This window comes from Acinetobacter sp. YH01006 (assembly GCF_013420445.1).
GTDB lineage: Bacteria > Pseudomonadota > Gammaproteobacteria > Pseudomonadales > Moraxellaceae > Acinetobacter > Acinetobacter pseudolwoffii.
Genome location: NZ_VOYB01000017.1, coordinates 1 through 55,391, shown reverse-complemented (window position 1 = coordinate 55,391; position 55,391 = coordinate 1). Strand labels below are relative to the sequence as shown.

Annotated in this window: 52 protein-coding genes, 2 tRNA genes and 3 pseudogenes; 24 read left to right on the top strand and 33 right to left on the bottom strand. The window is 40.3% G+C overall.

The annotated features are described in order from the left end of the window. Positions 1–358: transposase (locus FTT73_RS12880; RefSeq protein ID WP_180191538.1), on the top strand; the 358-nt coding region annotated here is incomplete at its 5' end. A 9-nt stretch (positions 359–367) separates the two neighbouring features. Continuing rightward, a pseudogene (locus FTT73_RS12875) lies at positions 368–772 on the top strand (ATP-binding protein); the annotation flags it as partial. 44 nt (positions 773–816) lie between these two features. Here the strand turns inward: FTT73_RS12875 and FTT73_RS12870 are convergent. The 10 genes from FTT73_RS12870 to FTT73_RS12825 form a co-directional block, all read right to left on the bottom strand. Next, entirely contained in the window at positions 817–1,236 is a 420-nt protein-coding gene (locus FTT73_RS12870) for a F0F1 ATP synthase subunit epsilon (RefSeq protein WP_180191537.1), read from the bottom strand. Positions 1,237–1,263: 27 nt separating this feature from the next. Beyond that, complete coding sequence (atpD, locus tag FTT73_RS12865; protein ID WP_148334829.1) at positions 1,264–2,658, bottom strand: F0F1 ATP synthase subunit beta; 1,395 nt, start codon at positions 2,656–2,658, stop codon at positions 1,264–1,266. Positions 2,659–2,684: 26 nt separating this feature from the next. Further along, positions 2,685–3,554, bottom strand: coding sequence for a F0F1 ATP synthase subunit gamma (atpG, locus tag FTT73_RS12860; RefSeq protein WP_005105137.1), 870 nt, complete (start codon positions 3,552–3,554; stop codon positions 2,685–2,687). Between the two features lie 89 nt (positions 3,555–3,643). Beyond that, the gene (atpA, locus tag FTT73_RS12855; RefSeq protein ID WP_180191536.1) at positions 3,644–5,188 is read right to left on the bottom strand and encodes a F0F1 ATP synthase subunit alpha; all 1,545 of its coding nucleotides are present in this window, start codon (positions 5,186–5,188) and stop codon (positions 3,644–3,646) included. 43 nt (positions 5,189–5,231) lie between these two features. Continuing rightward, positions 5,232–5,768 carry a F0F1 ATP synthase subunit delta gene (locus FTT73_RS12850; RefSeq protein ID WP_005173826.1) on the bottom strand — a complete coding sequence of 179 codons (537 nt, stop codon included), beginning with the start codon at positions 5,766–5,768 and terminating at the stop codon, positions 5,232–5,234. A 12-nt stretch (positions 5,769–5,780) separates the two neighbouring features. Further along, entirely contained in the window at positions 5,781–6,251 is a 471-nt protein-coding gene (locus tag FTT73_RS12845) for a F0F1 ATP synthase subunit B (RefSeq protein ID WP_005173825.1), read from the bottom strand. A 39-nt stretch (positions 6,252–6,290) separates the two neighbouring features. Further along, positions 6,291–6,536, bottom strand: a complete 246-nt coding sequence (gene atpE / locus FTT73_RS12840) for a F0F1 ATP synthase subunit C (protein ID WP_000424060.1) — start codon at positions 6,534–6,536, stop codon at positions 6,291–6,293. Positions 6,537–6,621: 85 nt separating this feature from the next. Beyond that, entirely contained in the window at positions 6,622–7,497 is an 876-nt protein-coding gene (gene atpB, locus FTT73_RS12835; RefSeq protein WP_005094552.1) for a F0F1 ATP synthase subunit A, read from the bottom strand. A gap of 110 nt (positions 7,498–7,607) precedes the next feature. Next, a complete protein-coding gene (locus tag FTT73_RS12830; protein WP_180191535.1) occupies positions 7,608–8,000 on the bottom strand; it encodes an ATP synthase subunit I in 393 nt (130 codons plus the stop codon). A gap of 174 nt (positions 8,001–8,174) precedes the next feature. Then, positions 8,175–9,011 carry a metal ABC transporter solute-binding protein, Zn/Mn family gene (locus tag FTT73_RS12825; protein ID WP_100329707.1) on the bottom strand — a complete coding sequence of 279 codons (837 nt, stop codon included), beginning with the start codon at positions 9,009–9,011 and terminating at the stop codon, positions 8,175–8,177. A 146-nt stretch (positions 9,012–9,157) separates the two neighbouring features. On the opposite strand from FTT73_RS12825, the gene FTT73_RS12820 reads away from it, so the two are divergent. The 4 genes from FTT73_RS12820 to FTT73_RS12805 are packed head-to-tail and all read left to right on the top strand — an operon-like array spanning position 9,158 to position 11,709. Beyond that, complete coding sequence (locus FTT73_RS12820; RefSeq protein ID WP_005173814.1) at positions 9,158–9,655, top strand: transcriptional repressor; 498 nt, start codon at positions 9,158–9,160, stop codon at positions 9,653–9,655. Then, positions 9,637–10,419 (top strand): zinc ABC transporter ATP-binding protein ZnuC, encoded by a 783-nt coding sequence (znuC, locus tag FTT73_RS12815; RefSeq protein ID WP_005173813.1) that lies wholly within the window; start codon positions 9,637–9,639, stop codon positions 10,417–10,419. The genes FTT73_RS12820 and znuC overlap by 19 nt, the downstream gene beginning before the upstream one ends. 3 nt (positions 10,420–10,422) lie before the next feature. Further along, positions 10,423–11,223 carry a zinc ABC transporter permease subunit ZnuB gene (gene znuB, locus FTT73_RS12810; protein ID WP_180191534.1) on the top strand — a complete coding sequence of 267 codons (801 nt, stop codon included), beginning with the start codon at positions 10,423–10,425 and terminating at the stop codon, positions 11,221–11,223. Positions 11,224–11,226: 3 nt separating this feature from the next. After that, complete coding sequence (locus FTT73_RS12805; RefSeq protein ID WP_180078435.1) at positions 11,227–11,709, top strand: DUF523 domain-containing protein; 483 nt, start codon at positions 11,227–11,229, stop codon at positions 11,707–11,709. Here FTT73_RS12805 and FTT73_RS16190 read toward each other — a convergent pair. Together FTT73_RS16190 and FTT73_RS12800 are read right to left on the bottom strand one after the other, a co-directional pair. Continuing rightward, positions 11,692–11,946, bottom strand: a complete 255-nt coding sequence (locus FTT73_RS16190; RefSeq protein ID WP_100535451.1) for a hypothetical protein — start codon at positions 11,944–11,946, stop codon at positions 11,692–11,694. The genes FTT73_RS12805 and FTT73_RS16190 overlap by 18 nt on opposite strands. A gap of 91 nt (positions 11,947–12,037) precedes the next feature. Then, a complete protein-coding gene (locus FTT73_RS12800) occupies positions 12,038–12,658 on the bottom strand; it encodes a LysE family transporter (protein ID WP_180078433.1) in 621 nt (206 codons plus the stop codon). Between the two features lie 161 nt (positions 12,659–12,819). Here FTT73_RS12800 and FTT73_RS12795 point away from each other — a divergent pair, with 161 nt between their 5' ends. After that, complete coding sequence (locus tag FTT73_RS12795) at positions 12,820–13,740, top strand: Dyp-type peroxidase (protein ID WP_100329703.1); 921 nt, start codon at positions 12,820–12,822, stop codon at positions 13,738–13,740. A gap of 152 nt (positions 13,741–13,892) precedes the next feature. On the opposite strand, the gene FTT73_RS12790 is transcribed toward FTT73_RS12795, so the two are convergent. The 4 genes and pseudogenes from FTT73_RS12790 to FTT73_RS12775 form a co-directional block, all read right to left on the bottom strand. After that, positions 13,893–14,360 carry a hypothetical protein gene (locus FTT73_RS12790; protein ID WP_180078431.1) on the bottom strand — a complete coding sequence of 156 codons (468 nt, stop codon included), beginning with the start codon at positions 14,358–14,360 and terminating at the stop codon, positions 13,893–13,895. Positions 14,361–14,370: 10 nt separating this feature from the next. Next, positions 14,371–16,746: a M23 family metallopeptidase gene (locus tag FTT73_RS12785; protein ID WP_180191533.1), complete on the bottom strand. Its 2,376-nt coding sequence runs from the start codon at positions 16,744–16,746 to the stop codon at positions 14,371–14,373. Then, positions 16,743–17,279 carry a hypothetical protein gene (locus tag FTT73_RS12780; RefSeq protein WP_180191532.1) on the bottom strand — a complete coding sequence of 179 codons (537 nt, stop codon included), beginning with the start codon at positions 17,277–17,279 and terminating at the stop codon, positions 16,743–16,745. The genes FTT73_RS12785 and FTT73_RS12780 overlap by 4 nt, the downstream gene beginning before the upstream one ends. 5 nt (positions 17,280–17,284) lie before the next feature. Beyond that, positions 17,285–20,188, bottom strand: a pseudogene (locus FTT73_RS12775) (type VI secretion system Vgr family protein). Positions 20,189–20,433: 245 nt separating this feature from the next. Here FTT73_RS12775 and FTT73_RS12770 point away from each other — a divergent pair. Both FTT73_RS12770 and FTT73_RS12765 read left to right on the top strand, forming a co-directional pair. Next, positions 20,434–21,588, top strand: a complete 1,155-nt coding sequence (locus tag FTT73_RS12770) for a methionine aminotransferase (protein ID WP_180191531.1) — start codon at positions 20,434–20,436, stop codon at positions 21,586–21,588. A gap of 128 nt (positions 21,589–21,716) precedes the next feature. Continuing rightward, positions 21,717–23,081 (top strand): MATE family efflux transporter, encoded by a 1,365-nt coding sequence (locus tag FTT73_RS12765; RefSeq protein WP_005094582.1) that lies wholly within the window; start codon positions 21,717–21,719, stop codon positions 23,079–23,081. A 97-nt stretch (positions 23,082–23,178) separates the two neighbouring features. On the opposite strand, the gene FTT73_RS12760 is transcribed toward FTT73_RS12765, so the two are convergent. Beyond that, positions 23,179–24,027, bottom strand: coding sequence for an SDR family oxidoreductase (locus FTT73_RS12760; protein WP_074383703.1), 849 nt, complete (start codon positions 24,025–24,027; stop codon positions 23,179–23,181). A gap of 223 nt (positions 24,028–24,250) precedes the next feature. Here FTT73_RS12760 and FTT73_RS12755 point away from each other — a divergent pair, with 223 nt between their 5' ends. The 3 genes from FTT73_RS12755 to phoR all read left to right on the top strand — a co-directional run bounded on the left by FTT73_RS12755 (position 24,251) and on the right by phoR (position 27,271). Next, on the top strand, positions 24,251–24,934 hold the full coding sequence (locus FTT73_RS12755; protein WP_180078421.1) for a TetR/AcrR family transcriptional regulator: 684 nt from the start codon (positions 24,251–24,253) through the stop codon (positions 24,932–24,934). Between the two features lie 242 nt (positions 24,935–25,176). Next, positions 25,177–25,887, top strand: a complete 711-nt coding sequence (gene phoB, locus FTT73_RS12750; RefSeq protein ID WP_005094589.1) for a phosphate regulon transcriptional regulator PhoB — start codon at positions 25,177–25,179, stop codon at positions 25,885–25,887. A gap of 25 nt (positions 25,888–25,912) precedes the next feature. Next, positions 25,913–27,271, top strand: coding sequence for a phosphate regulon sensor histidine kinase PhoR (gene phoR, locus FTT73_RS12745; RefSeq protein WP_005094591.1), 1,359 nt, complete (start codon positions 25,913–25,915; stop codon positions 27,269–27,271). A gap of 39 nt (positions 27,272–27,310) precedes the next feature. Here the strand turns inward: phoR and FTT73_RS12740 are convergent, their stop codons facing one another. Both FTT73_RS12740 and FTT73_RS12735 read right to left on the bottom strand, forming a co-directional pair. Next, positions 27,311–27,961, bottom strand: a complete 651-nt coding sequence (locus FTT73_RS12740) for a glutathione S-transferase family protein (protein WP_005094592.1) — start codon at positions 27,959–27,961, stop codon at positions 27,311–27,313. A 163-nt stretch (positions 27,962–28,124) separates the two neighbouring features. Next, positions 28,125–29,072: a pirin family protein gene (locus FTT73_RS12735; RefSeq protein ID WP_180078419.1), complete on the bottom strand. Its 948-nt coding sequence runs from the start codon at positions 29,070–29,072 to the stop codon at positions 28,125–28,127. A gap of 510 nt (positions 29,073–29,582) precedes the next feature. On the opposite strand from FTT73_RS12735, the gene FTT73_RS12730 reads away from it, so the two are divergent. After that, entirely contained in the window at positions 29,583–30,932 is a 1,350-nt protein-coding gene (locus FTT73_RS12730) for a GGDEF domain-containing protein (protein WP_180078416.1), read from the top strand. Between the two features lie 407 nt (positions 30,933–31,339). Here the strand turns inward: FTT73_RS12730 and guaA are convergent, their stop codons facing one another. Continuing rightward, entirely contained in the window at positions 31,340–32,908 is a 1,569-nt protein-coding gene (gene guaA, locus FTT73_RS12725; protein ID WP_005094597.1) for a glutamine-hydrolyzing GMP synthase, read from the bottom strand. A 191-nt stretch (positions 32,909–33,099) separates the two neighbouring features. Then, the gene (locus tag FTT73_RS12720) at positions 33,100–33,462 is read right to left on the bottom strand and encodes a NirD/YgiW/YdeI family stress tolerance protein (RefSeq protein WP_005173783.1); all 363 of its coding nucleotides are present in this window, start codon (positions 33,460–33,462) and stop codon (positions 33,100–33,102) included. 271 nt (positions 33,463–33,733) lie between these two features. Between FTT73_RS12720 and FTT73_RS12715 the strand changes: the two genes are divergently transcribed. Next, entirely contained in the window at positions 33,734–34,372 is a 639-nt protein-coding gene (locus FTT73_RS12715; RefSeq protein ID WP_005094600.1) for a DedA family protein, read from the top strand. 21 nt (positions 34,373–34,393) lie between these two features. On the opposite strand, the gene FTT73_RS12710 is transcribed toward FTT73_RS12715, so the two are convergent. The 5 genes from FTT73_RS12710 to FTT73_RS12690 all read right to left on the bottom strand — a co-directional run bounded on the left by FTT73_RS12710 (position 34,394) and on the right by FTT73_RS12690 (position 37,230). Continuing rightward, on the bottom strand, positions 34,394–34,987 hold the full coding sequence (locus FTT73_RS12710) for a hypothetical protein (protein WP_005094603.1): 594 nt from the start codon (positions 34,985–34,987) through the stop codon (positions 34,394–34,396). A gap of 194 nt (positions 34,988–35,181) precedes the next feature. Next, positions 35,182–35,574, bottom strand: a complete 393-nt coding sequence (locus FTT73_RS12705) for a hypothetical protein (protein ID WP_180191530.1) — start codon at positions 35,572–35,574, stop codon at positions 35,182–35,184. A 13-nt stretch (positions 35,575–35,587) separates the two neighbouring features. Beyond that, on the bottom strand, positions 35,588–36,424 hold the full coding sequence (locus tag FTT73_RS12700) for a ParA family protein (RefSeq protein ID WP_005094607.1): 837 nt from the start codon (positions 36,422–36,424) through the stop codon (positions 35,588–35,590). A gap of 95 nt (positions 36,425–36,519) precedes the next feature. Next, a complete protein-coding gene (locus tag FTT73_RS12695) occupies positions 36,520–36,912 on the bottom strand; it encodes a SirB2 family protein (RefSeq protein WP_005094609.1) in 393 nt (130 codons plus the stop codon). A 9-nt stretch (positions 36,913–36,921) separates the two neighbouring features. Further along, positions 36,922–37,230, bottom strand: coding sequence for a BolA family transcriptional regulator (locus tag FTT73_RS12690; RefSeq protein WP_005094610.1), 309 nt, complete (start codon positions 37,228–37,230; stop codon positions 36,922–36,924). A 233-nt stretch (positions 37,231–37,463) separates the two neighbouring features. Here FTT73_RS12690 and FTT73_RS12685 point away from each other — a divergent pair. Both FTT73_RS12685 and FTT73_RS12680 read left to right on the top strand, forming a co-directional pair. Next, positions 37,464–37,536 (top strand) — tRNA-Gly (locus tag FTT73_RS12685). Between the two features lie 48 nt (positions 37,537–37,584). Further along, positions 37,585–37,660, top strand: a tRNA-Gly gene (locus tag FTT73_RS12680). Between the two features lie 388 nt (positions 37,661–38,048). Here FTT73_RS12680 and FTT73_RS12675 read toward each other — a convergent pair. Further along, entirely contained in the window at positions 38,049–38,267 is a 219-nt protein-coding gene (locus tag FTT73_RS12675; RefSeq protein ID WP_010588955.1) for a helix-turn-helix transcriptional regulator, read from the bottom strand. A 110-nt stretch (positions 38,268–38,377) separates the two neighbouring features. Here FTT73_RS12675 and FTT73_RS12670 point away from each other — a divergent pair, with 110 nt between their 5' ends. The 7 genes and pseudogenes from FTT73_RS12670 to FTT73_RS12640 all read left to right on the top strand — a co-directional run. Further along, the gene (locus FTT73_RS12670) at positions 38,378–38,593 is read left to right on the top strand and encodes a hypothetical protein (RefSeq protein WP_001054887.1); all 216 of its coding nucleotides are present in this window, start codon (positions 38,378–38,380) and stop codon (positions 38,591–38,593) included. Positions 38,594–38,606: 13 nt separating this feature from the next. Further along, the gene (locus tag FTT73_RS12665; protein WP_034682258.1) at positions 38,607–39,791 is read left to right on the top strand and encodes an Arm DNA-binding domain-containing protein; all 1,185 of its coding nucleotides are present in this window, start codon (positions 38,607–38,609) and stop codon (positions 39,789–39,791) included. Then, the gene (locus FTT73_RS12660) at positions 39,781–40,029 is read left to right on the top strand and encodes a hypothetical protein (protein ID WP_005108379.1); all 249 of its coding nucleotides are present in this window, start codon (positions 39,781–39,783) and stop codon (positions 40,027–40,029) included. The genes FTT73_RS12665 and FTT73_RS12660 overlap by 11 nt, the downstream gene beginning before the upstream one ends. A 68-nt stretch (positions 40,030–40,097) precedes the next feature. Further along, complete coding sequence (locus FTT73_RS12655; protein WP_180191529.1) at positions 40,098–40,664, top strand: DUF1376 domain-containing protein; 567 nt, start codon at positions 40,098–40,100, stop codon at positions 40,662–40,664. A 10-nt stretch (positions 40,665–40,674) separates the two neighbouring features. Continuing rightward, entirely contained in the window at positions 40,675–41,421 is a 747-nt protein-coding gene (locus tag FTT73_RS12650; protein WP_034682254.1) for an ATP-binding protein, read from the top strand. A gap of 237 nt (positions 41,422–41,658) precedes the next feature. Continuing rightward, positions 41,659–41,814 carry a hypothetical protein gene (locus FTT73_RS12645; protein WP_180191525.1) on the top strand — a complete coding sequence of 52 codons (156 nt, stop codon included), beginning with the start codon at positions 41,659–41,661 and terminating at the stop codon, positions 41,812–41,814. 102 nt (positions 41,815–41,916) lie between these two features. Then, a pseudogene (locus FTT73_RS12640) lies at positions 41,917–42,888 on the top strand (hypothetical protein); the annotation flags it as partial. 356 nt (positions 42,889–43,244) lie between these two features. Here the strand turns inward: FTT73_RS12640 and mzaE are convergent. Genes mzaE through FTT73_RS12615 form a run of 5 tightly spaced genes read right to left on the bottom strand, consistent with a single transcriptional unit; the run spans position 43,245 to position 52,624 of the window. Further along, positions 43,245–45,029, bottom strand: coding sequence for an MZA anti-phage system associated AIPR family protein MzaE (gene mzaE / locus FTT73_RS12635; RefSeq protein ID WP_005108375.1), 1,785 nt, complete (start codon positions 45,027–45,029; stop codon positions 43,245–43,247). Beyond that, positions 45,016–46,038, bottom strand: coding sequence for a PD-(D/E)XK motif protein (locus FTT73_RS12630; protein ID WP_168406791.1), 1,023 nt, complete (start codon positions 46,036–46,038; stop codon positions 45,016–45,018). The genes mzaE and FTT73_RS12630 overlap by 14 nt, the downstream gene beginning before the upstream one ends. Then, positions 46,022–48,847, bottom strand: a complete 2,826-nt coding sequence (locus FTT73_RS12625; protein WP_180191528.1) for a Z1 domain-containing protein — start codon at positions 48,845–48,847, stop codon at positions 46,022–46,024. The genes FTT73_RS12630 and FTT73_RS12625 overlap by 17 nt, the downstream gene beginning before the upstream one ends. A gap of 26 nt (positions 48,848–48,873) precedes the next feature. Further along, positions 48,874–50,367 (bottom strand): ATP-binding protein, encoded by a 1,494-nt coding sequence (locus tag FTT73_RS12620; protein WP_005108372.1) that lies wholly within the window; start codon positions 50,365–50,367, stop codon positions 48,874–48,876. Further along, positions 50,360–52,624, bottom strand: coding sequence for a sigma-70 family RNA polymerase sigma factor (locus tag FTT73_RS12615; protein ID WP_180191527.1), 2,265 nt, complete (start codon positions 52,622–52,624; stop codon positions 50,360–50,362). Before FTT73_RS12615 ends, FTT73_RS12620 begins: the two co-directional genes overlap by 8 nt. Before the next feature lie 296 nt (positions 52,625–52,920). Between FTT73_RS12615 and FTT73_RS12610 the strand changes: the two genes are divergently transcribed. Further along, positions 52,921–54,459 carry a DNA cytosine methyltransferase gene (locus FTT73_RS12610; RefSeq protein ID WP_180191526.1) on the top strand — a complete coding sequence of 513 codons (1,539 nt, stop codon included), beginning with the start codon at positions 52,921–52,923 and terminating at the stop codon, positions 54,457–54,459. A 76-nt stretch (positions 54,460–54,535) separates the two neighbouring features. Here FTT73_RS12610 and FTT73_RS12605 read toward each other — a convergent pair whose 3' ends face one another. Continuing rightward, positions 54,536–54,982, bottom strand: a complete 447-nt coding sequence (locus FTT73_RS12605) for a very short patch repair endonuclease (protein ID WP_005108368.1) — start codon at positions 54,980–54,982, stop codon at positions 54,536–54,538. Positions 54,983–55,391: the final 409 nt, after the last annotated feature.

The following is a 55,391-nucleotide window of genomic DNA, read 5'->3' as shown; positions in this document are numbered from 1 at the left end:
TTTAGGCAACCCAACAGGATTTTATCTCACTGATGGGCAGGTCCATGACTTAAACGGTTCAGATGTGTTGCTGGACTTATCGTTGAGCCAGACCTGGCTTATGGATAAAGCCTACAACTCCAGGGATCGAGTCATTGATCCAATTTTAGAGGCGAAGGGTCAAGTTGTGATGCCAGCGAAAAGTAATTCTATTGATCAGCGTGATTATGATCGAAATCTCTACAAGGCAAGACATCTGATCGAGAACTTTTTTGCCAAGCTCAAGCAGTATCGTGCTATTGCCACACGCTATGATAAATTGGCTCAAAACTTCTTATCAGCGATCTACCTGGCTTCAACAATCATTTGGCTTAATTGATGACACGCCCTAGTTATTTTCCTAGATGAAGCACATAACTTCATAGGAAAAACAATTGGTAATGAAGATACCTTAGCAAAACTTGATGCTTTTGAGCTTATTGCAAAAGAAGGTCGAAAATTTGGTTTAAATATCTGCTTAGCAACTCAAAGACCTCGAGATATTACGGAAGGTGTTCTTAGCCAACTTGGAACTTTAATTGTTCATCGTCTCACAAACGATCGAGATCGTGAGATTGTAGAAAGAGCATGTGGTGAAATTGATAAAGCAGCTTCTGACTTCCTTCCAAGCTTACAACCTGGCGAAGCTGTCATCATTGGAAATGATTTTCCTATTCCCCTAACAATTAATATTAAAAAACCAACGATAAAGCCAAACTCTGAAGGTGCAAATTTCCAAAAAAATTGGTCATAAAAAAACCACCCTTTCGGGTGGTTTCTTCAATCTCAAACCGTCTCTTATTGAGCGCGGTTTTTGATTTTGCGGATCGTTTCCAGCTGTGCAGCAGTTTCTGCAAGAGCAGCCAATGCAGCAGCAGAATCCAAATCGCTCTTTTGATTGGCAAGCAATTGTTCAGCGTGTTTACGCGCTTCAACAATAGCTGCTTCATCTAAGTTTTCTGCACGGACTGCAGTATCTGCAAGAACCGTAACAACATGCGGTTGAACTTCTAGAACACCACCAGATACATAGATCAACTCTTCTGTACCGTTTTCCAAAATAACGCGGATCGCGCCAGGTTGGAGCAAAGTTACCAACGGAGCATGGCCAGGCATAATACCCAACTCACCGCCAGCACCTTTTGCAATTAGCATAGTTATAGTGCCTGAGTACAAAGACTCCTGAACACTTACAACATCACATTGCATAGTCGCCATGAGAATCTCCTAAATTAGAGTAGCTAATTAAAGTTTCTCGGCTTTAGCAATAACTTCGTCAATACCACCAACCATATAGAACGCTTGTTCTGGGATGTGATCGTATTCACCAGCTAGAAGACCTTTAAAGCCACGAATCGTTTCTTTAAGAGATACTAATTTACCAGGAGCACCAGTAAATACTTCAGCTACGTGGAACGGTTGAGAGAAGAAACGCTGGATTTTACGCGCACGGTAAACAACCAGTTTATCTTCTTCAGCAAGCTCGTCCATACCAAGAATCGCGATGATGTCTTTAAGCTCTTTATAACGTTGCAATACGTTCTGTACAGAACGTGCAATTTCATAATGCTCTTGACCAACAACTAACGGATCTAACTGGCGTGAAGTTGAGTCTAGTGGATCGATCGCTGGGTAAATACCAGAAGATGCGATGTCACGGCTCAATACAACAGTTGCGTCCAAGTGAGCAAACGTTGTAGCAGGCGATGGATCTGTCAAGTCATCGGCAGGTACGTATACCGCCTGGATTGACGTAATAGAACCAGACTTAGTCGATGTAATACGTTCTTGAAGAACACCCATCTCTTCTGCAAGTGTAGGCTGGTAACCTACTGCAGATGGCATACGACCTAGAAGTGCTGATACTTCAGTACCCGCTAGTGTATAACGATAGATGTTATCTACGAACAATAGTACGTCACGGCCTTTACCGTTTTCGTCTTTCTCGTCACGGAAATATTCAGCCATAGTCAAACCAGTCAACGCTACGCGTAAACGGTTACCTGGTGGCTCGTTCATCTGACCGTAGACCATTGCTACTTTGTCTAGAACGTTAGAATCTTTCATTTCGTGATAGAAGTCATTACCTTCACGAGTACGCTCACCAACACCAGCAAACACAGATAAACCTGAGTGAGCTTTCGCGATGTTGTTGATCAATTCCATCATGTTTACAGTTTTACCAACACCGGCACCACCGAACAGACCAACTTTACCACCTTTCGCGAACGGGCAAAGTAAGTCGATGACTTTAATACCAGTTTCTAGAAGGTCAGTAGAAGCCGCTTGTTCTGCATAAGAAGGCGCTTGACGGTGAATTGGTAAACGCGCTTCAGTCGCAACAGGACCAGCTTCGTCGATCGGGCGACCAAGAACGTCCATGATACGGCCTAGAGTCGCTGTACCTACTGGTACAGAGATCGGCGCTTCAGTGTTAGTTACGTTCAAACCACGCTTAAGGCCTTCAGTAGAACCCATTGCAATAGTACGAACTACGCCATCACCAAGCTGTTGCTGAACTTCTAAAGTAGTTTCAGTACCATCTACTTGGAGAGCGTCATAGATCTTAGGAACGCTGTTGCGTTCAAACTCGACGTCGATAACCGCGCCGATGATCTGAATGATACGACCGCTATTCATTGCTGTCTCCTCAATTCAAAATAATGTTAAACGGCAGCGGCACCACCAACGATCTCAGAAATTTCCTGAGTAATCGCGGCTTGACGCAGCTTGTTATAAATAAGTTGCAGGCTCTTAATGATCTCGCCTGCGTTGTCTGTCGCTGCTTTCATAGCGACCATACGTGCAGACTGCTCACATGCGATGTTTTCAATCACACCTTGATATACCACAGACTCGATATAGCGAACCAACAAGCCATTTAAAAGCTCTTCAGCTTCAGGCTCGTAGATATAATCCCAACCGTATTGACGGTTAAGATTCTTGTCTTCTTCAGCAGCTGCCAAAGGAACAAGTTGTTCGATCTTTTGATTTTGAGTCATGGCATTGACAAAGCCGTTTGACACCAGATAAATACGATCTAACTCGCCTTTATCATAAGCGTCCAACATCACCTGTACAGAACCAGATAACTGCTCAAGACTTGGAGTGTCGCCCACTTGAGTGGTCGCACCAAGCACTTTACCGCCGTAGTTTTTAAAAAACGAAACCGCTTTTTGACCAATTAAAGCAAATTGAACTTCAATTGACTGCTCTTGTTGCTGCTGTACGTGTTTAACCACTTTTTTGAACAGGTTAATGTTCAAACCACCAGCAAGGCCACGATCTGAAGACACAATGATATAGCCAACGCGCTTAACCGGGCGTTCAACCATATAACGGTGTTTGTATTCAGGATTCGCTTGGACCAAATGAGCAATTACACGGTGCATATTTTCGGCATACGGACGGCCTTGAGCCATGCGCTCTTGCGCACGACGCATCTTAGAAGCTGCTACCATTTGCATCGCTCGAGTAATCTTCTGCGTGCTCTTGATACTAGCTACTTTGGCGCGAATTTCTTTTAAATTTGCCATACGCTTAACCTAGTATTCGAAAGCCCTTGCGAGCTTCCGAAGGTTGATTCCGTGAACCAAACCAACACTAAATTCAACTAAGGTTGAACTTAGTAAGTTTGAGTCGCTTTAAAGCTTTCAATACCTGCTTTGATTGCAGCTTCGATGTCTTTGTTGTAATCACCAGAGGCATCGATTTGTTGCATTAACGCAGCATGCTCTGAACGGAAGTAAGAAATCAACGCAGCATCAAAGTCTACGATTTTCTTCACTTCAACGTCAGTCATATAACCTTCGTTAGATGCATAAATTGAAACAGCCTGGTCAGCAATTGAATATGGAGCATATTGTTTTTGCTTCATTAATTCAGTTACACGTTGACCATGTTCAAGTTGCTTACGAGTTGCTTCGTCAAGATCAGAAGCGAACTGAGCAAATGCTGCCAATTCACGGTATTGCGCCAAAGCAGTACGGATACCACCAGACAATTTCTTGATGATCTTGGTTTGCGCTGAACCACCAACACGAGATACAGAGATACCCGCGTTCACAGCAGGACGAATACCTGCGTTGAATAATGATGTTTCAAGGAAGATCTGACCATCAGTAATCGAAATTACGTTGGTTGGTACGAATGCAGATACGTCACCCGCTTGAGTTTCAATAATCGGCAATGCAGTTAGAGAACCAGTTTGGCCTTTAACTTCACCGTTAGTGAATTTCTCAACGTAGTCAGCAGATACACGAGAAGCACGTTCAAGTAGACGCGAGTGTAGATAGAACACGTCACCTGGATACGCTTCACGACCTGGTGGACGGCGTAAAAGCAATGAAATTTGACGGTAAGCAACAGCTTGCTTAGACAAGTCATCATAAATGATTAACGCATCTTCACCGCGGTCACGGAAGTATTCGCCCATTGTACAGCCAGAGTACGGAGCTAGATACAGCATTGCTGCTGGATCAGCTGCAGCTGCTGCTACAACAGTTGTATACGCCATAGCGCCAGTTTCTTCTAGCTTGCGTACCACGTTAGCGATGGTCGATTGTTTTTGACCGATTGCTACGTATACACATTTAATGCCAGAGTTTTTCTGCGCGATGATCGCGTCGATCGCCATTGCTGTTTTACCAGTTTGACGGTCACCAATGATCAACTCACGTTGACCACGGCCTACAGGGATCATTGTATCTACTGATTTATAACCAGTTTGTACAGGTTGATCCACTGATTGACGCCAAATTACGCCTGGTGCTACTTTTTCAACAGCATCAGATAATTTTGCATCAATTGGGCCTTTACCATCAATCGGGTTACCCAAAGCATCGACTACACGGCCTAAAAGTTCTGGACCAACCGGAACTTCTAATACACGACCTGTGCAACGCGCTTTTTGACCTTCTTGAAGGCTTAAGTAGTTACCTAAAACAACGACGCCCACTGAATCCTGTTCTAGGTTCAGTGCCATACCATAAAGGCCGCCGTCGAATTCGATCATTTCACCGTACATTGCATCAGCAAGGCCGTGAATACGCACAATACCGTCGGAAACCATAACAATGGTCCCTTCGTTCTTAGCGGTTGCGCTGGTGTCCAGATCGCCGATACGCTGTTTAATGAGCGCACTGATCTCGGATGGATTCAGTTGTTGCATTGCGCTATACCTCAATCTTTTTAAAGTTCAGTCTTCTTATTTCTTAAGCAAGAAGACGAGTACGCATTTTCTCAAGCTTGTTAAGCGCAGAATCATCTATCACTTGGTCGCCTGCACGAATAACTACACCAGCAATAAGCTCTGGTTTCACTTCTACAGAAACACTTACTGCAGCTTCGAATTTCTTCTCTAATGCATGCGTCAGTAATTGTTCCTGAACAGAAGTTAATGGGAATGCTGATTCAATCACAACATCCACAGTATTGTTATTCTGTGATTTGAGCTGTTCATATTCTGCAGCAATTTCAGGAAGAAGCGTCAAACGGTTGTTTTCAGCAAGCAATGTCAGGAAGTTAGACACTGCTGCAGTTTGGTCTTCACCTAAAACTTTGGCAAAAAGAGACACCTGCTCAGCAGGTGTAAGCTCCGGGCGATTTAGATAAGCTGAAAATGCTTCGTCTTGCACCGCAGCACTGAGCAATTCAAGTGCAGTTGACCAAGAGTCAGTTGCACCCTGCTCAGAAGCGTAAGCAAATGCTGCTTTTGCATAAGGGCGTGCTAACGTCAAGAGTTCAGCCATAATCTGCCTCTCTTAAAGTTTAGCAGCCAGCTGAGTCAGCATGGCATTGTGAGCTTCTGCATCAACTTGCTGGCTAAGAATTTTCTCAGCACCAGTCACTGCAAGAGCAGCCACTTGTTGACGCAATTCTTCGCGAGCAGAATTGATTTCGGTATCAACAGCTTCTTTCGCTTGTTGACGAATACGCTCACCTTCAGCAGATGCTTGAGTACGCGCTTCTTCTACCAACTGTGCTGCACGACGGTTCGCTTGTTCGATCAATTGAGCCGCTTGTGCTTTTGCCGTGTCCAGTTCAGCTTTCACTTGTGCTTGCGCATCTGCAAGGTCAGCTTTCGCTTTTTCAGCAGCATTTAAGCCATCAGCGATACGACGCTGACGTTCACTAATCGCATTGATTAGTGGTGGCCATACAAACTTCATGCAGAACGCGACAAAAATCGCAAACGCAATCGCTTGGCCAAACAATGTGAGGTTGATATTCATTGCAAATTCCTCAAATAGTGAATTTCGGAATTAAGCTGATTAACCTACAAATGGATTAGCGAAGATGAAGAACAAGCCAATACCAACACCGATCATAGGCACAGCATCAAGAAGACCTGCGATTAAGAACATACGAGTTTGAAGTTGCGGAGCCAATTCTGGTTGACGAGCAACAGCTTCAAGGAAACGGCCGCCTAGAAGACCAAAACCAATCGCAGTACCTAAAGCACCGAAAGCGATCAAGATAGCAGATGCAATTGCAACTAGACCTAAAGTGAGTTCCATGATAATTCCTCAGAGGTTAGGTTTTATACCAAATTAAGTTAAAAAATTGTGTGCCCAACCATCCGTTGACAGTTAGGCAATACCATTAATGCTTTTCGCTTGCCATACTCATGTACACGATAGTCAACATCATGAAAATGAATGCTTGTAGCGTAATAATCAAAATGTGGAAAATCGCCCAAGGCACAGACAACGCCCACTGGATCCAGAACGGTAATAACGCGATAAGAATGAAGATTAACTCACCCGCATACATGTTACCGAACAGTCGTAGAGCCAATGAAACTGGTCGCGCCAAGAAAGTGGTCAATTCCAACAATAAGTTGAATGGAATCAAAAGCACTTTAGCAACTGGGTTACTTGGGTTAAATGGGTTAAGTGCTAACTCACCAACGAAGCCGCCAACACCTTTCTCACGAATACTATAGAAAATGATCAAGAAGAATACAGAAATAGACATACCGAGGGTAACGTTTGGATCTGTAGTCGGAACAATTTTAAAGTAAACCTGATGAGGGTCTACACCCAGCATAGAAGCAATCGCGTGTTGAGCTACATAAGGAATAAAGTCAACAGGGATCAAATCCATCAAGTTCATGAGGAAAATCCACACGAAAATGGTTAAAGCTAAGGGTGCAATTAATCGAGACTTCCCGTGGAAGGTATCACGTACACTTGAATCTACAAACTCGATAATCATTTCAATTGCAGACTGGAACTTGGTAGGAACACCAGCATTAGCCGCTTTCGCAACCAACCAGAATAACAAACAGAAAATCAGACCCAGTCCGATAGACCAACCCATTGAATCCAAGTGAATAGCAGTGAACCCCATCTGTTGAGCTTCAGCACCGCTCTCGGCCAATTTCCATGTACCATCTGGCATTTTGCCATAGGTCATGTTGGTCAAGTGATGCTTGATATACTCGGTCGAAGTAAGGGCATGTTCTTCAGCAGCCATAAATCACACCTGGTCAATGTCAAAAAACTAATAGAACAAACGAATATCGCGTGCTGCTTGATATCTCGCCTGCTCCTGAAAAACTTTTCAATTTCTTGTTGTGTCTATACTCATTTTTGTAGACGTGACGCCCAAAACGGAGCGGCCCACGACATGGCTTGAACAAGTATAAAACCACAAAACAACGCCACCGCTGACAACGGTTCGACATTGCTTAAAATTAAAATGAAACCAACAATCACAATTGCAAACTTTCCCATTAAGCCTTTATACATGTTCGAAAGAACTTGTTTAGACGCGCGGGCTCCTGCTGCTCGAAACGATTGCCACGAAAAATAACAAGTCGCGAGCCAACAAACGAGCGCACCTAATGCTGCACTCAAGGCTGCGGTTGAGTCTTTCACGACCCAGCCGATCAAGGCTGAAACAGGGATCATACAGGCTTGCAGGAGGACCAAAGCTTTCGCTAATCGTCGGTCAATCAAGCGACTAGTTCGGCTCATTATTTATTCACTCACAGCAATCATGCTTGACAAGTTTAACAGGTGATTATTTTTAATCGCAGGCATTATAGAGTTACACCCCTGAACATGCAATCTTTTCCCGACCTTAGTCGTGTTTTTTTAAATCGGGGCAATGCTGTTAAACTAATCAAAATCTGTCTATTTTTTAAATCATTAGCGTGCATTTAATACGCACTTCTGGGTTTCTGCTGCTAATTGCTGCCAGGCTTGCACAAAGTCCCCTGCCCCGCTCATGCTTTCATCGACATGCTGAAACACCACCGGTTTCAGTTTTCGGTACTGATTTTCACTGGCATGCCCTTCGGCCAGAAGGCACATTTTAGGCTGTGGACGATGATCCTGTAAGAACTTGATTTGTGCCACAGTTGGCGAGACATGTGGATCATCGGTCAGTGCGCCCATGAATTTCAGATTCAAGGGACGTTCCAGATATTGATAGGCATCATGATACGACCAGTAAGCTTTGGCTTTAGTGCTGGAACTATAACGCTGGGCCGTCGCAAACATGCTTTGCGCAAAGTCGCGTGCATTTTTCCAGTACAGTTCACGGTTCTCCGGCAATTGTTGCGAACGCAGCGCCGCAATAAAGAAACCAATCCTTACGGCATTATTCGGATCGAGCCAGACATGCGTATCTACCGTATTTTTTAAGGCCTCACCACGCGGGTTACGCATCGGCAATGTGGTCAAAATACCGGACTCTAAAATAGCGATACCTTTATGACTGTCATTCAGCACTTTGGCCAGCGGTGCCTCATGCGCCTGACCCAACCAGATCACCAGACCGGCATCCTGAATGATTTTACGATGTGCCGGGGTCAGACTGACATCATGTCCGCTCTGATTGGCCAGTAATAAAGTCGGCTGTTCCACGCCCTGAGTAATTTTCTTGGCAATCAGATAGATCGGCTGAGTCGAGACCACCAGACTTTGTGACCAACTGAGTGTACTGAACAAAGCCAAAAGACCCATTGCAAGGAGACGGAACATGAGTAGAAATCACTTAAAAACGAGAAAATTAGTGAGTGTTATAATATAACAAAAATACAAAAATACCTATGCCCAATCGAAACTCTGAACGCTTCATGTTAAGATTTGAAATCTATTAATTTTCAGTTTCGCACTTGAGGTGAACTATGGGTTCTTGTTCGCACGAACACCACAACGCATTGCACGGCGTACACGACCATCCCAATGTCGCACAACGTCTTGCTGAAGCGGAAAGTCTTTGTGCAGCAACAGGCGCACGCCTTACCCCTTTGCGTAAAGAAGTGCTGGAACTCATTTTAAATGCGACTGGCCCGATGGGGGCTTATGATTTACTGGCACAAATGAAAAATGCCAGTGACCGTCCTGCGGCGCCACCTACGGTATACCGAACTCTGGATTTTTTATTGGGTAAAGGGCTGATTCACCGCCTGACCTCGATCAATGCCTATATTCCTTGTTGCCATCCACGTGAAGGGCATCAGGCGGCTTTTTTAATCTGTACCGAATGTAAAGCGGTGACAGAAGCATCAGCGCAAGGTCTGCTTGACCAACTTGATGCACTTGCAAGCTCGGATGACTTTAGCGCACATCACAGCATTATTGAAATTTCAGGAATCTGTCAGCAGTGTCGCAACAAAGCTTAAGTGCCTCCCCCCTGATTCAGCTCTCCCAGATCTGGGTCAAGATTGATGAGCGTGATATTTTAAAAGCCATTGATTTTTCATTGCAAGAAAAAGAGATTGTCACGCTGATTGGCCCGAATGGTGCAGGCAAGTCGACTTTAATTAAAGTCATGCTCGGCATCTTGAAACCGCAATCCGGTGAGATCAAAACTGCACGTAAACTGAAATTCTCTTATGTGCCGCAAAAATTCAATCCATCGCATAGCTTGCCGCTGCGGGTCAAAGATTTACTGGCGCTGGAAAAATGTCCATCCAAAATCAAAACTGAAATTATTCGCGATACTGGCATTAGTAAACTGCAAGATTCCAAAGTTCAGCAACTCTCAGGCGGTGAGCGTCAGCGGGTGCTCTTGGCACGGGCCTTATTACGCCAGCCGGATATTCTGGTGCTGGATGAACCGATGCAAGGTCTGGACATTCAATCCGAAGCTGAACTGTATGAATATGTGCGTAACTTGCCGGAAAAATATGGCTGTGCCGTATTAATGGTGTCACATGACCTGCAATGGGTGATGCAAGGTACGACTCGGGTGGTGTGCTTGAACAAGCATATCTGTTGCAGTGGCCTGCCAGAAAGCGTACAGCAGCATCCGGAATATCAGGCAATCTTTGGCACCAATCGGGTGTTTTATCAGCATCATCATGATCATTGTGCGCATGGCGATTCTGCTACGCCGTGTCAGCATGATACGCGCCCTCATATTCACCCCGAGCCGGAAGCTTAAACCATGATGGATTGGTTACAACTCCTTTTACCTGCATGGATTATGGGCACACTACTGGTGTTTCTGACGGCGCCGCTAGGCTGCTTGATGCTGTGGCGTCGTATGTCATTTTTTGCTGATACTATGGCACATGGTACTTTACTGGGTGTTGCGATTGCAGGCGCCTTAAGTCTACCGCTGTGGATGGGCGTGACCTTCTTGGCATTATTGCTGGTTGCCATTCTGTGGGTGCTACATGATCCCCGCCTCCCCAATGATGCCCTGCTTGCACTGTGTTCAGCAACCTTACTTTGCTCGGGTTTATTGTTTATTCAACATTCACCAAGTTTAAGACCTGAACTGCTCAGCTATTTATTCGGTGATCTACTGACCATTTCCTGGGCGGACTTGCCCACGTTCGCCATTGTGATCATTCTGGCCTTAGGTGTTTTATATAAAAGCTGGCAAGCCCAGATTCAGATCGCGATTGATCCGGATATGGCGGTCAGTGAAGGGGTAAATGCCAAATGGCAACGCCTGATCTTTATGTTATTGCTTGCGCTATTTACTGTACTGGCTTTACGTGCGGTCGGTTCCCTATTGATGGGTGCATTGTTGGTTATTCCTGCTCTGACTGCTCGCCTTTTGGCAAACTCTCCACGCCAAATGGTGATCTGGGCATTCGTGATTGCACAGATTGGCGTGACAGTAGGCCTCTGGTCGAGCGCAGGCCTTAATACTTCAACTGGGCTGACCATTGTGCTGACCATGGCAGTGTTATTTGCAATGATGTTTATCTTTCAGAAATTTAAAAAGCTGAGCTAGGACATGGGGACTAAACGCTACTTTGTGAGTGCCTGTTTGCTCGGTCAAAAAGTTCGTTACGATGGCAAGGATTGCCTTGTCAAAGAAGTGCTCGAATCTTTAGTTCCAAATCAATATATCAGTCTGTGTCCTGAAATCTCAGGTGGACTACCGATTCCACGTCCACCTGCCGAAATTCAAAATGGTTCAGGTTCAGATGTACTGCTACAAAAAGCATCGGTTATCGATGTACTTGGAAACGATCTTTCTAAAGCTTTTATACAAGGTGCATATCTCGCTTTAAAAGTTGCGCAAGACTTTCACGCCACACATGCAATTCTTAAAGCCCACAGTCCCTCTTGTGGTAGTGATTTGATTTATAACGGATCATTTTCAGGACATAAAATTCAGGGTGATGGTGTTACCGCTGCACTCTTTAAACAGCATAGCATTGTTGTGATGACTGAAGATGAATTCTTGGCGCAATTATCACAGACTATTCTTTAATTTATAAAAGCGAAATTCAGGATTAAACAGCCCAATCAAAAATAAAATCGTGAATGCAATCCAAAAGAACCACGCCATCATAATTACCTGATCTTTCGTCCATTCTTCAGATTGAGATATGTTAAACACAAACCATGTTTTCCAGCCTCTAATATATGCTGCCCCGCCCCACGAAATAATCCACTTGGTTAAAATGCAGTGTAAGACATAGATCAAAATCCATAATGGCGTTGACATGCTGCTTTGCCTATTGTTGTTTTCATGCGATCAAACTAGATGAAATACGCTTAAAAATCAATTAATAGACTTAAAAATGTATTCCATACTGTTATTGATGTACCAAACTCAACAAACTAGCAGCACAACCGAATAATACGGCAAATGTACGATTTAGAATTTTCTGTTGTTTTGGTGACTTGAGCAATCGTAAAACTTTTGCAGCAAGCCCCGTGTAGCCCGCCATCACAATCAGATCAATCGTGATCATGGTCAGCGCCATAATCACATACTGAATCCATTGTGGTTTGGATAAATCCAGAAATTGTGGCAATACAGCCAGTAAAAACACAATGGCTTTGGGGTTACTCATATTCACCAAGAAACCATATAAAACCAGTTTTCCCGAAGACTTACGTGCCAATTCATGTTTAATTTCGATGGATTGTACCGGCGCTTTCCACTGTAAAATAGCCAAATATAATAAATAGCCCACACCAAACCATTTCACCACCAAAAATGCCCATGGCGTGGTCGCAAACAGCACCCCCACTCCGGCTGCAACCACTGCAATCTGCACCAGTAATGCCAGTTGCAGACCCAATGCATTCCAGTAGCCATGCCGAAAACCATAATTCAGCCCACTCGACATCGAAGAAATTGCCCCTGCACCGGGTGAAACACTAATCACCCAACAGGCCAGCATATAGGCAAACCACATTTGGTAGGACATGAACATTCAACTCTGGAAAACTTGCACAATATTATAGGACTTATCCAATAGATTCAGGCTAAAAAATTGCTTAAATATAAGGCGCTGCACTGTTCACTCTGCAGAGCTTCAGGCACAATATGTGCATTAAAAAACAGGATTTATCATTACAGGAGCCATGAATGACAGCCCAATCGGTAATCTTGCCCCTCCCCTCAGATCATGCTCGCTTTATTGTATTGCGTCTTAAAGACTTAAATATTGAAGCACTCAAAGAAAAATTAGAACATCTTTTTACTTCTCGTGATCGTCTGATTACGCAACATCCTCAAGCACAAATTAAAACAGCGGTCGCTTTTGGTCCTGAGCTTTGGTCAAGACTTTATTCACAAAGCCCTGCAGGTTTCAAACAGCTTGAACCGATTCAGGGTTCATTTGCAATGCCGGTTGTACCGGCAGATATTCTGATTCATATTGCCAGTGCACGGGCGGATATCTGTTTTGCGCTGAGTCAGGCTTTTTTTGAAGGAATTCAGGATCAGGTTGAAGTTCTGGATGAACGTGTCTGCTTCCGCTATTTTGATGGCCGTGATGTGACAGGCTTTATTGATGGCACTGAAAATCCGCAATTCCCAGATGATCGTGCTGAGGTGGCATTACTTGGTGAAGATACGGGCATTTTCCAAGATGGTTCATTTATTTTTGCCCAGCGTTATGCGCATGATCTGGAAAAGTGGAAAAAGCTGAAAGTCGATACTCAAGAGCAAGTGATGGGTCGTACCAAACTGGAATCGATTGAACTGGAGGATGAGGTTAAACCGGCAAATGCTCACGTTGCACGTACTGTAGTGGAAGATGAAGAAGGCGAAGAAATGGAGATTCTCCGTCATTCCTTGCCTTATGGTGATGGCCGTGGTGACCAAGGTCTATTCTTCATTGCCTATACCAAAGATTTAACTATTATTGATGCAATGTTAGAGCGTATGTTTGGTACGTCTGGCGATGGGATCCATGATCGCTTGCTACACTTCGTCACTCCACTAGATGGAGCATATTACTTTGCACCGAGTGAAGAGTTGTTAGAAGAAGTTTTGGAAGGGTAATTTAAGAAGCCGACGGAAGTCGGCTTCTTTCAAATATTTTTCGAATTTAATTTAGAGGGATATCAAGTGAATACCGTTAAAAAATGATAGAGCGAGTACCAATTTTAGTTTTTAACTGTATAGAAATTTACACATTAAAAAAGTTTTCAATTTTAAGGTGCATTAGAATTTCGTATATCTAATATGTTATTACAATCCTTTAAGTCAAAATAAACAAATATTCTGTGATCTTCATTTTCTAACAAAATTGCATCTTTATTCTCACCAAAAGCATTTTTAGAGATATTACATTTATAGGATTGTAGCTTAAGATTACTTACAACGTCACAAGCTGGTTCAGCTGAAGCCTCATCAAAACCATACCATTTTGTAATATTTTTATTTGAACATGAAATATGATTTACATTATTTGTTTTTTCTACTATAGCTGCAGTATCTTCGCTTTCCTGTATTTCTTTCTCTATTAAACCATCATTTTTACTTTCAATAGTTTGTTTCCCATTTTCTTCTGAATTTATTATATGCAGTTCATTGGTTGAACTGTTTTGTACTTTATCTTGGCTTTTATCACTACAACCTGTCAAAGCAATTATAAAACTTAAAATATAAATATTTTTCATTAAAATTTTCTCATAATAATGCATTATCCAAAAATGGAGTAGGATCAACTAAATCTGAACGACGCTTATAAATACTATTACCATTCAGAGTGCCCGTATTATCAGTATTAGAAAACATCTCCAAATGTAACATCATACTTGGGATACCTTTAGTTGTTAAACTTCCAACATAACCAATAACTTGACCCCTCACAACTTTATCACCAGCTTTTACCAAAGATTTATCTTTCCTAACTTCGCCATAACGAATTATATGTTTTTGATGAGTAATCTCAATAGCATCAGTATTATCATAAAAATAATAAATATTTCTTACTATACCATCTGCCATAGCCCTAACCTCTGTACCTGCCGGCGCGTAGAGATCACATCCCGCATGCTTTCGTTTTCCTCCACTTCTATTAGAACCAAATCGAGCAAAACCATTTTTATAAGACCTTGTTTTTGTTTTAAGTGGAAATAAATATGATCCATCATCATTTGGCTTATCTATTATTATTTCAATAAGGGGCATAGGATTTTCAAGTATCGTAGTATGTAAAACTTGATCTTGCCCTTTAACATTTACACTAATTTCTATTTTTTTACCTTGTTGTCCTTTATGTTTTTTTAATCCAATTCCATCTTTCCCAGAATAGTGATTCTTTTTAGCTCCATCGTACTTGATTGAGTAAGGAAGATTTTCCTCTTTACGTGTTTTTTTATTAATTGTTTTTATCGTAAATGAAACATCACTACCGTATTGCTTTGTTAGCGGATTACCATTTTTCTCTGTATAGACATTATCGATCTTACCGAGTGACGGAAAAAAGTCCATTAAATAATCAACAAAGCTTTCTTCATTTTTAGCTGGAATTCCTTTTGTTGGTGCTTCTACTCTTGGACTATTTGATACTATATCAAGCATTTGTATTGTTGTAGCAGCAGGATTTAAAATCACCCTAATCAATGAAACACTTGGATCATTCCTTAAAGTTAAAACAGATTTTCTATTTGAAAGTAAAAGTTTATAAACAAAAGCATTTAGCATTTTTAGCTCAATATAACCATTATTGTCTGTTATTTTTTCTATTTCTCTTCCTCTATATGCTACAAAGAATTTATTTTTTTTTAAAATTTTATCATGACTATCACTTACCTTAAGCTTTACGTTTACTAGCCCTAACGGGACATATACACAACTATTTTCAATTGTTTTATTTACAGATATTGTCTTTATTTTTTGATAGCCTTTTATCCCACTCACTAATATATCTAAAATTTCACCCTCTTCAGCGATGATACTTTTTTTTATTCCTGCCCCATCCGAAGTATGTTCTTTGAGCTTGCCTTTATATTTTATAAAAAACCTCATATTTGTTATTTTTCTATTAGTGTCACCTTCTACTATTGAGATATCAAACGTTATATTTTTACAAACTTGGAGTTCTGTTGTATCATTTTTAGAATCATATACTTTTTGCTCAATAACAACCTTTTCTTTTTTTGGTTCTGGTTTTGAAGATTCTTGTAAGACAGCCTGAATTTTAATATCTTCACTTATACTTAACTCAATAGATTGTTTTTTATTGGCAGCTTGCATGATAACTTCTGATTGTTTACCATCTGCCTTAATTATAATTTTACTATTTGGATGCCTAATAATTACAGGTAATAATCCTTGATCATCCGATTCTGTATCTACAGTGAATTTAGATTGTTCGAACTTACCATTATATTCAGATTGAATAGTTAGTTTTTTATTTTTTACTATCTGTCCTATTTGATTTCTTAATAATATATATATTTTCCTATCACAACAACTTTCTAGATCGTAATAGTTAAACAGATCAATATATTTACTAATATGAACATTATTTCCATCTGACTCTTTATAATTCCCTTTAAAACCTGGCACACCTAAAAAAGAACCTAATCCACCATCCCCAACTAAATGAGCACCTGCAATAGCACCAGATTCAGTAATTTCAATACCGTTAATTATTTTTCCATAATATTCATTAAAATTTCTGTTCCTTAATCTTTCACAAAGAAAGTCTATCCATTGTCCAATAATTTGAATTTGTTTAGAGGGAGATTTCAAAAAATCTGATAGAGAATTTATACCATTCTTTCCAACCCAGTTCCCTGTCCAATCATTTGCTTTAGTTTTATCAGAATTAGCATTCCAATGCTTATAATATCCAAGATCAATAAGTGCGGCTTCACCAAACTGGAAAAGACCAATATAGCCTAGAGAGTTTTTTATTTTACTTGCATTAATATTTAAAGGTTCATTTAAAGATAAACTTAAATCTGACGAAGATTCTTTTCTTGAAACAGCACATATAAATCCATATCGTGTTAATGGATAACTTTTTCTATTTATTAACTTACCACTCCTCATTTATTTAAGTCCTCAAAACTAAATTTATTAATATCAATTTTTTTACTACTTATATATGAATTTAAAATAGATTTTAACTTTTCAAAATCACCTAAACCCGGGCAACTCAACTCTACACCATTTTTATTTTCTTTTTCTGTTGGGAAAAATTTATCTTCAAATACATCATAATGACCTAAATTTCTAAAATATGAAAAATAATTACCCTTAATATCATTGATGATTCTTATATCACTGTGATCATTTTTTAAATAAGCATAATAAACTTGATATTTATTTTTATCAACTTCTATAACCTGACATTCACCTGTTGACATCCATTGATTATCTTTAGGATTTAAACCAATCAATTTTAAAATTTTCAACTTATTCACATCTTCCCAAATTTGAGTACATGGGATATTATTTTTTTCTATTTTTATAACTTCTATATTATCCTGCCGATTATTCCATATTTTTTCACAAACATTTTCTTTAGCAAAGGCTTGCACTGAAACAAACACAAGTAAAAGTAAAGCAATATCTTTCTTCATACTTTCTAAGCTCCAAACTTATTAAAATCATCTTTTAAATTATCCTTATATTCATCATCCGACTTTTCTTCACTATGAATATTGATTCCATCATCCACTGAGTCACCCGTGTCATAATTGTAAATATCCTCGTTTAACTCCTTGATAGACATAATACTTTTATCATCAATATTACCAATAAATTGAATTTCTATATTATCTGATGAATCACTAAATATTCTTGGCGTTCTAGCCATTTCATCTAATACTCCAATATATTCAAAATTCTTTGTTTTATTTATTATTTTAAACTTAATCTGATCTTTTAAATTTTCTAGATTAAAGATATCACTAAAATCAAATCTTCTACTAAATGTACCATTCTTCGGCATTTTTGGAAGCTGAGAGTTTACCCTTGCTCCACCTTCAAACAAATGCTGCCCCGCCTTACATTCAAACTTCCCACCAGTTGTGATACATACTCCACTGCTATTAATCTTTATTTGAGACCCTCCCGCGGTTAGCAGGATCTCTTTCGGACTGGTGATCTCAATCTTGTCTTCAGTTGAAATCAGCTTAATCACCTTCCGTGCAATTGCTTCGATGGCATCATCTTGGGCCTGTATTTCAATTTTACCTTTGCCTGCGTATAAGCGTGCTCCGTTCTGGGCAGCAAATAGGCTGATCTTGTGCTGCGCATGTGCAATCAGAGACTGTTGAGTCGATAGATGGATATTTTCCCCTGCACTGTAATTTATCTGCTGGTCTGCAGATAAATGAATATTTTCATTTGTACTCAGCACAATCGAATGTGGTGCCGTTAATACCATAACAGCCTGTTTAAATGCAGTGGCTTTGTTCGCATCTTCAGTTTCAAGTTGATTCAGAAATTGTTTTAAGCTATTAAAAAGCTCAAGCGGATCAGTTTGCTGAGCTTCTGCCATGTCACTCAGAACTTTGGTGTTATTCAGATTTGATTCCATCTGGTTCTTGGCAGGCTTAGCATCCAGGTGATTACCTGCTGCTGTATCTTGCGAATAGGTCGAAATCAGTAAGCCTTGCCCTGCTCGTACCACCCCCCACTGATCTGTCCTTAGTTCAAACCCTTCCCCACGACCTTCACTCGATTCGGTTTCTTTAGGATGACTGAGATTTCCTAAATTCAATTGGCTAGCACCATGACTACTGTGTAACTGCGCACTAATCTGATCCGTCGTATCATCAAAACGCAGCTGGTTGAAACCCTCGCCATCCACTTCTTGGGAACGGATCCCACTGAGTTTTCTGGTGGCTGGTAATTGTCCCTTCGCATCAAACATCACTGGATGTCGTTCTGCTTCGTGAATCCGTCCCATAACAAAGGGCCGATCGATATCGCCTTCAAAAAAATCAATCACCACCATTTCACCAACTCGTGGATGCAATCTGACTCCATAACCTTCACCAGCCCAAGGGGTTAATACATCAATCCAGGCCGAATCGCTATCATTGTCATTGCTGCCTGCACCGGCATCATGTTGATGGTCATCACTTCGGGTAAATAGAAAACGAACTTTCACTCTTCCCCAAGCATCGACATGGATTGTTTCACCTTCAGGCCCGACCACTCGAGCTCGCTGCGGATATGCAACGGGGCGATGCACAAAAGGCTGATATTCAGGTACGACCGGAATGTCACGACGGACGATATACAGCTGATTGCCCTGCCGTTCTTCCTCCGAAATTTACCAATCACTTTGGCCGAGCAAGCTGTCTAGCTGCAATAAAATATCTTTAGGTAAATTATTCTGGTTATAGAAGCGTTTACCCAAAATCAAAAATTCACGCTCATGCACGGGATGCTGATCAATTTCAGCATGCTGTTTTAATTCAAACCAATACCCGACCTGAGCATCACGTACACTGCTGCTGGCTTTAAAATATTTGGATTGCAGCGCATGATAATGATTGAGCTGCTGATTCAGTCGTTCCAGTTGTGCCGTACCAGATGCCGTCACCTGATCCTCGGCATTCAAATCACCTGTCCAGGCCGGACTAATGTTCCAGGCATCCTCAAGATTCAGACTGGCCGTATCCTGCACGCTACTTTGCTGATGAGTATTTAATAAGGACTGGCTTTGATCCTGCGCAAGGTGCTGCGCTTGCCAGCGCTGGGTATGGGTACTGTTGGAATTAAGCTGACGTACGACAATCAGACTGGTCAGCGTATCAAACTGCTCGGTGGCATGACTGCGATGGAAGCGGATTGAACGGCGTTTTAAAGCTGAAAAGGCTTGAGAATGATCGATTAAACGCAGGTTCTGCGGCTGAATCTCAGTAGCAGACACCGGAACAATGGAGTGCTTTTCATCAATCAGCCAGTTTATTCCTTCACTACGCCATAAACGTGTTAAAAAATCATAATCCGACTCATTGGACTGCATCACAAAAGGGCGTACATCGTAATCCCGATTTAATCCGGTCAAGTCCAGACTAAGACTGGCTGCAAATAATGCACTTCTGCTTTGCCATTCACTAAATAATATTTCACTGATTTCGCGCACGCTCTTATTCATAAACACCCGACTATTACGGCGTTTGTGCCAGAGTGCAGTAGCATCCTGCATAGTTAATTTATACAAGCTCAAGGCACCGTCGCTGTGTCCCTGACTCGCTGCGGTAATAATGCCACTGGTTCGAAAAAGTTCGCCACGATCTGTTACCTGATCTACTGCCACCTGACAGCCTATAAATTGCTTTAAAGCAAGATTGGCCTGCGTAGAAAGGCAGATCAGTTCTGCCTGCAGACCCTGATTAATCTGATGCTGGCCATCAATCCGCTGAATCAGGACCTGATGATTTAAGGGCAGATGTGAAAACTGCAGATGCAGCGCACGATGCTGCCGGTTCAGCCCAAGTTGCTCCAGTAGCAGATGAATATGTTTTGGCATTTTATAGTTATAGTTTTAAGCATTATTATTGTGGAGCAAATTCTAGGAAAAGTTGTCCATTTCGTCCAGCTCGGTGTGCATTTCACATAATTAGGCATTTGATTTTCAGTAATTCAATTGCATCTATTCAATAAATCTCTGAAAAATAGAGGTAAAAATAATGCCAAATATTTCAGAATTTTCTGATTATCCAGAGTAGAACTTGCTGCTACACTGGATTCAATCTTATTTTCAAGGCCAAGGACATGCTGGAATTCCCCTCTAAACTGCCTGATCTAGGCATCACGATTTTTAGCACCATGTCGGCCCTGGCACAAAAACTCGGCGCATTGAACCTTTCACAGGGATTTCCAGACTTTCCTGCGCCACCGGCATTGATTGAGGCTTTGAGCCGGGCCAGTCATAACGGATTTAACCAGTATGCACCTGGAGATGGCTTGCCGATATTGCGCGGGCTGGTGGCCGATCTGTATCGACAGCGCGATCAGCTGAGCATTGACCCGCTAGAAGAGATCACGATTACTTCCGGCGCCACAATTGCGATTTTTTGTGCGATTCAGGCCACGGTTCGTGCGGGTGATGAAGTGATTATTTTCGATCCGAGCTATGACAGTTATGCACCTGCAGTACAGCTGGCTGGTGCAACCCCCGTACATATTGCATTACAGCATCCAGAGTTTTCTGTGGACTGGAATCAGGTGAAAGATGCCATCAATGACCATACCCGCATGATAGTGGTCAACACTCCTCACAACCCCAGCGGTAGTGTCTGGTCCAGAGCAGACTGGCAGCATCTGATTGAGCTGATCCGTGAGCGCAATATTGTAGTGTTATCCGATGAAGTCTATGAACATCTGGTTTTTGACGGCGTTCAGCACCATTCAGCCTGGTCATTTCCTGAACTGCGCGAGCGTAGCTTCGTGATTGGTTCTTTTGGTAAAACCTTTCATGTCACCGGCTGGAAAACCGGTTTTTGTATTGCGGCACCGCCACTCATGAAAATGTTCAGACAGATTTATCAGTTTGCCAGCTTCTGTGGCGTGACTCCGATTCAGGTAGCTTTGGCGGAATACATGCAACAGCATCCTGAACATATACGCGAACTTTCCCGGTTCTATCAAAACAAACGTGATCTATTTAATTCATCAATAGAAACATCACGTTTTAAATGGACGCCCTCTCAAGGAACTTATTTCCAGAATCTCGATTATTCGGCTATCCGGCCTGATTTAAATGATGTAGAGATGTGTCATTTTCTGGCAGAGCAACACGGGATCGTGGCAATTCCAGTCTCTGTGTTCTACCAGCAAGCGCCTGCCGATTTACGCCTGCTCAGGTTCTGTTTTGCAAAAAAAGAACAGACCCTGATTCAGGCAGGTCAAATTCTTTCAAAGGTTTAATTCAAATTTTAACTAAAATTCTTATAAAATAAATGCCTTAGTTACTTAAAAGCTAAGGCCTTTATTCCTGCTTTATTCAATAATAGCAACATAATTAAATAGATGAAAAATCAATAACAGGATAGGGCATGGTACAGCAATCACTGATCCAACAACAGAATTTATGGAAGGCCTTTCTGGTATTTCTGTTGCCATTAATTGCAACCAATATCCTGCAAAGCCTTTCAGGCACGATTAATACGGTTTTTGTCGGGCAAATGCTGGGAGTCAATGCCATTGCTGCGGTTGCGGTATTTTTCCCGATCCTGTTTTGTTTGATGGCTTTTGTCATTGGCTTATCTGCCGGTTCTACTGTACTTATTGGACAGGCCTGGGGCGCAAAAAATATCGAAAAAGTGCGCTGTGTGGTCGGTTCAACTTTATTTATGACCTTGATTGGCGGAAGCTTGATCGCGCTGTTTGGTGTGATTTTTGCCGAAAATATCCTCTTGGCGCTCGGTACAGATCCGGAGGTGATGCATTTATCCTTGCCCTATGTGCAATGGATGCTGGCAGGTAGTCCCCTAATTTTTATTTATATTATTTATACCTCTATCTTGCGCGGTGTAGGCGACAGCACCACACCGCTGTTTGCTTCCGCACTCACCATTGGCGTGGGCTTGGTAGTCACCCCGATATTAATTGCCGGATATTTTGGCTTTCCCCAAATGGGCATTATCTCGCCGGCAATTGCCACCATTTTGGGTAATCTGGCCGTATTGTTGTTTCTAGTCCTGTATTTAAATTATAAACAACATCCGCTCAGGCTCGACTGGGCATTATTAAAACATATCCGCCATCAGCCTAAATTAAGCAAAATTATTTTAAGTCTGGGCGTTCCGACTGGAATACAGATGATCACGACTTCTGTCGCCGGTCTGGTGATTGTCGGCTTGGTCAACCGCTATGGCGCAGAAGCAACGGCTGCCTATGGTGCGGTCAACCAGGTGTTAAATTATATCCAGTTTCCTGCTCTGTCGATTGCGATTGCAGCTTCTGTGTTTGGTGCACAAGCGATTGGTGCAGGAAAATCCGATTTGCTGAATAAAGTCACACGGACTGCACTCAGTATGAATATTCTGTTTACTGGCGGTTTGGTGGTTTTGGCCTATCTGTTCTCAAAATATTTAATGGCACTGTTTATTACTGATCCTCAGGTCGTGGTGCTGGGTCAGCAACTTTTATTCATTGTGCTTTGGTCTATTTTATTCTTTGGTGCCAGCGCCATTTTTGCGTCAATTATGCGTTCAAGTGGTACGGTAACTGCACCGATGCTGATCAATATTTTTGCAATTCTCTGTATTGAAGTTCCTGCCGCTTATCTGTTTAGCCGGTGGTGGGGGCTGGAAGGGATCTGGTATGCCTATGCATTGGCCTTTGTCAGCATGTGTATTTTGCAGGGACTGTATTATCAGTTGGTCTGGAAGAAAAAAACCATTAAAATATTGGTTTAGCTTCATTATTTTACATGCCTACAGCCTTACAGCAACTCACTCCTGATCTGCAATAAAAGATTAAAAACCCGCTTTTGCGGGTTTAATATCCAATGATTTAAGCAGATTTTTTCTTCTTTTTGCCGAATTGGCTTGCCAGTGCAGTGACATGCTGATAGCCGCTTGGCAAGATCCGTTGAATCAAATCAACAGCTTTGGCATCGTTACCAATTAATAAACGGCGTTTGTCTTTCTGTACCGCCTCCAGAATCTGACGAGCGGCTTCTACTGGCGGGCAACGCAGCAGTTTATTAAAATTACGGGCGGCTTTTTCCGGATTCATGCCCAGGGTCAGCATACTGTCATTCATTTTCGCAGCATTGGCAATATTGGTACGGATTCCCCCCGGATGTACACAAAGTGCGCTCACGCCACAATTTTGCAAATCCAGTTCCTGACGCAAGGATTCGGTAAAACCACGCACTGCAAACTTGGTCGCGTTATACGCCGACTGGGTCGGCTGCGCGGTTAAACCAAACAGACTGGAAATATTAATCACATGACCATCGCCGGTTTTCTTGATTAAAGGCAGAAATTCTTTGGTGCCATACACCACGCCCCAGAAATTAATGTCGACGATCCATTCCAGATCTTCATAGCTCGCACCTTCTACGGTGCAGCCAAGTGCCACGCCGGCATTGTTAAAGATCATATTGACACTGCCATGATCCTGCTCCACCTGTGCTGCCCAGCTGCGTACCTCTTGTAGCTTGGCCACGTTAACTTTTTGAATCGTCACCCGAACATCACTGCCCTGCAACAATTCAACCGTTTGTGCCAGTCCTTGTTCATTAATATCACTTAGTGCCAGATGACAGCCTTGCTGTGCCAGCAAAACTGCCAGCTGCTGACCGATCCCTGAACCGGCACCGGTAATGGCAGCGACTTTATTCTTAAAATTTTTCATTGAATTTCCTTATGTAAATAACTGCTCTTCCATGACAGCAGGATCTTGTTCTGTTGTTTCAGGAGTTAGCACAGACCCTCAATATAATTTTGACAATATATATTGTCAATAATTATCCGATGTCCTTAGCGGCCAAATTCCTCTGCTGAATTTCGACATAGGTCAAAGCGTGATTTATTGCTAAGATATTCAAAATCTTCATGCAGATGAGTAGCCAGGCTTTATGACCGATTCAATCAATGCAGCAACACCATCACGACCACCCAAAAGCAAGGAACGTCAGTTTAAAGGCCTGTCGATGGCTGAGCGACAGCAGGTACGTCGTGAAAAGCTGATTGAAGCCGGTATTGAAGCTTATGGCAGCCATGGCTTTTTTTCAGTAACCGTGAAAGATATCTGCAATGAAGCCAAACTGACTGAACGTTATTTTTATGAATCTTTTAAAAAAAGTGAGCACCTGTTTCAGACCATCTTTTTAAAACTGATTGATGAACTGCAACAGAATGTCATGCAGGCCATGATGCAGGCATCCACTGATCCGAAAAAAATGATTGAAGCGGGGCTAACCGCCTTGCTTAGCACCTTGCGTGACAATCCGCGTATGGCACGGATCATTTATATTGATGCCATGCTGGTGCAGGAGTTGCATAATCAGGCCACCATTCATGAAACCATGTCGCGCTTCGACCGCATGATTCATGCCTTTGTCATGTTAATGATGCCGCAGTTAAATCGTAGTGAGCAGGAAATTTCACTGGTGTCGACCGGTTTAAATGGCTATGTCACCCAAATTGCCATTCGCTGGGTCATGAGTGGATTCAAGCAGTCACTTGAGGAAGTTTTATCATCGTGCAGTGTGGTATTTTTGGCATTATTGGAGTCATTTTCAGACAAAAATAACTGTTAAATCAAAGGCTTAATCAGATTTTCTGCATTCTAAAACAGATTGCAGGTTTCTGCTGAAGCATCGATAAAAGTAAAATTAATTTATGATTTTTTAACAAGTTTCTTTACTAAAATTGTCACAAATCTTTGCGAATTTCAGCAGTTTTTCCCTTTCTGCAATGATACTGTCATAATTAGTCTTTGTAATAAGCCTGTCATAAATATAAAACGGTTCACCGTTTACATGAAATAGGGTATTGCGTTGTGAAAGATGACTACATATTAATCGTCGATGACGAACTCCCGATTCGGGAAATGATCCATACCTCTCTGGATATGGCCGGTTTTCAATGCTTACAGGCCGAAGATGCCAAGCAGGCGCATCAGATGATTGTGGATCAGCGTCCGGCACTGATTTTGCTGGACTGGATGATGCCGGGCGGGATCAGCGGTGTAGATCTATGTCGTCGTCTGAAACGTGATGAAAGCCTGTCAGAAATTCCGGTGATCATGCTGACCGCACGCGGTGAAGAAGACCACAAAGTACAAGGTCTGGATGCCGGTGCCGATGATTACATGACCAAGCCGTTCTCGACCCGGGAACTGGTGTCACGCATTAAAGCTGTCCTGCGCCGTGCCAATGCACTCAGCGGTGAAAAAACCATTGATGCCAATGGCCTGATTCTGGATCCGGTCAGTCAGCGGGTTAATTTTGGCGATAAAATTCTGGAAATGGGGCCAACTGAATACCGTCTATTGGCGTTCTTTATGACCCATCCGGAACGTGCCTATACCCGTGCGCAATTGCTGGATCAGGTTTGGGGCGGCAACGTCTATATTGAAGACCGCACTATTGACGTCCATATACGCCGTTTGCGCAAAGTGCTGGAACCTTATGGCGCAAACCGCTATGTACAAACCGTACGTGGAACCGGTTACCGTTTTTCAACCCGTGCAGATGTGGCTTTAGGTTAACGTCTTTTAAGGTAAATCTTGTTTTATGTATGAACCCTACCCTGTCCCCGAACTGGCACGTGAGCACAAAAGAATCCGTTACAGCAGTTTATGGGATTTTGCCAAACAGGATTTACGCTTACTGGCTTTTTTCCTGATCATCGCCAGCCTTATCGGTTTTGGGATTGGGTATTTCTGGATTTGTATCGTCATTGCCTTTGTGGCGTTCTTTAGCACCCAGATGCGCTCTTTATATCTGGTCAATGAATGGATTTCTAATCGCCCTTATGATGTTCCGCCGAATATCGGCGGGATTTGGGGCGCACTGTTATTCAATGTTTATCGCGCTCAGCGGCAGGAACGGATTGTGCAGGCAGAAATGGTGGAACTGATCGATCGAGCGCAGTCTTCACTGGTGGCCTTGCAAGAAGCAGTGGTTTTAATTGATGAAAACCAGCAGATTGAATGGTGGAATCCAGCCGCCGAACGTCTGCTCGGAATTTCCAGTGATGACCGTCGCCGTAATATTTTAACTTTGCTGCGCCAACCGAGTTTTATTGAATATTATCATCATATTGATGAGTCACCAGATGGCCTGAAAATGCGATCTTCGCTGTTCGAAGATCATTATGTCCAGGTCAAAATGACCCGTTTCGGCGGTGAAAGCCGGGTACTGGTCGCCTATGATGTGACCCGGATGCACAATCTGGAACAGATGCGTAAAGATTTTGTCGATAATATTTCGCATGAGCTGCGCACGCCTTTAACCGTACTCAGTGGCTATATTGAAACCTTTACCGACCAGGAAGATATCAATCCGCGCTGGAAACGCGCCTTTGATCAGATGCAGTCGCAGACCCGACGCATGAACGCGCTGGTGAATGACCTGCTGCTGCTGTCACGTCTGGAAAATGACAAAAATATTGCCAAAAACCAGATCATCGAAATGCCAAGTCTGATGAATCAGCTATTTGATGATGCACAGGCCTATAATATCGATTATGGGCATACCCTGAATCTGGACATTGACAGTCATTGCGATCTGATCGGTTCAGATATGGAACTGGCCAGCGCCTTTAGCAACCTGATCACCAATGCGATTAAATATACGCCTAAAGGTGGAATCATTACCATGGGGTGGCATGATGATGGTGAATCTGCCTATTTTGTAGTGGAAGATAACGGCATCGGAATTGATCCCAAACACTTGCCACGTCTGACTGAACGTTTTTACCGGATCGATTCAGACCGTAGCCGGCGCACCGGTGGCACCGGTTTAGGATTGGCAATTGTCAAGCATGTCCTGATGCAACATCAGGCACATCTCGAAATTGAGTCCAAGGAAAACCAGGGTTCCACTTTTAAGGTGATTTTCCCCAAAGAGCGCCTCAGCTTTCCAGACTGATATCCCCCATTAAAAAAGCTGCCATCGGCAGCTTTTTTTTCAGGATGCTATCTGTTTTTCTTTGGCCAGTGCACGCGCATAGGCTGCACGTTGCGATACCCGTTTCAGATAAGCCTGAATCGCTGGATAACTTTGGCCAGTCCGGCTTTGCATGGCCTCCAAAGGAAAACTCATCTGAATATCGGCAAAACTGAAGTGTCCGGCAAAATAGTCATGCTCGCTCAAATAGCGTTCCAGAAACTGGATATGATCTTTTAAGCGGCTTTGTACAAACTGTTTCTTCACTCCCTCACAAATTTTCTTGGCTACTGGTCGAATCAGCAAAGGGGTATGTTTCGGTACAGTGGTCATCACCAGTTGCATCACCAGCAGCGGCATTAATGAACCTTCTGCATAATGCATCCAGTAACGGTACTGGGCCTTGTCGGCAGGATCTTCTGGGCGAAACTGCTGCTGTTCATCATAGCTTTCCTGTAAATACTCCAGGATCGCCGCAGATTCCGCCAGTACCTGCTCCTGATCGGTCAGAATTGGTGCCTTACCCAAGGGATGAATCTGTTTTAAGGCCGGTGGCGCGGAAAGATTAGGCTGGCGCTGATAATATTGCACTTCATAATCCAGTCCTAACTCTTCCATTGCCCAGAGAATACGAAACGATCGTGATTGTTCGAGATGATGTAAAACACGCATATTAGACTCATGATTTTATTGTTCTTGCTTGCTGAGCATAGCAAAAAGCAGCGGAATGTAGCGCAATTTTTGATGACTGTAATGCTCTGTTCCCTATGTTGCAGATTTGCCATTTTCAGTTCAAATCCGACAGGGTTCCATCCACCCCTGCAATTCTGATCGTTTATCTGGAAGCACGCATCCGGTCTAGAAATGCGGGAGCTTCTAAACGTGGTCCATCATAGGCCGGAATCGAACCGAAGCGTTCATGGCCTTCAATCCATTGTTGCCGCGCAATTTTAAGTTCCTCGGTGGTACGTCCGACCAAATTCCACCACAGTAAAATCGGGCTTTCAAATGGTTCACCACCAATGAGTAATACACGGCTCCCGGCATGAATATCAGCATTAACCTGCTCTAATCCCGGTTCAAGGATCAGCATGTTATCTTCCGTCAGTTCATGCCCATTAATGCTGGCCGTGCCCTCAAGTACCATAAAACCATATTCAAATTTTGGATTCAGGGCTAAGCTCGCACTGGTACTTTCTGCTGCATACAGGTCTACCCCGAGCAGTTCACTATGCACTTTTACCGGTGAAACGGTTTTTAAATATTCACCGACTAAGACGGTAAATTCGATGCCCTGATCATGCACTACCGGCAATTCAGGATAATGCTCAAAAGCCGGTGCCATATTGATCTTGTCATCCGGTAAGGCAATCCATAACTGCGCTGCATGCATATGCGTTTCGCTTTCTGGAGAAACTTCCGTATGTGAAATGCCATAGCCCGAGGTCATCAGATTGACCTGTTTGGGACGAATCAGCTGCTGAGTACCTAAACTGTCATTGTGCATCATGGTGCCTTGCAGCATCCAGGTAAAGGTCTGCAGACCAATATGGGGATGTGGCCCAACATCTAGGCCATCGCCTTGTGGAAAGCTGGCCGGACCGGCATGATCCAGAAAACACCAGGCACCAATCATGCGTTTATGTCGGCTGGGCAAGGCACGTTTGATTACGGTACCCTGTCCGATTTCGGCACGGCGTAAAGGGAATTCCTGAATAAACTGATTGACATATTTTTCACAATCATCCGAATTGGACAGTTCAATATCACTATTATTCGACATGGCTGAGCTCACCTCGGCATTTTCATTCTAAATCTTAAATTATGTGAAACATTCTTCCCTTGGACTGCTGCAAGATGTCTCCCTATTCAGGACAATGTACAGGGTCTATTTGCAAAATCTATCTTTGGAAATATTTAGATACGTATAAAACCCTTAACATCGCTTGATCGATCTAACTCCTGTTCAAGCGATCAAACCTGAATTTCGCAGTGTAACAGCCTGAGTGGAAGTGGCTCAATGCTGATTAGGGTGCTCTCAAGCCTGCGCTAGAAGCCATTTCGACATTGCTGGCCCAATTACCCAATGTTTCACGTGAAACGAATGATTTCAATTTAAAAATTAAAGCAATTAAAAATTATTTTTATGGATTTCAATCACTTTTGCAGCTAAAAAATATAATTTTTGTTACGTTTAAAGTCAAATTTAAGTCAGATACCCAATTTTAGGGAGGTTATTTTTCATCCAATCACGGCATAATAGGCACCTATAAAAATAATACTGGACCAGGACATGTCTGCTCAGCATGAGAATATATATTCAACGGCGAATATATCTTTTCAAAACTCAACGACCGATAAATCACTGAAATTATCTGAATGTGATCTGCAAAACCGTCAGCTGATCGAACAGGCGCTGACAGACTCTCATGCCCGTATTCCTGCCCCGTTTCAGCAATATTTTCACGATTATGTCTATACGCATAGTCATACTAATTTACGTCAAATCAACTATCTGGCACAAATTGCCTTTTTGCTGTATTTCTTTGCCGATATTCTGATTATTCCAGACATGTTTTTTATTTCTGGTCTGATGCGCGTCATCTTGGTTCTAGGCGCTATGCTTTGCTGTTATTACTTGTTTAACACATATAAAAATATTCAGATTCTAGATAGAATCCTGCCGATCGCCACTACTGTGGCTGCAGCTGCATGGATTGGCCTGCTGGTGCTTTCAAGCAGCCCCCATGTTGCTACCTATATTTATGCCTCTGCGATCTTTATTCTCATCGCCAATCTGTGTATACAGACCCAATTTAAAGTTGCGGTCTATTGTTCCATCTTGATTGCCCTGTTTATCATGATTGGAGTGACCCAGTTAATGAGCGCATCTCAAGCCTTTATTTTTACTGTCGTGTTTAGTCCACTCTGGTTTTTTAGCATTTATATTAACTGGAATAATATTCTGAATGTACGGCGCTCTTTCCTGCGCTCTTTGCTGGACGAATGGAACTATCAAACCTTAAAAAATCTGGCACATACGGATGATTTGACCCAGTTATACAACCGCCGCCATTTTGTCGATATGGCTGAACGTTCTATTCATCAATGGCCCAAACATGCCAGCACCTGCCTGCTGATGTTTGATGTCGATCATTTTAAAAAGATCAATGACAACTATGGGCATGACATCGGCGATCGCGTACTACAACTGATTGCTGAAGTCACCCGTAAAGAAATGCGCCATAGCGATGTACTGGCACGTTTTGGTGGTGAAGAGTTTATTGCTCTCTTGGAAGATACCCAGCTGCCAGACAGTCTGGTGATTGCAGAGCGAATTCGTTGTGCAATTCAGAAACAATTTGTTTATGCCAAACCGAACCAGCCCATTCGTTTTACCATTTCGATTGGTATAGCAGAACTGGAGTCGCCTACGCAAAAGCTGGAGGAGCTGATCAAGCAAGCCGATATCGCTTTATATCAGGCAAAAAAATCAGGCCGAAATCGGATTGAAGTTTATCATTCCAAAATGCTGGAAAAGCCCAAACCTGCTCCAGCCAATCCCTGGAATGCCTTTAAGCCCGTGACCCAGCAAGATCATTCAAAGGCCAATCAAACCAAGCAATTCTGGTCTGCCCTTTAAATAATGAAATCAGGAATATTAGTGAAAACTTAAATTTTTATAAACTTTACATGGAAAAGTTGCATATTCTATCACGAAGAAAAAATCCTCATAAAAACTCATAAAAAAGAGCACCGAAGCGCTCTTTTTTTATCGGGATATCTCCGATCAACCAGATATTTACTACGTGCATAGCGCTTGGCATCATTCAGGCAAGAAGCCGTGCTCCTTGAAACACTGACTGGCGCAGCCATAGCCTTGGCAGTAATTCAGGCAAGAAGCCGTGCTTCGTGAAATCCTGATTGGCGCGAGCATAGCGCTTGGCATCATTCAGGCAAGAAGCCGTGCTTCGTAAAATCCCTCACTGCCGCGAGCATAGCTCTTGGCGTAAAATCGGCTAAAAGCTATCGCTTTTAGAAATCCCGATTTTACTCCCATTCAATAGTTGCAGGTGGCTTAGACGATACGTCATACACAACACGAGACACATCTTTAATTTCATTCATGATACGAGTCGAGATTTTATCGACTAGATCATAAGGAAGATGCGCGAAACGAGCAGTCATAAAGTCCACAGTTTCTACTGCACGCAGTGCAATCACCCATGCATAACGGCGACCATCACCGACAACACCGACAGATTTCACCGGCTGGAATACCGCAAATGCTTGAGCAGTCTTGTCATACCAACCGCTGGCACGAAGTTCCTGCATGAAAATGTCATCAGCAAGACGTAAAATGTCTGCATATTCTTTTTTCACTTCACCCAAGATACGCACACCTAGACCTGGGCCTGGGAATGGATGACGGTAAATCATGCTGTGTGGCAAGCCCAAAGTGGTACCCAATTTACGTACTTCATCTTTAAACAAGTCACGTAATGGTTCAACCAGTTCAAAAGCCAAGTCTGCTGGTAAACCACCCACGTTGTGGTGCGATTTAATCACATGTGCCTTGCCCTGTTTGCTTGCAGCAGATTCAATCACGTCTGGATAAATCGTACCTTGAGCCAGGAATTTTACCCCATCTAATTTACGTGCTTCTTCAGCAAAGACTGCAATAAACTCACGGCCAATAATTTTACGTTTTGCTTCAGGATCAACTTCGCCTGCAAGTGCAGTCAAGAAACGCTCTTCTGCAGCAGCACGGATAACACGAATCCCCATATTGTCAGCAAACATTTGCATCACTTGATCACCTTCGTTCAAACGAAGCAGACCATTGTCGACAAACACACATGTCAGCTGATCACCAATCGCTTTATGCAACAGCGCTGCAACGACAGATGAATCCACACCACCTGAAAGACCAAGTAATACTTTTTCATCACCGATCTGTTGGCGAAGCTGTTCTACACGTAGATCAATAATGTGTTCTGGCGTCCATAGACCGCGGCAACCACAAATTTGATGAACGAAGTTCGACAGTAATTCTGCCCCTTTAGAGGTATGTGTCACTTCAGGATGGAACTGAATACCATAGAAACCACGAGTTTCGTCAGACACCATCGCAATTGGACAGCTTGGAGTTTGTGCAGTGATCTGGAAGCCTTCTGGAATACGGGCAACCTTGTCACCATGACTCATCCAGACATGCAACTGGTTTTCACGGTCCTGTAAATTACCGATCAGCTTGTCACGTACCACGATATCAACTTCTGCATAACCGAACTCATGCACAGTACCTGGCTCGACTTTACCGCCAAGCTGTTCGCACATGGTTTGCAGGCCATAACAAATACCCAATACCGGTACACCGAGCTCGAATACCACTTGTGGCGCACGCGGGCTGCCTTCAAGGTGAACGCTCTCAGGTCCACCAGACAAGATGATACCGTTTGGATTAAATGCACGAATGTCTTCTTCAGACATATCATAGGCATACATTTCAGAATATACACCAGCTTCACGGACACGGCGTGCAATGAGCTGACTATATTGAGAACCGAAATCCAGAATCAGGATACGATCTTCAGTAATTTGAGTATTGGTAGTCATGACGAACAACTATGAAAGGCAAACGAAAGATAAGCGCCGTATTCTAGCATTTTTCTTGTGTTTAAGCACACTATTCCAATTGGTTTAAATATTAAACAGTTAAGAAATTTCAGAAAATAATGCCCTCATTTTTGACTGGTTCACAGGAGAGCAGAGTTTCGCTGCTTTCCTGTTCCAGCCAAATGAATGGTTTATTTCACGCGTTCAATCTGAATCACTTCAATATCGGTGGGTTTGTTGCGGTGCGTATCGACCTCGCCCCAGACTTCTACCCGATCGCCTGCTTTGAGTTTTAATCTTTTCCAGTGGTCGTCATCCACATCAATCATGATGCTGCCGGTTTTATCTCTTAATTCAAATTCGTCACTTTGTGCTGCACGCTGTTTGACGATCTGCCCCCTTAAGGTCACGCCAGTTTCATCTTTCATTTTATGTGCCTGAGCAATACTGACCACATTCTGTTTTGCTTCCTCCAGAATAGCCTGATCTGATTTAGCCCAAAGTGCCGGACTGGCAGCTGCCAGAACCAGTGTCGCCAGAATATATTTTTTCATGTGTTTTGACCTGCCATTTTTATGATGATTCCATGATCTAAACAGAAAGCCGAAATAGATGCCGCAGACGTTGTGTAACGCCATGATGAACTTGTGTCATCTGCTCAAAAAGCCCCAATAAAAATATGTTTATACGCTGATACATCCACTTTAAAAGTGAAGGGATTCGCCCGACAGCAGAAAAATAAGCCGCAAAATAGTCGACTTTTATTACTGACTTTATAGGTGATCGCTGTTAGGATTTGAGCACACTTTTGCTTGTACTGGGCTCATGGAACTGATTGATTTTATCTTGCATGTTGATGATCACTTGCTTGAATTTATCACCAATTACGGGATCTGGATTTATGCCATTCTTTTCCTGATTATCTTTGTGGAAACAGGTTTGGTGGTGATGCCGTTCTTGCCCGGCGACAGCTTGCTATTTGCAGCAGGTGCTTTGGCAGCGTCTACAGGTGTGATGGATCCCTGGGTACTGATTCCGCTTTTATTTATTGCGGCAGTATTGGGCGATACCCTGAATTACCATATTGGCAAATATATCGGGCCGCGGGTTTTCGAGATTGAATCGCGCTTTATCAATAAAAAACATTTATTAGCGACCCAGCAATTCTTTGCCAGACATGGTGGTAAAACCATTATTTTTGCGCGTTTTGTGCCTTTTGCTCGTACCTTTGCACCTTTTGTCGCTGGTGCTGGCAGCATGAATTACAAATATTTCCTGAGCTATAATGTAGTAGGTGGATTTATCTGGATCAGCTCATTTGTCATTCTGGGCTATATGTTCGGTAATATGCCGATCGTCAAAGATAACTTCACCTATTTGATTTTCGGTATTATTATTTTAAGTGTCTTGCCAGGTGTGATCGGCTTTATTCAACAAAGACTCAAAAAAAGTAAAACAGCTTAAGATTTTTTATAGCCTGTGCATTTAATCCCAGAGCTTGATCAGTAATGGGATCAGACAAAGCAGTACAAACAGAGCCGAGCCTTTATAAATAAGGCCGGCTTTTATTTTTTCAGAGTGACTGCTCAAAATTGCCTGACCAAAGACCATCCAGAAAATCCCTACTGGAACGGTACTCAAGCAAAAGGCAGCAAACACCAGAACAAAGTTGGTCGGACTTTGCCAGGTTTCCATGGGTAAAATCCCGGAGGCCAACAATGCTGCTTTAGGATTGCTTAAGGTGACAGTAAACATTTGCCAGGGACGAATCTGCGGATGATTTTTGCTATAGCGTTCTAACTGCTGGGCCTTATATAAATGCAGCGTCATCCAGCCCACACAGATGGTACTCAGGACATACAACAAGCTTTTGAAATTTGGCCAGATCGGTAAAGCCAGATGAATTAACAAAGCCCAGACATTAATCGCATAAAAATAGCCCATCAGAATGGCAGGAATATAAAGGCTGGTTTTGGCCTGACCCTGCTGATACGCAGAGCTGGCGACCAAGGCATTCGCCGGCCCTGGAATCATCAGAACGGCGATTAGCCCCAATACAAATAACCAATTTTCAATCATCGTGATGAACTATTCCGGGCCTAGCTTATAGCTTAATCAATATTCTCATGCCAGAACAGCTCTATAAATCTAGGATGCTGAGACGATACGCGCCATTTCAAGTGATATTAAGCGGAATATCAGCTCGGCTATTTTGAAAAAATCATAAAAAATGCTGACCCAAGATCAGCATTTATGAAGAGATCAGGAATTCGTTATTTAGCAATATTCTGACGAACCACAATCGGACAATTTTTGTAACGGGCGGCCTGAACAATCGCTTCCTGTTCACCTAAAAGCCGTGCCAGTTCGGTTCGCTTGGTATCGGATGACTGTCCCATATTGACGGAAACACTCGGACCAATTCCCCAACCACCGCGACTGCCCCAGCCACCACCCAGACCGACGCCCACACCTACACCCGTGCGTTTTGGCGCTTCCACGCCATTGTCGATATATTGCTGAATACGGTTATATTCGCCTTGCAGCTGCTGACAACCCAAGGTCTGATACTGGGTCGGGGACACATAGGTGGGTTTCACCGTTGTTGCACAAGCACTCAGCAATGCAAGTGCTGCAATACTCAGGCTTAATTTCACAAGTTTCATAGTTAACTCGATCTTAGTTCTGCTCTATCTCATTGAACAACGATTGATAGGCCTGAGTCAATTTATGATCAGTAGCCAAATGAATCAGGGGCTGATTTTTATGATGAGATTCTTTCATTAAGATGGAGGGCGGTAACATACTATTGAGTACGGGCAATCCTTCATCTTTCAGTTGCTGCACCACTTCACGCGGTAATCTGGCCTGTGCCTGAAACTGATTCACCACAATACCTTCAATTTCCAGTCTTTCATTATGGTCATCTTGGGTTTCAATGACATTTTCAATCAGGGTCTGTAAGGCGCGTTTAGAAAACACATCACAGTCAAATGGAATCAGCACGCGGTCTGCAGCAATCAAAGCCGACAGTGTAAAGAAATTAAATGCCGGCGGGGTATCAATAAACACCCGATCATATTGCCCGGACAATTGTTGTAAAGCATCTCGCAGTTTGTAGATTTTATGCTTGGACTCCAGTGCATGTGCCAAGGCGCCCAGTGTCGGGCTGGCTGGAATCACATCCAGATACTTAAAGGGAGACTGATGCACATAACTTTCCAGACCTTTGCTACGGCTTTTCAAAATCGAGCCAATTGCATTGCCGAGCAAGCCTTTACTTTGCTGATTGCCCAGCACATTTTCAAAATAGTTTTCAATATTCGGTTCTAATGCCGGCTTGTCACTTGAATAGGTCGCATCGTCACCTAATACGTATTGACTGGAATTGGCTTGTGGATCCAGGTCAATGAGTAAAGTTTTTAAACCCTGATGTGCGCTGATCGCGGCCAGATTAACGGTAATACTGGACTTACCCACCCCACCTTTTTGATTAAATACCACACGTGTATGCATGTCCCCTCCTGTTATTTTTAACTACTTTTATCACACTTGTATTTTTTAATTATTCACATAGGCAGACTGCGCTTGAAGTCACAGCCTGCTTGCTTTTAGCCAAAATTCGGCTTGATCATCACCAAGATCAAAATAGAAACCAATGAAACTACCGCAATAAATAAGCCAGCCCGGCGTTGTGCCAGCAAGATTGAATCATCTTTTTTATAGGCTTTAGCTAAAGAGGATACCAGCACAAAAAATAAAATAACCTTGGCATAAAACCAGGGTTGCACATCAAAATCCTTGATCACCAATGACACAATACCTGTAAACGCGATCACCGTAATGGCCAGATGCTGTAAAGCCACCAGCGCAATTCGTGCCTTTGGATTCGGTAGGTTGCCTTGTGTACCAATAAACAAAGTCAAGGCACGGGCAAGAATGGCGACAATCGCCAATCCTGCTGCTGACATATGAATAATTTTGACTAAAAGTTGAGTTTCCATCATTTCCTCTTAGTTTTTTGGTGCATGTGCACAAGCTGGACTGGTCGTGTCCTGCCCTGCCCATTCTTCAGGCAAAAATGCGTGGATTGCCAGCGCATGAATCTTGTCTTTGGCCAGTAAATCACCAGCAGCAGCATAGACTTTCTGATGACGCTGGACTGGACGTAAACCGGCAAAGGCCTGACTGACAATCACAGTTTTAAAATGAGACTCTTTTCCAGGGAAATAACCGCCATGACCCGAAGATTCATTCACCACGTCTAAATGGGTCGGAGATAATTGTGCTAAACGATCTTTCAGTTGTTGTTCTAAGCTCATGGCCTGACTCCAATCTTTGAAAATATAAAGTCAGTATACCTTGTTCTGCTGAGTATTTTGGTAATCTGTTACAGCGCAATCTATTGATTGTGGCGAAGTTTCATGAATTCCCACATGAATATTGGCGATTTATTGTCTGGTCCAAAGTATTTTGCTTTTATTTTATGCAATTGATACAAGATTTTTAACAAAGGTGTTGACCACATTTTTTCATGCTGTATTATACACGGCATGCGGGAATAGCTCAGTTGGTAGAGCATAACCTTGCCAAGGTTGGGGTCGGGAGTTCGAGTCTCCTTTCCCGCTCAAAATTTTTTCATTTAGTTTTTTCATTTAAAAAACTTTATAGACTCCGCGGGAATAGCTCAGTTGGTAGAGCATAACCTTGCCAAGGTTGGGGTCGGGAGTTCGAGTCTCCTTTCCCGCTCCAGATTCAAAAAGCCCTCATCGAAAGATGGGGGCTTTTTTATTGTTGATTATTAATAATATTTTTTCTAAAACCTCTCTGTTCTAGCTTTGGAAGAAGTTCTAAAATTTTTAGACAACGTGTTTTTTGAAGCTGGTGCGTGACCAAAAGTGTCCTAAACGTGCCTTCCCTTTATCATATACAAATCAACACATTCACTATTTTGGTATTTTTTTAATCAATTTCATTATAAATAATCAGAACACCTCCCCCATACACTTGATTTCTATTTTTTCCATCAATTTTAGTATTTTTTATTTTATTAATTTTTATGGTGACCAAATTTGGTCACCAAAAATACATAATTAAAACATTTACTTATGATAAAAAACTCAATTTTATTCTCTTTCAATCAATCATTTTGCTCTTCATTTTTCTTAAATTTTAATAAATCACCCACTTCAACATTAAGCAATACACACAATTTCTCTAACGTTTCAAAATCTATTCGAGTCGATTGACCATTATATAACTTATGTAATGTTGTCTTACTCATTCCAGTCGCCCGCACTACATCCGCTACTTTCATTCTTCGTTCTGCCAAAAGTACTGGCAAGTTACAAACTATCATTAATTACCACCATTGTGTAATAAAGTACTTGCATGGTGTCTTAAATGCATCTATTATTGCATTGTGACCTTAAATAACACCATTGTGATACTTTATAAAAGGATACAGACATGAATCTTACTTATATTACTACAAAAGAACTGGCGGAACGAATCCATTACAACGAGCGTACCATCCGTAATCAGTTGAAGGACAGTGTTCTAATCGAAGGCATTCATTACATCCGCCCTTTTGGTGGACGCAAAATTTTATATGTATGGGAGCGTATTGAAGAAGATATGACCAAAACCACTTTAGGCTCGCTACACAGCCTACAACTTCAGTAAGGAGAACATTATTATGGCTGCCATCCGTACCAGATACGGTAAGTTATGTGTCGATTTTCGATACTTAAACATCCGTTGTCGTGAAACAACAGCTCTGGAAGACAATGCTCAAAATCGCAAAAAGCTTGAAAAAGCGATTGAGCGAATGGAAGCAGAAATCTTATTGGGTATTTTTGACTATGCTAAATACTTTCCAAAAAGTTCTCGTTTGAAAGAAATCAAAAATGCAGAAAACAGAGTAAATGAGATCAGCTCTAAAACACCTCTATTTTCAAAATTCTGTGAAATCTGGTTCACTGATAAAGAAATAGAATGGCGTACGAGCTACAAGGGAAAAATTCAAATTGTGATCAAAAAGTACTTAATCCCTTTTTTTGGCACAATTCCGGTAATTAATATTAAAAAGTCAGACATTCTTGGATTCCGCTCATCCCTCGCCAAAGTGACTCACGGGAAAAACCAAGAATGTCTTTCACCATCAAGAATCAACCAGATTATGATAGCACTTCGCATGATACTCGATAGTGCTGCTGAACGATATGACTTTGATAGCCCTTATAAAAATATCAAGAACTTAAAGCAAGGAAAGATTGAAGTAACACCTTTTTCATTAAAGGAAGTACACGCAATCCTTGCCACAGTTCGTGATGATTTCAAGCCTTATTATACTGTTCGATTTTTCACAGGTATGCGCACCAGTGAGATCGATGGCTTGCAATGGAAAAATGTGGACTTACCACGTCGTGAAATCCATGTCAGAGAAGCGTTAGTAAATGGAGAGCTTGGTGGAACCAAAACTTATGGTTCTGACCGCACCATCCAAATGAGTGATCGGGTTTATCAGGCCTTTCTGCAACAGAAAAGCTTAAATAATGGTAAATCCAGTTTTGTTTTCTGCAATCGTGATGGTGGGCCTCTCGATTATCGCTTGGTAAACAAGCGTGTCTGGCATCCCCTGCTACGCTTTTTAGGGCTAAAGCCCCGTCGTGCTTATCAAACACGTCATACCGCAGCAACACTCTGGTTGTCGGCAGGCGAGAACCCGGAATGGATCGCACGCCAGCTGGGACATTCAACCACTGAAATGCTGTTTCGAGTCTATAGCCGCTACATTCCGAATGTTACACGTCGCGATGGTAGTGCTTTTGAAGCCATGCTGGAGAGACTAAATACAGAGGAGCTTGCCCATGAACAGTAAAGCTTTCTTTGGTGGCGTAGTCGTTAGCCCAGAAGCAGATATGGTCGCGCGTGAACTCATTCAAGAGTTACACATTCCCAAACTGCACAATCTGGCCTTTTTGCTGGAAATCAATAAATGCTTCGATGATCACCAAGCATTAAGACTCTGGCTACAGCGAATGCTGGATGAAGGGCAAGCTCATTACGATGACTTGGCTCAACAGGCCCGTTTCCGGTTAATGAGCCTAGCTCACTAATAAAACAAACATAAAAGGTCATCAAATCGATGACCTTAGCCCCTCTATACCTATAAAAAGGTGAACACATGCATAAAGATATTTCAATTTGGATGCCACTCTATATTGGCGACCTACAGGCAAAATTTGCACGAATGACGGCAGAACAAATTGGTGCGGCACTGCTGTTAATGATGGATTTCTGGAAAAATGGTGCCATTCCTCATGACCTAGCTACTGTATGTAGCATCACGAAATTATCGCAACATACCAAGGCTAAAACTTTGTTGAATACACTGTTGGCCCTGGAATTGTTTGAAATCGAATCTGAGGAGATTCATTCAAATTTTTTAACCAGTTTAAAAAGCCAGGCATTGCAAAATCAGCAAATGAAATCTGATAAAGCTAAAAATGCAGCCCAAGCACGTTGGGGGAAATCCGCAAGTAATGCTCAAGCATCAGCCAAGCAACGCAAAGTAAATGCTCAAGCAACTCTTGAGAAGAGCCCGAGTATTACTCAAGTCATGCTTGAATCATGCCCTTCATCTTCATCTTCATCTTCATCTTCATCTTCATCTTCATCTTCATCTTCATCTTCATCTTCAAATTTTGAAGAAAAAAATGAGAGTTTTTTAGAAAATTCAAAATGGATTTAGGAGATCAGCCATGAATACCATGCTTAAAACACTCCAGTTTCGCGCAGAAACAACGGAAACACTTTGCCCTACCCATCATATACCCCTGATGGAAATTGCAGGTCACAGGCTCTGTAAATTGTGTGCCAAAGAAAACGTCCATCACTCACATGCAGCCTATGAGGATGAATTGCAACAGCGATTGCTACAACAGAAAATTAAAAATTCAGGGCTCAATAAACGCTACCTGGATCGTGGCTTCAAGAATTATGTAGTTGCATGCCCTGAACAAGACAATACCATCAAGCTATGTCAGGCCTTTGCACAGCAGATTATTTCTGACCACAACCCGAACATGTTGATGATTGGTACACCGGGTACAGGTAAAACCCATCTGAGTGCATCAATCATTCGCAACATTCTACATAACAGTACAAAATCTGCACGCTACTATACCAGTGCAGAAATTGCTCAAAAAATGATGGATACCTGGTCAGATGCTTCACGTTCTGAGAAGCAAGTTATCGACCATTTCTCCAATTTTGATTTATTAGTGATAGATGAATATGGCCTGCATGACCGGCATGAAAAACGTCTAGAAATGGTACATAAGGTTTTATATAGCCGTTATGACAGTATGAAGTCGACTCTGCTAATTTCCAATTTCACAGTCCAAAATATGCAGCGGGATTTAGGTGTCCGATTATGGTCACGATTACATGAGAACAATTTGATTGTAGTGCCATGTTATTGGGATGATCAGCGGATAACCAAATAATACGACTCTTTACTTAAGCCAATTATCTCACTGAAATAATTGGCTTTTTATAATCAGATTTTTCAAAATTGCATTAATATTATATTTTAGATAAATGGTAGTTTTATTTGATAAAATTGGGTAAAAAGGTTCTTTATACGAATACTGCCTCTTATGGATTATGCAGATCATCCATCAAGTTGATACCTACCCTACCTAAATTACACTATTAAAATTCAGAGTTCCCAAGAAATCATTATGTTAGAGCCAATTTTTAAGCTAATACCAGTTAAGAACTATCGTCATCCCTATGAAGTTAAAAAAGTCTCTTATATGGAAACGGGCGATTCAAGATTTACTTATGCTGTTATTAACTTGGTACCAACTGCTAAAAATATTAAGAATACAGAATAGACCTGTTGCGAAAGTATAGTTTTATCTAATTTTTGAATTGGCTAAAACCTCATAAAATATAGATTTCAGCTGTTTAAAACTTAATTAACGCAAGAGGTCTAATATTTTATCCGTGTTCTTATGATGAATGAGCTTCTTAAATCTGATGCTGAATTTAATATTGCATCGGGTTTATTCACCAGTTTCATACATCCTGATGTTTCTGTGGCTATTAAAGGTAAATTAGATCCAGTACAAGATTCAAATTTATACGAAGCATTGGCACAAACTGCAATGGATACTTTTGCTCAAGAATATAACTATGAATCCATTATTGAAAATCAAGACATGGCTCGCCTGTTCGGCTTTTTAATCTCTTCCATGATTGGAATTGAATTTAATCTCAATCCTGTTAAGTCTGAGGTAGCTGTTGCCTCTGAACTTTTAAAAAATCTTGATGATATTTTTTATATTTATAAAAACTACACAGCTCTCAATCTTGGCCCTGAACTTAGATCTGAAATAAATTATCAATTCTGGTCAGCTCTTACAATGATGACACGCAGTAATGCTTTGGTATATGCAGATAGTTCGAAAGGTTATGATTTTTCAAGCCTAGCTAACAAGAAGGCTGACTTAACCCCTAAAAATCTTAAAAAAGCGATTGAAACCAGCTTACCTTACTTTAACAAAGCACATATTCAACGTGAAATTCGAGATTTACTTACTCATGCTGATTTTGACTTGTCAAATAAGAGGATCACCTGCAGAGATATGATTATGTCTTCTATACAACGTGGGAAAGTAAATATGCATGCATTTATGAAATATAAAAATACTATTGCAGTCCTATATCGTGCGTATCTAGTTTCTATAAAACAAAATACTTCTGAAAATGAGATTAAAAAGTTAAATGCTATGCTGGATGAATCCATCTTTCGACTTTCTACCTCACCTCAAAACACTCTCACTATAAAAATACTTAAAGACCTGTTTACTATAGAGAAAAAGCCTTTAAATGTTCAGGATAATAATGATGTAGATATTATAATCAGTGAAGAAATATCTAATATTATCAAGAATCTGACTCTCATGATTAAAAGAATTTATCATTCTTTTAATCATGAGAGTCAGATATTAGAGATATTACTTGAACTGTTAACATTAAGCATACAAGTAAATTTCATAAGCCTATTTATTTCAATCTAGCAGAAAAATTGATTATAGCTTCTAAAATTTTAGAAGCTGTTTTTATTAATTTTTTAGGGCATCAATATAATACTTGAATTAGAGACAATATTTATGAAGGCAACTCCAATAAATTAATGAGATGAAATAGTATTTAATTTCCGACTCTTTAAAATCGATATTCCATAATTTTCTACATTCATCTCACAAAGACAGTCAAAAAAAGAGGCCTGAAGAATTTAATTTTAACTATTAAAATTAGGTTACTTTAGCTCCTCAATATCAAGATTATTTTCTGAATATTCATATTGAGATAATAATTCCCAGCATTCATTTTTCTTCGCCCATTCAGAAATCATCCTTCCTTTGGCAGTTTCATGCAAGTATTTATTAACTTCCTCTGACCAAATCAGAATCTGTTTAACAAGTCCTTCAGAAAGCTTTTGATTTAACCAGATTTTTTGAAAGTTAATACGGCTTCCAATTTTTTGAGACACAATGGCTACTGTATATGCAGTTATATTAGCTTGGAAAGCAGGAAATTTTGACCTGATAACTTTCTGTGCAGTTTTGAATATAATGGTTTGTGCAATAATATTTTTATAATAGGTGACATCAAATTGTAACTGCTTATCCTCATCGGTCGACTGGATCATATTCATAAATGCAGTAAAGTTCTTTTGTCCCCCCAAACTCACCAGATCAGGCTTTTGCTCCCATGCACAAACATATTTGGCTAATTCAGTTTTAGTAATTTTTCTGCTGGTAGGTATAAGTTCCTGTATACGTTTAATGCCAGCAGGAGTTTTGCCCTCACGCTCAAGCATTACTTTATAGCTTCCCCCAGCTCTTTCATAGAACCATCGGCTTACACCATCAGGGCAATAAGTTGATAGTGCTAACTTTTCAAGATTAATATGATAAGGTTTATTCGCTGAAAGATCCGATTGCTTGACTGCATTTTGGCTATTCGCATAGCGTGAAATATCTGAAATCAGTTGCTCTTCTTCCAGAGGATCTGTTTTTCTTAAAACAATGATTTTCGCAGGTACATGCACAGCTTTCAGGTTAACTGCTGGATTTTTTTTCTTGGTAAAGAACATGGAAGCTGTTGTTTGTCCTCCATTTACGATTTGCATTCCCTTTAACCAAGAGATACCAATTCCACCGTTTTCTAATCTGCCTAAATGTGCTTCATCTGCGATAATTACCACGCCATTGTTGTAAGCCATGAAACGTTCTGGCTGATCAATTAAAGTATCACGGATACCTTTATTTACTTTTCCTGTCTGACTTAAAAAAGATCTAACGTTTGCCTCTAGAATACGTGGACCATATTTTTCATATACATATCTTAAAGCCTCTCCAGGAATTACAGTCATTGCATAATCATACTCTCCATGCTCATTTGGAACCCACACACATGGAAGTGGACTACCAGAAACATGTTCAAAATTCACAATGAGTTCATCCCTAGGTTTACCTTCTTGCAGATGATTAAATAGCCTTGATATATCAATAACTTCAAGTTTTATTGTTTTACCTTGTATTTCTCTACTTTGAAATTGACGAGTTTTTGCCACTCTGTCTGTTAATACATAAATCCTTATCTGTTCAAATTGAGAATAACCATCTTCTATCGTACGAACTAATGGGTATGCTTCATGAGACTCATCCATTTTTGAAGATAGCTTTTTTTCAACACAGTATTTGAGAAATCTCAAACAGCGTTCTGCTGCTGCTTTAATTTCTGAATCAGGAATATTTTCTAATTCGTTATTGCCACTATATTCAGTAACATATAGATCTAATTGATCGGCTTCTTCAGATATTGCAAAGCCGCTTAAACGGAGTATACCTTGTATATTTGCATAATAACGACACATCTCAGGCTCGAATGTCATACCAATTTCTGACATGTGCTGAGTAACAATTTCAGTAAATATAACTTCTGCATATAAACCTTGTTGATCTGATTCTTCAGTTCGTGTAGATATTTCAGTTTGTACATCACTCTGAATATTTTTTAAAAAATCAATTAATTCCACAATTTCCAATTCCTAATTTCTGAAGAACTAAACTTAAATCAATAGACTGGTTTATAAAGGGTGTTAAATCTATTTCATATTTAGCATGTCTTATATTTACAGCGATATTCCCAGGTACTAATCGTGGAAAATTTTCATCAACCAACCAAAAAAACGAGTTTTCAGTTTTAAATTTACGGATATAGTTTTCTTTCTCACTTTCCAGATATCCAATTCTCAACAAAAGGTTATTAAACCTAGAAAGTTCAGCTGGATAATCATTTAACTGCTCACGAATTAAATTAATTCGTTCAGTTAATGTTTTACCTGCTGAATTTAGAGAAAAACGATAGCCATTTAAAAATAGTGGTGATTTCTCACTATCATCTAATTGTTCGAGTGAATTAATTTTTGCAACAAAACCTTGATTTGATAATGTACTTTTAGTTTCTATAGCACCAGAACCCATTTCAAAGTCTTTTAAGCCATCCAGAGGCCCTTTCCAAGCATTTAATACTTCTGAGATAGGTAGATTTAAGGAAATTAAACTCAATATTACCTCTAACTCCCCTATTAAACCTAATTCCGCCTCCTGAGAGAGCTCTCGCTCCCCTTTCGACATAAAAGAAAGCCAAGCATAAATTCTATTAATAAATACAGAAACTAGTTTATTTTCATTCAAGTCCTGATATTGGATTATTGTGTTACATACATCCACAATCATCTTTGTGAATAAATCCAGATCACCATCTACTTGCCGTACAAGAGCAAAACCTTTTCTTGCCGCCTCATTAAACCTTTGTACCCTAAAACCTTGAGCTATAGGTAAGGTAATCCTTGATTCGAGAATCTGGGAGTAATTGATATCCAGAAAAATTGCTTCCTCACGTTTTAAAAGATTGTAACTTGCCAACAAAGACCAATTACTATGTTTATATAGAGGAAAAGTAACCCATCCCTCCTGATTATCTGTTGAAGATAAAGCTTTCCAAGCTACTAATATCTGTTGTTGATCAATTTGCAGCCCCATAGAGGTTCTCCCATTCAATATTGTTTACTTTATATTCAACTTTTTTATCTAAATTACTGTGAGGAAAACTGCATGCAAAACCTACATAAGGTATTTCTTTCACCTCAGAAAGTTTAGAGTCTTCTGGCAAATATATAATTAATAAACCTGTTTCTGGTCTATTTTTACCACGAACAAGACGACAACTAATTCCACTAGGATAATTATTATTTTTTTCAGCTCCCTCTTCTTTATGTTGGGAAGCAATTTCCAATGCTTCAGCCCATTCATCTGGGTTCAAATCCAATGCTTCATCACTAGGTGATAATAACCTACGGATTGCATATCTATCCTCATGCTTCCCGTTACTTTTACGTTCAGCTTTTTTTACTATAATTGAATCCGATAATTGTATAGGTGAACGTGTAATACTTCCTCCCATTAATGCAATATTCCATGATTTTAACTCTCCCTGTTCAGCCATGCTTTCAATAAATTTTTTTAACATTTTACTGTTAGCTTTGAGAGATTCTGGATGAGTTTGATAATGATCAAGGAAATCGAGAATATGTATATGCTCAACGTTTTCCCAATAATAATTATTAGAAGTAGATTTATTATCTGTAGGATTATTACGGAGCCGCATAGGAGTTTTAGATGGTTTCCCCAAGGTGTTGATCAGGTAACTTAAAGCTTCAAAATTATTTTTTAGAATTTTCTCATCTTTCATAAAGCTTACTGTTTCACTTACAGTTCCACTAAATGATAAATATAAAGACTTTGCAGTTCTCATTTTTAGGGGGGACGTAACCATTAATACAGGATGTGACTGCACTTTTAGTCCATAATCTCGTGGTGTACCTCCACTATCTACCATAAGATTGAATTCTTCTCTCAATTCTAAAGAGGCATCTGCAATATGTTCAAACCATTCAACTAATTCAGAAGGAGTATAAAGTCGACAGAGATCAAGATATCCTCCACGATACCCAAACCATCTTCCCATTTGCATTAATGTGTCATACATTCTAGATGCACGTAAAAAATAACTAACACATAATCCCTCCAGAGTTAGACCACGTGCTAACTTATCACCACCAATAGCAATGACTTTTAATCCCTCTGCACTATCTGCATAATCAAGAGCATCTTTTGCTGTTCCATTGATCATCCGTACATTTATTTGTTCGATCACCTCTGGCAGAATCTGTTCTATTGTCTCCCAAGCTGGCAAAGATTCAGAACACAAATCAGGTACTTCTTCATTCATTGTTATATTGGTAGGAATGAAATCACTTTCCCAAAGTTCTTTAAACCTAGATAATATCTCCTGATTCTCAATTTTTCTAATTAGTCTCTGACTTATTTTTTTTATATATTCATCTACTTTCTCAAATACTTCTTTTTGAACGGCATTAAAACGAGTTACATGAATTAGCATTGATGTATGCTCATCGCCTTGTTTACGTACTTGCCGAACTACGCAAGCAATGACAAATGTATCTATTGCTTTTACAAGAGATAAAGGAATACCAAATTCTGATTCATGATAAGGTTTATGATCACTTTTATGCTTTATTGGCATCCATCCAGTTAATCCATCATCAGAATTATGATCATCCACCTCATGAATTATTGGTAGCTGATCTTTTCTTATATCGGTGCCTTCATTAATCCCAAATACTCTAGAAGGGCCAATATAGTTTGAGGGGGCAGCCAGATTCAAAATAAATGATTCTGGAAAGAGATCTTTTCCTTCAAGCTTTGTTTCCGCGTGTTCATGAATATAGATATTAGCAAATGGTGTAGCTGTATATCCCACATATGCTTTTCGTGTGAATAAATGAAGTATTTGTCTTATGAGACTATTAATCGCTTTTGGCTGATAATCTTCATCAGGAATACCAGAATCATTAAATATCTGTTCGCCTGTATCAACCGAAGCATGGTCAGCTTCGTCATCAATGATAAGAAGGGGAAGATTTGTGACAATTTTTCGTTTTGTTTCTTGATCAGTTGTATTTGCGACATGATCATGAATCCATTTATGCAGTCGCTTTAAGACTGTTTTATTTTTTTTAACAACAAATAACCATGGGCGTTGCTCTGGGCTAATACCAGTACCATTTGCCAGTTTATTATTAAAATCCCCTTTTTCAGTTCTATTCGTCACATAATTAGGTCTTGCAACTCCAGAATCAATATTTCCAACTCCAATAATTCTAATTTTATCTGGATCAGGATGTGTTTCATAACCCAAGAAACCTTCATCTAAACGCATTTGGGTTTGAGCCCGCAAGTTATTATGCATTCCAGCTAAGACAATAATAATCTTATAACCTGCATCAGCTGCTTTACATATTAATCCAGTAAAATTCCCCGTCTTACCTGATTGCACATGGCCAACCACTAATCCTCGTCTATCCCAAGGATCAGTTCTTTCAGGGTCCTCAAGTAAACCTAAAATAGTATCTGTAGAATCATCCAGAGCTTTTAAAGCGATCCATGGCAATTTCTTATCTTGCCATTCTTTATACCGTTGCCAATATTTCCATTCTTTCTTTCTTTCATTCGTCAACCAAGGAATATGCCCATTATCATTAACTAATATATTATTTTGCCCAATCCATACACTATAACGCCTTATAAGCTCTTCTATAATGTAATCTCTATCCAGATTTTCTTTGTATTTAGTATCTAATGAAACAGCTAAATTTATTTTTTCATTTAAAATTTGTGTGGTAATCAAAGATTTGTCTTGTACATTAAGTAAAAGGGTTTGAACAATTTGAATAACCTGCTGTTCATTTTCTTTAGATATTTTTGACATAAAATATTTCTCTAAAAATATTACTCTTATAAAGTTGAAATTAGATTTGGATATTTATTAAATGGTTCGGTTTTTCGGAGGCTAATTTTTGCTTCTTCCGGGGATATTCCTTTAATTTGCACCATGTTTTGGTATAAGGTTTTTAGAATATCTAAAATTGCTTCTGATGATTCTCCAGAAAATCCTGTTAATGGTGCTTCTTTATTTTCTGCAGTATCTAACCAAATTCTTTGAACTGGTACAGTCTCCTCGATAACTCTTAACATAAGTTTTAATTCTGGAAGTAAATTCTCAGATTTATTTAATACGGAATTAATAACCGGATGATCCAAATCTATTTTATATCTCATCCCATTTTTTGAATGTTCGGCCTTCCATGCTTGCTTAACTTCGGTCTTATCAATCGTAGTTTGAGTAATTTGTCCACGGTTAATAAAAACCTTGCGTGCCCTATTTCTTGTATTTTCAGCATGACTGGCCAACCATTTTCGTAAATATACTGGTGGTCGTGCAACAGCTTTTCGAATATCAATTTCCCACTCTTTATCCATTGTATTTGGGATATCGAGCCTTATTCTTGCAAGTTTATGGATTTCATCCTTGACCCATGCTTTTCTTTGGGAATCAGAAGATTTAAGACCTAACCAGCTACCTGCCACTATTAATCGTTCATTACGATAAACATAGAAACCCTGTTGAGCTATCCACCCATTTGGTCCTTCAGCTATTTTCAACTCTTGTGCAGTTAGACGATCCTTATGGGGTAATACATGACATTCAATTTTAATCTGCGTATTTTTAAAAGGCTGAACTGGTGAATTCCATGGTTTTGATGGATGGCCTGACAAAAAAGGGTCCCAAGGTTTAATTGCTTTTCCATTTATCCGGATAGTAAGTTTTTCTTTTATTTCCAGATAGCGGTGAAAGACCATAGATAAATGAGATTCGATCTGATCTATAAGATTCAACCAGTCATCAACGGTAAATTTTGAAGATACAATTCTATCTAGCTCCTCCCAAATTACCATTGTTCCGTGACCAGCATGATTTAGATCTTTAGTTAAATCCTCAAGCTCTGGAAACGGGCCTTCCAATAAATGCCACACCCCATCCTGTTGACGGGCTAAGACATCTAAATCCCATCTGAGACTATGGGTTCCATCCTTGCCACAAGATATTACAGTCAATTTTCTACATTGAGAAAATGAAGCAGTCTTAAGCCCCAAACCAAAACGACCCAGATCCTTGGCATCCCTTTGTTCTAATGGACTTCTCCCCCCTAATCTCATTGCCTTATCAATTTCTTCAGCACTCATGCCATTACCATTGTCCCAAACAATGACTCGACTCTTTTGACCATCCCAGTTAAAAAGTAAATCAATATGATTTGCATCAGCACTAATACTGTTATCAATAATGTCAGCCAATGCAGTCGCTGTGTTATAGCCCAACCCTCTTAAAGCTTCGATCATTGCACTTGCTTGTGGGGGGGCATTACGAGATTTAATATGGCTATGCATTACTTCCTTCCTTCGTACTCTCTTCTTCTTTCAAATCTTCTTTTATAAACGTAATAAAAGGTTCCAAATATTCAGAACGTGAAATATGTCTTAATTTTTTTAAAGCTTTTGCTTCAATTTGTCTGATACGCTCTCGGGTAACATTAAATTGGCTACCGACCTCTTCAAGAGTAAGATCATTATCATCTTTAAGACCAAATCTTAGTTCCAAGATTTTTGCTGGGCGCTCATCTAATTCAGCCAGCTGTTTATAAATCGCCCTTCTTAAGTCAGCTGCCAAGATCACATCTTCAGGACCTGAAAATGGGCTAATTATTTCATTCTCTTTTAAATATTTATTTTCTTCATCTAAGATATCATCAAAAAATACTACAGCATGATCAGCACTTATTGCCTTTCTAACATTCAGCTCTGAGCATTCGGCTTTATGTGCCAGTGATGAAATAGTGACTGGTAAACCTTCGTCTTCCAGAGACTGTCTTGCGATTTCAATAGAATTAACTAATTCATACATATGTACAGGTAATCGAATCAAACGATTAGTATTAGCTATCGCTCTGGTAATTGATTGTTTTATCCACCAAGTTGCATAAGTTGAAAATTTATAACCCAATTGATAATCATAACGATCAACTGCAGTTAATAACCCTATATTACCTTCCTGAATAAGGTCCTCTAATGGCACACCAGACAGCGCATATTTTTTTGCAAAATAATTTACTAACCTGAAATTTGCCTTAATTAATTTTTCACGAGCTTTTTTATACTTGGTAATAGGGTGAATAATTTCTTTAGCATCGATATCAATAAAATCTTCTTCTACAATTTTTAATAATTTGTCTAAATCTTTAATTTTAGGACGTGGAATATATTGATTACTTTCATAAGATTTATGATTTTTTCTTAGCTGAATTACAATATCCCCGAAATTTAAAGTCTCATTATTCTCTTTTGTTTCTAAACTATTTCCGTTATCAATTTCACTTATTTCATTATTTTTAATTTCATCACTAACACTTATTTCCTCATCAACTTCACTTTCTTCAACAAGCAGTTTATTTTCTTCTTTATTAGAAGAATTTTCAAATATATCAACTACTTTTGACCAATAATGAGCAGGTAAATTAGCAATATTCTTGGCAAGGGCCAACAAAGTAATATTCATTTGTAAGCCGATTCTTTCTTCCTCATCTCGTTCAATTAATTCAAATTTTTGGATTTGTGAAAAATAAATATTTAATGAGAAAAGATCGCCTTCCAGCTCATAATTCAAATTAATTAAACTATCTTCAATAAGGCTATCTGATGGATTAATATCATCATCTTCATAATTAGCTTCGAACGGCTTAAAGTCTTCTATCAAAACACCCAAATCACCAAACAAATTTAGAATCACAGGCAGTACTGTATCTATATCTGTCTCACCAATATCATTCTTAATAGCTTGTAATACTTGGCTATATGAAACCATTCCTTTGATGGTACTTTGAATTAACAAATAATATAAATGAGAAAATTCGTCTTTTATATTTATTATTCTTTGTTGACTAACAGGTAGATCAATTTCAATATCTGACCAATCAATCGTATCTATATCAAGAATTTGATGATTAACTATTTTATTATAAATTGTTTCAGCTTCCACCAAGCAAGCTAAGTCATTCTCAGGAACCTCGATTTCTTCATCACCACACCAGTGGTCAGACGTATCTGAAGCCCAGTCCGGATCAGAAGATAAATCTTCATCTAATTCAAAATTAAAATCTACTAAGTGACTGTCAACATCCTGTATTAAATTTTGTTCCTTTTCTATTTCTTTACTATCTTCGAACTCAATAATTGTCGTCTTAAAACTAACTATTTCTTGCCCAATCTTAGATTCAGTAGATTGATTTATAATTTGATCAGAGATTGCTTCACCAGAAAGATTCTGCTCACTAGTAGCCTTTGTTGTCTTATTTTGTACCTCTCGTATGATTTCCTTTATTTTTTCAACACCACTTGCTTCTGCATAATCAATAGCCGACATTCCTTTTGAGTCGATCAATTCTAAAGAAGCTCCAGCTTCGATCAAATACTGAAAAATATCTGGTTGTTTGAGAATTGCCGCTAACATTAAGGCTGAAAGGCCCGCTGAATCTACCGCATTTAATTGAGCCCCTCTTTCAATTTGTAATTTTACAGCGTCTAACGCACCAGCTTTAATAGTAGCTTTTAGTAAAGGACTCAAAGGCTTAGTCTTATATGAGATTTTCATAATAATCCCGGAAAGTTCAATCTAGACCATCAATTTTTAAATGCTAGTAATCTAGGTTCTTCTAAAATAGTATAAATATAGCACCAAATATTTGAAAAATAATCCAAAAAAGGGGAGTTATAGACTAAATAGTATAAAAATTTACTAGGAAATTTTTAATTCACTGCTATTGGAAAGCAAACTGTTATTATTTTAATTACAAGGCTTTATTTAATTTTACCGATCAAGTTTTTTAAGTCTTGTGCGATTGACAAGACCTGGTATTATGCATGTGTTTTTTAAGTTATCAGGCTAATATGAAAGATAATGATATTTTAGTAATTGATCTATTCTCTGGGCCAGGTGGACTCGGCGAAGGATTCGCCTCTTACATAGATAATAATAAGCATCCTTTTAAAATAGGTATGTCTGTTGAAAAAGATCCACATGCTCATATGACACTAACTACAAGAGCGTTTTACAGACTTGCAAAGCAAACAGGCTGTCTAGATGGTTACTATCAATATTTAAATGGTAACCTTACAAGAGATGAACTGTTTGAATCATATAAAGAAATTTATGAATCAGCTTTTCAGGAAACCTTGAAAGGTCCTTCTGAATTAGGTAAAGATAATGACCACATTCATGCTAAAGTAAAAGAGCTAACAGAAAATCATTACGGACCTAAAATTTTAATCGGAGGTCCCCCTTGCCAAGCCTATAGTTTAGCTGGTCGTTCCAGAAATGCCGGCAATAAAAACTATGTACCCAAAGAAGATCATCGCCACTTTCTTTACAAAGAATATCTACAGGTTCTATCAATTGCAAAACCTGATGTTTTTGTCATGGAAAATGTCAGAGGGATTCTTACTGCAAAAGTTGAGAATCAATTAATATTTCCTCAAATTCTTAAAGACCTGCAGAATCCGTCAGAAATCACAGGATCAGAAGCTTGCCCTTCATACAAAATATATTCTCTTGTTGAAAAAACAGAAGAGGGAGATAACTCTACTACTCCAGACAAACTGAATTACCTGATTAAATCCGAAGAATTCGGGATTCCTCAAGCTCGACACCGAGTTATTCTGCTTGGAGTTAGGGAGGATATTAAACATATACCTGATATCTTGGATAAAAATATTTACCCTAAAGTTTCAGTTAAAGAGGCTATTGGTGATTTACCAAAACTACGAAGCGGGTTATCAAAAAAAGATGATTCTTATTATTCCTGGCAGCAAGTTGTATCAAGTAATGCCGAAACATTAAGCGCATTAAATAATATTGGTGTTGATGTTAATAAAACTTATCTCCAACCATATAAAGATTTAAAAAGAAAAGAAACTGTTCATAAATATAAATCATCAAACCAGTTGCCAGATCATTTGAAGAAATGGATTCTTGATCCTGAACTGAATCTAGTTCTCAATCATGAGACAAGAGGACATATGGAGTCAGATCTGCTCAGATACAGTTTTTGTGCATTATATGGTGAACAGAGAGGGTTCTCACCTAAAGCTGAAAATTTCCCGACTAAGCTTGCTCCACAACACCAGAACTGGAATTCTGGGTCTTATAATGACCGTTTTCGCGTGCAGCTTGCTCATAAGGAAGCGACTACAATAACAAGCCATATTTCAAAAGATGGTCATTATTTCATTCATTATGATCCAAAACAGTGTAGAAGTCTCACTGTAAGGGAAGCGGCAAGATTACAAACCTTCCCTGACAACTATATATTTGAAGGAAACCGTACTAATCAGTATACGCAGGTCGGAAATGCTGTACCTCCATTTCTTGCTCGACAGATCAGTAAAATTGTTTTCTCATTGTTAAAAAAACATTATAGCGATTTATAAAAATTAAATTCCGATGTTCACTCATGAATTACTGAACATCGGAATTGTTGCATGGTTAATAGTCCTAAAAGCGAATTTAAACAATTTCAATAAAAGAACTCTCCCCACGTAACCATTCAGAAATAAGATTAATTACTTTATCTGGATCTTTAGTTGCACCTCTAATACTACATTCCCAGACAACACCTACCCTCCAGTTATTTTCTAACAATAAATTTATTGATTTACTGTCATTAGCTTGGTTGCGTGTTATTTTTTCCTGCCAGAATTCAGTTCTGGTAGCGGGTAATTTAAAAAGACGGCAACCCTTATGACCATGCCAAAAACATCCATTTACAAAAATCACAGCCTTATATTTAGGCAGAACAATATCTGGTTTACCTGGTAGATTCTTTACATGAAGACGAAAGCGGAATCCTTTTTTATGTAGTAATTTACGGATTAGTATCTCAGGTTTCGTATTCCGCCCTTTGATACCCGCCATCATACGACTTCGGGTAGAAACATCGACAATATCTACCATACTTTTCACCCTACTATTTTGCTTCGTAAGCGTACGGTCATTACCCTTATTGGTTCTGTGGTCATGACTACCATCGTTTTTGTTTTTGCCATAATCAATGGCATCTCGTCTGCTAGGATCGACAGATTTTGTATTTGATGAAAATAGATTATCGAATAGTCTTGTAACTTTTAAAATGCTATTTTACCTATAATGTTCTACTACGCTTAAAGTGAATACTCTCATGATAGGAAAAATCGCTCTTACACTACTTGGACTGAGCTTGGCAGCTACATCAGCTATTGAACCGTACCGGGTTTGTCGGAGACTTTTTTATTTAAGTTAGGCCACCTGACCTAACGGATTAATCTTATCATAGTACATTGCTTCAAACTCAAAAGGCGATACATAACCCAGTGCACTGTGTACA

Bases quoted from the DNA above. Each gene is read 5' to 3' on its own strand.
- FTT73_RS12620 (WP_005108372.1), bottom strand. From the start codon at position 50,367: ATGCATAGCCATATTAAATCTCGTAATGCCCCCCCACAAGCAAGTGCA.
- FTT73_RS12665 (WP_034682258.1), top strand. From the start codon at position 38,607: ATGGCTGCCATCCGTACCAGATACGGTAAGTTATGTGTCGATTTTCGA.
- FTT73_RS12655 (WP_180191529.1), top strand. From the start codon at position 40,098: ATGCATAAAGATATTTCAATTTGGATGCCACTCTATATTGGCGACCTA.
- FTT73_RS12720 (WP_005173783.1), bottom strand. From the start codon at position 33,462: ATGAAAAAATATATTCTGGCGACACTGGTTCTGGCAGCTGCCAGTCCG.
- FTT73_RS12785 (WP_180191533.1), bottom strand. From the start codon at position 16,746: ATGAGGAGTGGTAAGTTAATAAATAGAAAAAGTTATCCATTAACACGA.
- FTT73_RS12710 (WP_005094603.1), bottom strand. From the start codon at position 34,987: ATGATTGAAAATTGGTTATTTGTATTGGGGCTAATCGCCGTTCTGATG.
- FTT73_RS12675 (WP_010588955.1), bottom strand. From the start codon at position 38,267: ATGATAGTTTGTAACTTGCCAGTACTTTTGGCAGAACGAAGAATGAAA.
- FTT73_RS12660 (WP_005108379.1), top strand. From the start codon at position 39,781: ATGAACAGTAAAGCTTTCTTTGGTGGCGTAGTCGTTAGCCCAGAAGCA.
- FTT73_RS12670 (WP_001054887.1), top strand. From the start codon at position 38,378: ATGAATCTTACTTATATTACTACAAAAGAACTGGCGGAACGAATCCAT.
- FTT73_RS12805 (WP_180078435.1), top strand. From the start codon at position 11,227: ATGGGGACTAAACGCTACTTTGTGAGTGCCTGTTTGCTCGGTCAAAAA.
- FTT73_RS12760 (WP_074383703.1), bottom strand. From the start codon at position 24,027: ATGAAAAATTTTAAGAATAAAGTCGCTGCCATTACCGGTGCCGGTTCA.
- FTT73_RS12650 (WP_034682254.1), top strand. From the start codon at position 40,675: ATGAATACCATGCTTAAAACACTCCAGTTTCGCGCAGAAACAACGGAA.
- FTT73_RS12845 (WP_005173825.1), bottom strand. From the start codon at position 6,251: ATGAATATCAACCTCACATTGTTTGGCCAAGCGATTGCGTTTGCGATT.
- FTT73_RS12615 (WP_180191527.1), bottom strand. From the start codon at position 52,624: ATGAAAATCTCATATAAGACTAAGCCTTTGAGTCCTTTACTAAAAGCT.
- FTT73_RS12735 (WP_180078419.1), bottom strand. From the start codon at position 29,072: ATGTCGAATAATAGTGATATTGAACTGTCCAATTCGGATGATTGTGAA.
- FTT73_RS12705 (WP_180191530.1), bottom strand. From the start codon at position 35,574: ATGAAACTTGTGAAATTAAGCCTGAGTATTGCAGCACTTGCATTGCTG.
- FTT73_RS12605 (WP_005108368.1), bottom strand. From the start codon at position 54,982: ATGGTAGATATTGTCGATGTTTCTACCCGAAGTCGTATGATGGCGGGT.
- FTT73_RS12690 (WP_005094610.1), bottom strand. From the start codon at position 37,230: ATGAGCTTAGAACAACAACTGAAAGATCGTTTAGCACAATTATCTCCG.
- FTT73_RS12695 (WP_005094609.1), bottom strand. From the start codon at position 36,912: ATGGAAACTCAACTTTTAGTCAAAATTATTCATATGTCAGCAGCAGGA.
- FTT73_RS12700 (WP_005094607.1), bottom strand. From the start codon at position 36,424: ATGCATACACGTGTGGTATTTAATCAAAAAGGTGGGGTGGGTAAGTCC.
- atpE (WP_000424060.1), bottom strand. From the start codon at position 6,536: ATGGAACTCACTTTAGGTCTAGTTGCAATTGCATCTGCTATCTTGATC.
- atpD (WP_148334829.1), bottom strand. From the start codon at position 2,658: ATGAATAGCGGTCGTATCATTCAGATCATCGGCGCGGTTATCGACGTC.
- FTT73_RS12790 (WP_180078431.1), bottom strand. From the start codon at position 14,360: ATGAAAAATATTTATATTTTAAGTTTTATAATTGCTTTGACAGGTTGT.
- atpA (WP_180191536.1), bottom strand. From the start codon at position 5,188: ATGCAACAACTGAATCCATCCGAGATCAGTGCGCTCATTAAACAGCGT.
- FTT73_RS12780 (WP_180191532.1), bottom strand. From the start codon at position 17,279: ATGAAGAAAGATATTGCTTTACTTTTACTTGTGTTTGTTTCAGTGCAA.
- guaA (WP_005094597.1), bottom strand. From the start codon at position 32,908: ATGACTACCAATACTCAAATTACTGAAGATCGTATCCTGATTCTGGAT.
- atpB (WP_005094552.1), bottom strand. From the start codon at position 7,497: ATGGCTGCTGAAGAACATGCCCTTACTTCGACCGAGTATATCAAGCAT.
- FTT73_RS12795 (WP_100329703.1), top strand. From the start codon at position 12,820: ATGACAGCCCAATCGGTAATCTTGCCCCTCCCCTCAGATCATGCTCGC.
- FTT73_RS12730 (WP_180078416.1), top strand. From the start codon at position 29,583: ATGTCTGCTCAGCATGAGAATATATATTCAACGGCGAATATATCTTTT.
- FTT73_RS12625 (WP_180191528.1), bottom strand. From the start codon at position 48,847: ATGTCAAAAATATCTAAAGAAAATGAACAGCAGGTTATTCAAATTGTT.
- FTT73_RS12825 (WP_100329707.1), bottom strand. From the start codon at position 9,011: ATGTTCCGTCTCCTTGCAATGGGTCTTTTGGCTTTGTTCAGTACACTC.
- FTT73_RS12830 (WP_180191535.1), bottom strand. From the start codon at position 8,000: ATGAGCCGAACTAGTCGCTTGATTGACCGACGATTAGCGAAAGCTTTG.
- FTT73_RS12820 (WP_005173814.1), top strand. From the start codon at position 9,158: ATGGGTTCTTGTTCGCACGAACACCACAACGCATTGCACGGCGTACAC.
- FTT73_RS12740 (WP_005094592.1), bottom strand. From the start codon at position 27,961: ATGCGTGTTTTACATCATCTCGAACAATCACGATCGTTTCGTATTCTC.
- FTT73_RS12870 (WP_180191537.1), bottom strand. From the start codon at position 1,236: ATGGCGACTATGCAATGTGATGTTGTAAGTGTTCAGGAGTCTTTGTAC.
- FTT73_RS12610 (WP_180191526.1), top strand. From the start codon at position 52,921: ATGAAAGATAATGATATTTTAGTAATTGATCTATTCTCTGGGCCAGGT.
- FTT73_RS12765 (WP_005094582.1), top strand. From the start codon at position 21,717: ATGGTACAGCAATCACTGATCCAACAACAGAATTTATGGAAGGCCTTT.
- phoR (WP_005094591.1), top strand. From the start codon at position 25,913: ATGTATGAACCCTACCCTGTCCCCGAACTGGCACGTGAGCACAAAAGA.
- FTT73_RS12770 (WP_180191531.1), top strand. From the start codon at position 20,434: ATGCTGGAATTCCCCTCTAAACTGCCTGATCTAGGCATCACGATTTTT.
- znuB (WP_180191534.1), top strand. From the start codon at position 10,423: ATGATGGATTGGTTACAACTCCTTTTACCTGCATGGATTATGGGCACA.
- FTT73_RS12630 (WP_168406791.1), bottom strand. From the start codon at position 46,038: ATGGGGCTGCAAATTGATCAACAACAGATATTAGTAGCTTGGAAAGCT.
- FTT73_RS12755 (WP_180078421.1), top strand. From the start codon at position 24,251: ATGACCGATTCAATCAATGCAGCAACACCATCACGACCACCCAAAAGC.
- atpG (WP_005105137.1), bottom strand. From the start codon at position 3,554: ATGGCAAATTTAAAAGAAATTCGCGCCAAAGTAGCTAGTATCAAGAGC.
- FTT73_RS12715 (WP_005094600.1), top strand. From the start codon at position 33,734: ATGGAACTGATTGATTTTATCTTGCATGTTGATGATCACTTGCTTGAA.
- FTT73_RS12800 (WP_180078433.1), bottom strand. From the start codon at position 12,658: ATGTCCTACCAAATGTGGTTTGCCTATATGCTGGCCTGTTGGGTGATT.
- FTT73_RS12645 (WP_180191525.1), top strand. From the start codon at position 41,659: ATGTTAGAGCCAATTTTTAAGCTAATACCAGTTAAGAACTATCGTCAT.
- FTT73_RS12850 (WP_005173826.1), bottom strand. From the start codon at position 5,768: ATGGCTGAACTCTTGACGTTAGCACGCCCTTATGCAAAAGCAGCATTT.
- FTT73_RS16190 (WP_100535451.1), bottom strand. From the start codon at position 11,946: ATGTCAACGCCATTATGGATTTTGATCTATGTCTTACACTGCATTTTA.